This is a genomic window from Stenotrophomonas sp. (genome assembly GCF_031995405.1).
Lineage (GTDB): Bacteria > Pseudomonadota > Gammaproteobacteria > Xanthomonadales > Xanthomonadaceae > Stenotrophomonas.
On the sequence record NZ_DAMAGC010000008.1, the window covers coordinates 1 to 54,378 of the forward strand.

Below are 54,378 nucleotides of genomic sequence, written 5' to 3' on the forward strand. Positions count from 1 at the left end.
ATCCAGCACGTCCGGACGGTTGGTGGCGGCGATGACGATCACGCCCTCGCCTCCTTCGAAACCGTCCATTTCGACCAGCAGCTGGTTCAGGGTCTGCTCGCGCTCGTCATGACCGCCGCCCAGGCCGGCACCGCGATGACGGCCGACAGCGTCGATTTCGTCGATGAAGATGATGCACGGCGCCTGCTTCTTGGCCTGCTCGAACATGTCGCGGACGCGGCTGGCGCCGACGCCGACGAACATCTCCACGAAATCCGAACCGGAGATCGAGAAGAACGGCACCTTGGCCTCGCCGGCGATGGCGCGGGCCAGCAAGGTCTTGCCGGTACCGGGCGGGCCGACCATCAGCACGCCGCGCGGAATCTTGCCGCCCAGCTTGGTGAACTTGGTCGGGTCACGCAGGAAGTCGACCAGCTCGCTGACCTCTTCCTTGGCCTCGTCGCAGCCGGCCACATCGGCGAAGGTGACCTTGATCTGGTCCTCGCCCTGCAGCTTGGCGCGCGACTTGCCGAAGGACATGGCGCCCTTGGAGCCGCCACCGCCGCCCTGCATCTGCCGCATGATGAACAGCCAGAATCCGATGATGAGGATCACCGGGAGGAAGTTCATCAGGATCGCGCCCAGCGAAATGCCGCTGGACGGCTCTTCCTGGACGATTTCCACGTTCTTGCCACGCAGCACGTTGATCAGGTCGCGATCGTAGGGCGCGGTGATGGTGGCCGACTGGCCGCCACGGGTGGTGTAGGAGAGCTGGCTGGTGCCGCCGCGGACGTCACCGGCGAAGGTCACCTTCTGGACGTTGCCGCTGTCCACCTGGTCCAGGAACTGCGAATACGTCGCGCCCTGGGCGCCCGCGCCGCTGCTCTTTGGCGAGAAGCTCTGGAACACCACCATCAGCACCACGGCGACGACCACCCATAGCAGGAGGTTCTTGGTCAAGTCGTTCATCCTCATTGGCTCCGGTGTTCCTCTAATTCCTGACGCGATTCGTATGGTTGAGCTTACTTGATCTGCGCACGTTTGCCCTGCCCGAGGGCGTATACCTCGGACGAACGCTTGCGGGAGGCTTCCGGCTTGCGGATCGCGACCTTGTCGTACCTGCGGCGCATCTCGCGCACGTAGTCGTCAAAGCCCACGCCCTGGAACAGCTTGATCAGGAACGCGCCACCCGGCTTGAGATGGTTGTCGGCAAAATCCATCGCCAGCTCCGCCAGGTGCATCATCCGCGGTTGGTCGACCGCATCCATACCACTTTTATTGGGGGCCATATCCGAGAGCACAAGGTCTACCGCCTGATCGCCCAGCATGGCTTCAAACTGCGATAGGACGGCTTGCTCCCTGAAGTCTCCGTGAAGGAACTCCACGCCGGCCAGCGGCGGCATCTCCAGGATATCCAGCGCCAGCACCCGGCCGGTGTCGCCGATCTGGCGCCGCACCTGCTGGGACCAGCCGCCGGGAGCGGCGCCAAGGTCGACCACCACCATGTGCGGCTTCAGCAGCCGGTCCCGCTCGAGCAGTTCCTCCAGCTTGTAGGCCGCGCGCGAGCGCATGCCCTCGGCCTGCGCCTTCTTCACGAAGGGGTCGGAAAAGTGTTCTTTCAACCAGCGTTGACTGCTCTTGCTACGGGAAGCCATTGGTAATAGGGCCGGAACGGGTGGTCATGATACCCTGATCGCCCCAGTTAACCGCTTGTTCCTGAATGTCTATTGCCCTGACCTCTGCCCAGACCCGCTTCCTCCGCGGCCATGCCCATGATCTGAAAGCCCTGCTGCAGATCGGCGGCAAGGGGGTCACGCCGGCCTTCCTGGCCGAACTGGAGGAAGTTCTGGAACGCCACGAACTGATCAAGGTGAAGGTGGCTGCCGAAGACCGTGACGCCCGCGACGCCATGATCGCCGAACTCACCACCGCCTCCGGCAGTGCCTTGGTGCAGCGCATCGGCCATGTGGCCGTGCTGTACCGCCCGAGCAAGGAACACCGCCAGATCGTGCTGCCGCGCGGCTGATCCCGGACCCTGACGATGCAGCTGAGCCACGAACTGCCCGATTACGCCTACGCCCTGCGTGCCGCCGATGGGCGCACCGCGAAAGTGAATGACCGCACCCTGGCCAGCAGCTTCGTGCTGACCCCGGACACGTTGATCGAAGCGTGGCCGGTGGCCGACATTGCCGCCCTGACCCCGGAAGACCTGCAGCCGGTGCTGGCCCTGAACCCGGCACTGGTCGTGCTGGGAACCGGCGACACCCAGGTGTTCCCGCCTGCGGCAGTGATGGCCGCGTGCCTGACCCGGGGGATCGGACTGGAAGTGATGAACAACCCGGCCGCCGCGCGGACCTTCAACATCCTCGCCGGCGAAGGCCGCAAGGTGGCGGCGGCGTTCATCCTGAAGGGTTGAACACGGTCGTTTTTGTTCAGGAAAGGCCGCCATGTGCGGCCTTTTTTGTGGCTGCACACCCCAATCGGCGCGACCCCCACCCGGTAGAGCCACCCCATGGGTGGCTGCCCAGCCCAACCCGCGCGCGGCCCCCTGCCCCGGTTACTTCGGCGGCAGGTACAGCAACGGGTCGACCGGCTTGCCGTTGTAGCGGATCTCGAAGTGGAGCATGTCGCGGGTGGTGCCGGTGCGGCCCATCTCGGCGATCTGCTCGCCGGCCTTGACGCTCTGGCCTTCGTTGACCAGGCGCTTGCGGTTGTGGCCGTAAGCCGACAGCCACTGATCGCTGTGCTTGATGATGATCAGTTCGCCAAACCCGACCAGGCCCGCGCCCGAGTACACCACCACGCCCGGCGCGGTCGCCCGTACCGGCTGTCCGCTCGTGCCGGCGATGTCCACGCCCTGCTTGGTCACATCGGCACCGACGAACTTGCCCACCAAGGCGCCATCGGCCGGCCAGCGCCAGCTGATGTTGCTCTTGATCGCCGTGGTCGGCGACGGCGTCGGAGCCGGCGTGGGGGTGCTACCCCCCGGACGCGGCGCGGTCACCACCGTGGTCGGCGCGCGGCCCGGGGCGGCACCGCCCGGATACAGCTTCAGCGTCTGCCCCGGATAGATCGTGTACGGCTCGGCCAGCCCGTTCCAGGCGGCCAGATCACGCGGGGTGATGTTGTGGATGCGTGCCAGCGCGTACAGCGTATCGCCACGGCGCACGACCGCGGTCTGCCCGGGCTTGGCCACCGATGCCTGCGGCGTCGGATGCCCACCACGACCGGGCGACGACGGCTTGACCACCGTGGCCGTCCCGCATGCGCCCAGCGTGGACACCGCCAACACCAGCGCGGTAACACGCAGCCCCCTGCTCAAACGATCAGCACTCATGCGAACTTCGACCTCCAGACTAGCCAGGCGACCAGCGCCACGACCAGCACGGTCGCGATCCAGCCCAGCGGTTCAATCCAACGCCGCAGCGCAGCTTCCGCGCGCGGACCACCAATACGGATGACCGCGGCCAGCACGAACACGCGCTTGCCCCGACCGATCAACATGCTCAGGAAATACTGCGGCAACGGCACGCCGACGATACCCGATGCCCAGGTGAAGACCTTCATCGGGATCGGCATGAAGCCGCCCAGCACCAGGAAGGTGAACACCGCCCAGGGCGATTCCGCCATCTTCGCCTGCACCACGGCGATGCCGCTCTCGATGCTCGACAGCATGCCGAGCGCGGCGAACACCGGCTTGAGCGCCTCGAAGGCGAAATGGCCCAGCGCGTAGCCGACCAGCGCACCGGCCATGGAACCGCCCAGGCTCAGCGTGGCAAACCACCAGCCACGCTTGGGCTGGGCCACGCACATCGGTGCCAGCATCACCTCGGGCATCACCGGGAAGATGATCGCCTCGATGAAGCTCAGCACCGTCAAATAGGTGGGCGCGCGCTCGTGCGCGGCCCATTTCATCGCCCGCTCGTACAGCGGACCAAAGATCTTCATGACGCCACGCTCCTGTGAATCAATCCAGCATGCCAGACAGCAGCGGTACGAACGTGACCGGTGCCAGTACCTGCTGCTCGATGCTGCCGTCGTCGCGACGGGTCAACTGCACCAGCGACTGCGCGCCCGGCCCACCTACCGGCGCCACCAGCCGCCCGCCGATGGCCAGCTGCTCGACCAGCGCGTCGACCAGCGCCGGTGCGGCGGCGGTGACCACGATCGCATCGAACGGGCCGTGCTCGGCCCAGCCGACGCGGCCATCGTCATGCTTGGTGCGGATGTTCATGCCCAGCGCACGGAAACGCTTGCGCGCCTGGCGCAGCAGGTCGCCGATGCGCTCGACGGTATAGACCTCCAACCCCAGCGCGCCAAGGATCGCGGCCTGGTAGCCCGAACCGGTGCCCACTTCCAGCACCTTCTTCGGCGAGGAGCGCAGCACCGCTTCGGTCATCCGTGCGACTACCCACGGCTGGGAGATGGTCTGGCCGTGGCCGATCGGCAGGGCGGTGTCTTCATAGGCGCGTGAGGCCAGTGCCTCGTCGATGAACAGGTGGCGTGGCACCACCCGGATCGCGTTGAGCGTGTCCTCGTCGACGATGCCGGCTTCGCGCAGGCGCTCGACCAGACGGTCGCGCACGCGCTGGGAGGTCATGCCGATGCCGACGGCTTCGGGTTGCAGGCGCAGGCGCTGGCTCATGCCGGGCGATCCAGCGCGGCCGTCAGCCCGCCGACCCAGCTGGCCACCTTCTCCAGCGCCTGGTAGCGGGTGAGGTCGACCTGGATCGGGGTGATCGAAATGAAACCGTTGCGCACCGCATGGAAATCGGTGCCGGGGCCGGAGTCCTGCTCGCGCCCGGCCGGCCCGATCCAGTACACCTCGTTGCCGCGCGGATCGCGCTGGGCGATGCAGCCCTCGGCGCGATGCCGGTTGCCCAGCCGGGTCACCTCGAATCCGCGGATCTCACTCCACGGCAGGTCCGGCACGTTGACGTTGAGAATGGTGTCGGCGGGCAGCGGATCGGCCTTGAGCCGCGTCACGATCTCCACCGCGGCGCGCGCAGCGGTCTCGAAATTGCGTGCCTCGTGGTTGTGCGTCACCAGCGACATCGCCACCGCCGGCAGGCCGAGAAAACGTCCTTCCATCGCGGCCGATACCGTGCCGGAATAGATGACGTCATCGCCCAGGTTCGCAGCGTTGTTGATGCCGGAGACCACGATGTCCGGTTCGTACTCGAGCACGCCGGTCAGCGCCAGGTGCACGCAGTCGGTGGGGGTGCCGGCTACTGAACAGGTGTAATGATCGATGCGCTTGACGCGGATCGGCAGGTCCAGGGTGAGCGAGTTGCTGGCACCGGAGCGGTCACGGTCTGGCGCGAACACCGTCACTTCATGACCGGCGTCACGCAATACCGAGGCGAGCATCCTGATGCCCGGCGCGTCGACACCGTCGTCGTTGCTGACCAGGATCCGCATCTGCGATTTAACCGCTTGATTTTTCAAGACTTCGATTCCATCACTTTCCAGCGTTGGCGGGGCCGGCCCTCCCCGGTACGGGGAACGCCGACCGCGCAAGTGCGTCAGCTATTGTGCCGCAAGCGGGCAGATCGTCCTACCCCGGCTGACGGTAGGCAGCGGCCATCGCATGGCATTACGCTGTACGCATGTCACATTCTGAAGACGAAGACCCCGCCGCCCTGTTCCGCTCGGCAATCGGCGAGGTCAAGCCCCTGCGCAAGCCCGCGGCCGCACCGCCGGCCGTACCGCGGCCGAAGCCGCGTGCGCGCATGGCCGAACGTGACGAGGATGAAGCGCGTGGCGAATTCGCGCGCCTGCTGCGCGACAGCAGCCCGCTGGAAGCCGGCGACACCGCCAGTTACCGGCGCGACAACCTGCCGGCGCGGATGTTCCAACGGCTCAAGCGTGGCCAGTATTCGGTGCAGGACGAACTGGACCTGCACGGGGCCACGGTGGTGCAGGCGGAAAACCTGCTGCGCCAGTTCCTGCTGGAAGCGCACGCGCACGACTACGGCTGCGTGCGCATCATCCACGGCAAGGGCCTGCAGTCCGATGGCGGCGCGCCGGTGTTGAAGAACCTGGTCGACCGCCTGCTGCGCCAGCGCAACGACGTGCTGGCCTTCCATTCGGCGCCGGCCGGGCAAGGCGGCACCGGCGCAGTACTGGTGTTGCTGGCGAACCGGTAAAACCGCCCGCTGGGTAGCTGCACGCAGCGCCGGAACACCGTAGAGCCACCCCATGGGTGGCTGCACGCAGTGCCGGAACACCGTAGAGCCACCCCATGGGTGGCTGCACGCGTTGCCTGATAGGAGAGCAGCCACGCATGGCGTGGCTCTACCGCGCCTGATGCCGCAATCAATCCGCCGTGGGGACCGTCTGGCTCGCGTCTTCCACCGGGCCCAGCTCGTGCAGCACGGCGGTGGCGTAGCAGCCCGGCGGCAGTGCGAAGCTGAGTTCGAGGACATCCGGCTGCAGCCAGGTGTGCTGCAGCATCGCCGGACGCAGGCGCAGCGCGCGACGCTCCTGCTTCAGGCGCGCGCTTTCCAGGCCAGCACGCAGCGTCAGCGATTGTTCGTCCGATACCGCGCCCACCTCCAGATCGGCGGCCGCGCCGGTGCTGCGCAGCTCTCCCTCGCCCCACAACGGGCCACTGGGATGGATGTCGAAGCGACCCAGACGGTCGGCCAGCAGATCCGTCCACGGCTCCGGACCGAACACGCTGCGGCTCCCGTCGAGCATCCACACCTCGCCGTCCAGCGGCGTGTCCCAGTTGCCCTGCGCGACGCGTTCGGCCAGCACCTGGTTGAACAACGCCGAGCGTGCCGCCGACAACAGCAGCGAACGCTGGTCCGGGCGCACGCGTCGGCCGCCGAACATCGCCAGCGCCGCCGGCACGTTGCCCCCGTCGCGACCGAAACGCTGCTCGCCGAACCAGTTCGGCAGGCCCCGCGCGGCGATCAGCGACAGCCGCTCGTCGATCGCCCTGGCATCGCCCTGCACCTCGCGCAGCACCAGTTTGAACCGGTTGCCGGCGAGCGCGCCGCGCTGCAGCTTGCGGTTGTGCCAGGTCGATTCGACCACCTCGATTTCATCGGAGGCCAGCAGCGCCGGATCCGGAGCGATGCGCTTGGGCAGATGCACGCTGAAACGCTGGGTGGTCACCGCGTGCCGGTCCTTCATGCCCGCGTAGCTGACCGCCATGTCCGGCAATCCGGCCCACCGGGCCAGCACCTTGGCCACGTGCACGGTATTGGCACCGCGCTTGCGGAGGGTCAGCAGCAGGTGCTCGCCCTCCCCGCTCGGCTCGAACGCCGGCAGCTCGTCGACCTGGAAATCTTTCGGAACGCTGCGGATCTTCGCGCTCAGCAGCGGCGCACCGAACGCCAGCGGCAGCGGGATCACAGCGCCACCAACAGCACGACGGCCTGCGCGGCGATGCCCTCGCCACGTCCGGTGAAGCCCAGCTTCTCCGAGGTGGTGGCCTTGACGCTGACCGCATCGAGCGCGACACCCAGCACGGCGGCAATGCGCTCGCGCATGGCCAGCGCATGCGGCCCCACCTTGGGACGCTCGCAGATCACGGTGATGTCGGTGTTGCCCACCTGCCAGCCGCGCTCGCGCAGCAGGCTGTTGCAGTGGGCCAGGAAGCGGCTGCTGTCGGCATCCTTCCAGCGCATGTCCGAGGGCGGGAAGTGCTGGCCGATATCGCCCAGCGACAGCGCACCGAGCATCGCATCGCACAGCGCGTGCAGGATCACATCGCCGTCGCTATGGGCGAGCACGCCGCAGCTGTGCGGCACGCGGATGCCGCCGAGCATGATGTGGTCGCCATCGCCGAAGGCGTGGACGTCGTAACCCTGTCCGATGCGGACCGGGGGAAAGGAAGGCGTGTTCATTGCAAAAACCTGCGGTTGTGGCGCCGCACGCGGAATCAGTATCCGCGACGCGACAGCTCGAATTCGAAACGGGACAGATCGGCCGGCGTGGTGACCTTGAAGTTGTCTTCGCTGCCTTCCACCAGCAACGGGCGCAGCCCCTGCCGCTCCATCGCCATGGCGTCGTCGGTGACCTCCACGCCGGCATCGGCGGCGTCCTGCAGCGCGCGTGCCAGCTGGTGGCGACGGAACAGCTGCGGGGTCAGCGCGCGCCACAGGCGGGCACGCGGCTCGGTGGCATCGATGCCGCCGTCATCGCCGGCACGCTTGAGGGTGTCGCGCACCGGCGCGGCCAGGATCGCCCCGACCGGATCGTTGCGCCCCACTTCCAGCAGCCGGCCCAGATCGGCGGCGGCCAGGTTGGGCCGTGCGGCGTCATGCACCAGCACGAAATCATCGGCACGCACGCTTTCGGGCAGCGCCTGCAGCCCGGCCAGCACCGATGCGGCACGGGTGGCGCCGCCGATGCAGGTCAGGATCGGCTTGTCGGCCAGCGCCTGCCAGCCCGGCCAGTCGGTGTCGCCCTCGGCGATGGCCACCATCACCCCGGCGACCACCGGGTGCGACAGCAGGGCTTCCAACGTATGCGCCAACAGGACCCGGTCGCCTGCGACCAGGTACTGCTTGGGTGTCTCTCCGCCAAAACGGGTGCCGCGACCCGCGGCCGGCACCACCGCCCAGACCGTGCCCATCAGGGCACTTCCTGCGGCAGCGCTTCCGGAGGCGCCAGGGCCGCCGGTCCGCGCGCGGGCGCGACCGGGGCATCTTCGACCACGCGGTAGAACTTCTCGCCGGGCTTGATCATGCCCAGCTCGCTACGCGCGCGTTCCTCGATCGCGGCCTGGCCTTCCTTGAGGTCCTTGACCTCGGCGGCCAGCGCGTCGTTGCGCTGTTGCAGACCGGCGTTGTCGCGCTGCTGGTTGGCGACCTGGGCCTCCAGGGTCATCACTTCCCCTGAATTGCCCGGGCCGAACCAGAAACGGTACTGCAGCCACGCCAGCAGCAGCGCGAGCAACAGCAGCGTCCAGCGCCAGTTGCGCATGGGGATCAGCGCTTCAGCGACACGAACGCGTCACGACCGGCGTAACGCGCACCGGCACCGAGGGCTTCTTCGATGCGCAGCAGCTGGTTGTATTTGGCCACGCGGTCGCTGCGGCACAGCGAGCCGGTCTTGATCTGGGTGGCGGTGGTGGCCACGGCGATGTCGGCGATGGTGGTGTCTTCGGTTTCGCCCGAACGGTGCGAGACGATCGACGCATAGTTGGCCGCGTGCGCCATGGCGATCGCTTCCAGGGTCTCGGTCAGCGTGCCGATCTGGTTGACCTTGATCAGGATCGCGTTGGCGGTGCCGGACTCGATGCCTTCCTTGAAGATCTTCGGATTGGTCACGAACAGGTCGTCGCCCACCAGCTGCACCTTGTTGCCGATGCGGTCGGTGATCAGCTTCCAGCCGGCCCAGTCGTTCTCGGCCAGGCCGTCTTCGATGGTGATGATCGGGTACTGCGCGGCCCAGTCGGCCAGGAAGTCGACGAACTGCTCGGAGGTCAGGCGCTTGTTCTCGCCGACCAGGTTGTACTTGCCGTTTTCGTAGAACTCGCTGGAGGCCACGTCCAGGCCCAGCAGCACGTCCTCACCGGCGGTGTAGCCGGCCTTGCCGATGGCTTCCAGAATGGTGTCCAGCGCTTCGACGTTGCTGCGGAAGTCCGGCGCGAAGCCGCCTTCGTCGCCCACCGCCGTGCTCAGGCCGTGGCCCTTGAGCACCGACTTGAGCGAATGGAAGATTTCGGTACCGGCACGCAGCGATTCGGAGAATGAGGTGAAGCCGACCGGCAGCACCATGAATTCCTGGAAATCGACGTTGTTGTCGGCATGCGCGCCGCCATTGATGATGTTCATCATCGGCACCGGCAGGGTCACGTCGCGGCCGTTGGCCAGGTGCTGCCACAGCGCCTGCTTCTTCGAGGCGGCCACGGCGTGCGCGTTGGCCAGCGAAACCCCCAGCAGTGCATTGGCGCCCAGGCGGCCCTTGTTCTCGGTGCCATCCAGGTCGATCAGGCGACGGTCCAGGCCTTCCTGGTCGGCGGCATCGAAGCCCTTCAACGCGTTGGCGATCGTGGTGTTGACGTTGGACACGGCGTTGCGCACGCCCTTGCCCAGGTAACGGGTCTTGTCGCCGTCACGCAGTTCCACCGCTTCCTTGGTGCCGGTGGAAGCACCCGACGGAACCGCGGCGCGGCCGAACGAACCGTCCTCGAGGATGACTTCGGCTTCCAGCGTGGGATTGCCACGGCTGTCGAGGATTTCACGGGCGTGGATGCTGCGGATCGTGGTCATAGCGGGCCGGTTACCAGTCAGGAAGGGGAAACGCCAGAAAGTAGCGTTGAAAAGCTGCCGCGTGATTATCGCCATCCGCCTGCCGCTTGCCAAATCGGCGTTGCCGCGCGGTCGGCGGCCAACGCCAAGGCACGCGTTCAGAGCAGCGCGGGCACCAGCAGAACGGCCAGCAGCAACGCCATCAGCGCAAGCGCGGCGCCACCGCCGACGGCCTGCCGACGCAGCCGGATGGCCAGCACGCTGGCGACGAGGCCGCCGAGCAGCGTTGCCCCGCCCAGCGCGAGCGTGGCGTACAGGTACGGCGCGGTGGCCTGCATCGCGTGGCTGCCGTCACCGGGCATGCCGAAGCTGGCCATCACCAGCACCATCAGCATGAAGGTGCAGGCCCAGGCCCCGATCGACAGCAGCAGTGCGGCCCAGCCCCACGGCCAGGCGCGCCAGTGTCGGCGCTGGCGGCGTGCTTCCAGCGCCGCCCACGGATCCTGGCTCATGCCGGCCGCCCGCACGGACGGCCGCTGCACCCGGCGATCAGACGCCTGCTGCCTGCGGCAAGGCGCCGCCGGCCTTGCGCTCGCGCGCGGCACGGATGAAGCCGATGAACAGCGGGTGGCCCTCGCGCGGGGTGGACAGGAACTCCGGATGCGCCTGGCAGGCCAGGAACCACGGGTGCCGGTCGCGCGGCAGCTCGATCACTTCCACCAGCGTGTCATCCATCGACTTGCCGGCGATCACCAGGCCGGCATCTTCCAGCTGGGTGCGGTAGCGGTTGTTGAACTCGTAGCGGTGGCGATGGCGCTCGGACACCACGTCCTTGCCGTACAGCTCGCGGGCCAGGGTGCCCGGCTTGAGCCGCTGCTCCTGCAGGCCCAGGCGCATGGTGCCGCCGAGATCGCTCTTGTCGTCGCGCTTTTCCACATCACCGGTGGCGGTGCGCCATTCGGTGATCAGGCCGATCACCGGGTTGGGCGACTGGCGGTCGTTTTCGGTGCTGTTGGCACCGTCCAGGTTGGCCACGTGACGGGCGAAATCGACCACCGCGGCCTGCATGCCGTAGCAGATGCCGAAGTACGGCACGTTCTGCTCACGGGCGAACTGCGAGGTCAGCACCTTGCCTTCGAAACCACGGTCGCCGAAACCGCCCGGCACCAGGATGCCGTCGACATCCTTCAGCGCGGCCATGTCGGTGCCTTCCAGCTCCTGTGCTTCCAGCCACTTCAGGTTGACCTTGGTGCGCTGGCGCAGGCCGCCGTGCTTGAGCGCCTCGCCGACCGACTTGTAGGCATCCTGGTGGTCCACGTACTTGCCGACCACCGCGATGGTGACCTCGTCCAGCGGGTGCAGCGTGGCGTCCACCGCCGCTTCCCACTCGGACAGATCGACCGGGCCGGCCTTGTCGCCCAGCTTGAGCTGGTTGATGACGATCTCGTCCAGGCCCTGCGCGTGCAGGCCCATCGGGATGCGGTAGAGCACGTCCACGTCCGGCACGCTGATCACCGCGCGCTCGGAAACGTTGGTGAACTGGGCGATCTTGCGGCGCTCCGAATCCGGCACGACCTGCTCGGAACGGCACAGCAGCACGTCCGGCTGGATGCCGATCGAGCGCAGTTCCTTGACCGAGTGCTGGGTCGGCTTGGTCTTCAACTCACCGGCCGCGGCGATGTACGGCACCAGGGTCAGGTGCATGAACAGCGCCATCTCCGGGCCACGCTCGGTGCGGACCTGGCGGATGGCTTCCAGGAACGGCAACGATTCGATATCGCCCACGGTGCCGCCGATTTCCACCAGCGCCACGTCGAAACCTTCGGTGGCCTCGTCCATGCAGCGGCGGATTTCATCGGTGATGTGCGGGATGACCTGCACGGTGGCGCCGAGGTAATCGCCGCGACGCTCCTTGCGGATCACGTTCTCGTAGATGCGCCCGGTGGTGACCGAGTTCTTGCGGCTCAGGCGGGTGCGCACGAAGCGCTCGTAGTGGCCCAGGTCCAGGTCGGTCTCGGCGCCGTCGTCGGTGACGTAGACCTCGCCGTGCTGGAACGGGCTCATGGTGCCCGGGTCGACGTTGATGTACGGATCGAGCTTCATCATCGTGACGCGCAGGCCACGGGCTTCAAGGATGGAGGCGAGTGACGCGGCGGCAATGCCTTTGCCGAGCGAGGACACTACGCCGCCGGTTACGAAGATCAAGGGAGTCATGGCTGGGGGTGTCCTGTCAGGAAGGGGGAAACGACGCCGGCGCGCAGGGCGACGGACGACGCAAAGGGGAAATGGGGGGCAATCGGGCCGCCGGCTGCGGGGGACACACGCGCCGGGGACGGGATCGAGGGAGCAGCAAAGCGGCCGGTCGGCGAGGTCGGGTTGGCCGTGCCGGTCGCTGAATGGACCGTCACCTCCTGCCTACCCTGCTGGCGATCGCGCACGATCAGGCCAGTCCATTCGCTGATGGATGACACGTACTGCTCCCGGAAAGCGCTAGTTTACAGATTGAAGGCCTCAAGCCCAAGCGCTGGCATGCGGCCTTCACAAAAAAAAGACGCCCCGGCAGTGCCGGGGCGTCCAGGACGGCGCGGGAAGGGGTCAGCGCTTCTTCTTCGCCTCTTCCTCTTCTTCCTTCTGCGGGGCCTGCTCGCCCCGGGCTTTCATCTCGGCGGTCGCCTGGGCGCGGCGCTTGGCCTTGGCATCGGCCTCGGACTGCGCCTTGTCGGCCTGCTCGCCCTGCTGCGGCGTGGGCTGGCCCTGTCCGGCGTTCTGCGCCATAGCCAGCGGCACGGCCAGGACGGCGGCGGCAATGGCAACGATGGTCAGCAACTTCTTCATGGGATGGCTCCTCGCGGTCTCGGCTTGGGTTGGGGATTCCGGGTGACGGATTCCACCAGGCACAGTCTATCGAACCCTGGTCGGCCGGGCCCTGAACGTGCGGCGTGCAAAAAAACCGTCCAGACCGCAAACTTCGCCGTCGCTTTGCGCTTTATGAAGACAGATGAACGCCCGCTATAACGCCGCCGATATTGAAGTCCTGTCCGGCCTGGACCCGGTCAAGCGCCGCCCCGGCATGTACACCGACACCGCGCGCCCGAACCACCTGGCGCAGGAAGTCATCGACAATGCCGTCGACGAAGCCCTGGCCGGGCATGCCCGTACGGTCGAGGTCACCCTGTACAAGGATGGCAGCTGCGAGGTCAGCGATGACGGCCGTGGCATGCCCGTGGACATCCACCCCGAGGAGAAGATCCCCGGCGTCGAACTGATCCTGACCCGCCTGCACGCGGGCGGCAAGTTCAACAACAAGAACTACACCTTCTCCGGCGGCCTGCATGGCGTGGGCGTCAGCGTGGTCAATGCGCTGTCGACCCTGGTCGAGGTGCATATCAAGCGCGACGGCAGCGAACACCGCATCACCTTCCGCAATGGCGATCGCGCCACCCCGCTGGAAGTGGTCGGCAGCGTCGGCAAGAAGAACACCGGTACCCGCGTGCGCTTCTGGGCCGACCCGAAGTATTTCGATACACCCAAGTACAACCTGCGTGCGCTGCGCCATCTGCTGCGCGCCAAGGCCGTGCTGTGCCCGGGGCTGACCGTCAAGCTGCGCGACGAAGCCACCGACGAGCAGGACAGCTGGTACTACGAAGACGGCCTGAGCGATTACCTCAAGGCCGAACTCGGCGAGCGCGAAATGCTGCCGGCCGACCTGTTCGTGGGTCACCTCAAGAAGGAAAACGAGATCGTGGACTGGGCCCTGGCCTGGATCCCCGAGGGTGAGCTGGTCCAGGAGAGCTACGTCAACCTGATCCCGACCGCCCAGCACGGCACCCACGCCAATGGCCTGCGCACCGGCCTGACCGAAGCGCTGCGCGAGTTCTGCGACTTCCGCAACCTGCTGCCGCGCGGCGTCAAGCTGGCCCCGGAAGATGTGTGGGACCGCGTGTCGTTCGTGCTGTCGCTGAAGATGACCGACCCGCAGTTCAGCGGCCAGACCAAGGAGCGCCTGTCCTCGCGCCAGGCTGCCGGTTTCGTCGAAGGCGCCGCGCACGATGCCTTCAGCCTGCTGCTCAACCAGAACGTGGAGACCGGCGAGAAGATCGCCCAGCTGGCCATCGAGCGCGCCAGCGCGCGCCTGAAGACCGAAAAGCTGGTGACCCGCAAGAAGGTCACCCAGGGCCCCGCCCTGCCCGGCAAGCTGGCCGACTGCATCAGCCAGGATCTCTCGCGCACCGAGCTGTTCCTGGTCGAAGGCGACTCGGCCGGCGGCAGTGCCAAGCAGGCCCGCGACAAGGACTTCCAGGCGATCATGCCGCTGCGCGGCAAGATCCTGAACACCTGGGAAGTTTCCTCGGGCAGCGTGCTGGCGTCGGAGGAAGTGCACAACCTGGCCATTGCGATCGGCTGCGATCCGGGCAAGGACGACATCACCGGGCTGCGCTACGGCAAGGTGGTGATCCTGGCCGACGCCGACTCGGACGGCCTGCATATCGCGACGCTGCTGACGGCGCTGTTCCTCAAGCACTTCCCCGCGCTGGTCGATGCCGGCCATGTGTTCGTGGCGATGCCGCCGCTGTTCCGCATCGACGTGGGCAAGCAGGTGTTCTACGCCCTGGACGAGGAAGAGAAGCGCACGATGCTGGACAAGATCGAGCGCGAGAAGATCAAGGGCACGGTCAGCGTCACGCGCTTCAAGGGCCTGGGCGAAATGAACCCGCCGCAGCTGCGCGAATCGACCATCCATCCCGATACGCGTCGGCTGGTGCAGTTGACCATCGACGATGGCGAGCAGACCCATTCGCTGATGGACATGCTGCTGGCCAAGAAGCGCGCCTCTGACCGCAAGCAGTGGCTGGAGAACAAGGGCGATCTGGCATCGCTGGAAGTTTGAGAATCGCCTGACCGCTGCAGAAAAAGCCCGCCATCCCGGCGGGCTTTTTCGTACTGCCGCCTCGCTCCCGACGGCCGCACGGTCATAGCCGCCAGTAGCGCGCGATAATCGGGGAGATTTCGCATCTGGAGCTTCACATGGATAGCATCCGCCCGGCCTTGCCCGACGACTACGACGCCATCGCCACCGTGTGGGAAGCGTCGGTGCGCGCCACCCATGACTTCCTGCCCGAGCAGGCGATCGCTACGCTGCGTCCACTGATCCGCGAGGTGTACCTGGCGGCGGTGGACCTGCACGTGCAATGCGACGCGCACGGGCAGATCGAGGGCTTCGTCGGGGTTGCCGAGGGCAGGATCGAAATGTTGTTCATCGCCCCGTCGCGTCGTGGCGGCGGCATCGGCAAACGCCTGCTGCACCATGCAATCGAACAGCTTGGTGCGACCGCGCTGGACGTCAACGAGCAGAATCCGCAGGCGCTGGGCTTCTACCAGCATCACGGCTTCCAGATTACCGGCCGCTCGCCGCTGGACGGCCAGGGCAACCCCTATCCGCTGCTGCACATGACACTGTCGGGCACCGTGGCGCCCACCTCCTGATCCCACTGGACTCCCATGCACTTCGATTCGACCCTGCAACTGCACAGCGCGCGACTGGTGCTGAGCCCGATCCGCGCCAGCGACGGTGCCGCGCTGTTTGCCATCCAGTCCGACCCGGCCGTGATGCGCTACTGGAACCATGCGGCCTGGACGGAATTGAAGCAGGCCTACGCGCAGATCCTCGACGACCTGGCCGCGATGGACGAGGGCATCCAGCTCAAGCTCGGCATCCGCGAGCAGGCCGACGGACCGTTGCTGGGCATCTGCGTGGTGTTCGGCATCGACGAGGCCTCCGGGCGCGCCGAGATCGGCTACAACCTCGCCCCGCAGGCACAGGGCAAGGGCTACATGCACGAGGCGCTGCAGTGTCTGGTCGACTACCTGTTCGATGCCCGCGGCCTGCGCCGGCTGGAAGCGGAGATCGACCCGCGCAACACACCGTCTGCCAAAGTGCTGGAGCGCATCGGATTCCAGCGCGAAGGCCTGCTGCACGAACGCTGGTGCGTAGCTGGCGAGCTCTCCGATTCGGCGTTGTACGGGTTGCTGGCACGCGAACGCGCCCGCTGAGGGGGTAGCACCGAGCCACCGCCAAAAAACCACAAGCCGCCCATTGGGCGGCTTGTGGTTTGGTGCAAACGAAATCACGAAAGAGTGCGCGCCTATCGCCTTCGATGCGAACTTTCCCACCACTGCTTCAGCGCAAGAAACAGAGGAAGGAATAGAAAGATCACCGCGAAGTAGCCCCAAATCCGCAGCGCAATATGGATAGCGTCCGGGTGGTGGCGGTACGTGAGAACTGCAAAGTACGAAAGGCCAAAGAACGCAGCCAGAAGCTGAATCCCTAGGAAACCTTTCATCATGGAACTCATTTCTTCTTCTCCAGGTCTTTCTGTACGACAGTTGCTCCTGCTCCAGCGAGGTTCTGACCCGCTTGGGAGGCAGCGCCTTGGAGTGCCGATTGCCTTGGAATGCCGATGGGCAGCGCAGGGCACGATTGGAAAGTTTGGGCTGGTCTCGTGGGGAGGTGGTGTCCACTATGGTGCGGCTATCCAGTTCATTTGGCGCCACTGTCCAGTTTGTTTGGTGGCGGTGTCCAGTTCAACTGGCGACGGTGTCCAAGTGTCTGGCTGTATGTACCGGGAGACACTACGCCAGGGACCTACCGGTCGCGACGGGCCCCTCACGCTCGCGACGGACTCAAGCGAAGACACCACGCCGCCCTCGGACAAACCAGCCACATTCGCATCGCCGCGGGCCCTCTACTGCGGCGGTTGCAACGACACGCCTCCCTGTGCCCTGGCGGAAGAACCAAAAAAAACCCGCCGCCCGGCGGGTTTTTTGTTGCAGCCAAGCACGCCCGGCACGACCGGTTCAACGCGGCTCACGCCCAGCCGAACAGCTCGAACAGGCGCAGGATCAGATACGCACAGCCGCCGGCGGCCGGAATGGTCAGGATCCAGGCCCAGACGATGCGCTCGATCACGCCGAAACGCAGCGAACGCGGGTTCTTCGCGTAGCCCACGCCCATGATCGCGGTCGAGATGCTGTGCGTCGTCGAGACCGGCATGCCGAAGTGCGCAGCCAGGGTCAGGATCGTGGCCGAACTCGTCTCCGCGGCGAAGCCGTGGATCGGGTGCAGCTTCACCATCTTGTGGCCCAGCGTCTTGATGATCTTCCAGCCGCCCGAGGCGGTACCGGCCGCCATCACCACCGCACAGGTCAGCACGATCCACATCGCGATACCGTCACCGCTGCTGGCATCGGGGTGCATGAAGGCCAGCCACGACGGCAGGTCGTTCAGCGCACCGGTCGCCTCCGCACCGATCAGCGTCATGGCGATGATGCCCATCGTCTTCTGCGCATCGTTGTGGCCGTGGGCAAAGCCCATGTAGGCCGCCGAGGCGATCTGCGCCTTGCCGAAGAACGCATTGACGATGCGCGGACGCGCCAGGCGCCCCAGCCAGCCACCGGCCTTGGCCATGCCGGCGATGATCGCCCACAGCAGCAGCATCACCAGAATGCCGAGCACGAAGCCGGCGATCGGCGAGGTGATCATCGGCAGGAACACCTTCCACAGCAGACCCTTGTTCTGGGCCCAGGTGCCGATGCGTTCGGACCAGATCAGCGCATCCCAGTTGTTGTGGGCCGCGGCCAGGCCGGCGCCGCACAGGCCACCGATCAGGGCGTGCGAGGACGACGACGGCAGCCCCTTCCACCACGTGATCAGGTTCCAGATGATGCCGCCCAGCAGCGCGCACAGGATCACCTGCGGGGTCACATCGACCACGTTGGTGTTGAGCAGGCCCGAAGCGATGGTCAGCGCCACGGCGGTGCCGGTGAGCGCGCCGATGAGGTTCATGAAAGCGGCGAGCATCACCGCCCAGCCGGGCGAGAGCACTTTGGTCGCCACCACGGTGGCGATGGAGTTGGCGGTGTCGTGGAAGCCGTTGATGAACTCGAAAACGAGCGCGGCCAGGATCACCACCAGGACAAGGGTCAGCATGCTGTGGCGTCCGTCAGCTGTTCTTCAGCACGATCTGGTAGGCCACCACACCGGCCTCGCGGCAACGGTCGATGGCCTTTTCCAGGATCTCGAAGAACTCCTTGAGCAGGAACATCTGCAGGTTGTCCAGGCGGCCGGAGTAGATGTCGCGGTACAGCTCCAGCATCAGCCGGTCGGCCTCGTTCTCCAGCGAGCGCAGCCGCTCGTTGAGCGCGGTCATCCGGTCCAGGTTCATGTGGCGCAGGTCGTTGACCATCTCCACCACCACGCTGGCGGCCTGCTCGAGCATCGCCGCGCGCGGCGCGAAATCGATGTGCTCCAGGTGCTTGGTGGCCAGCGAATAGCGGTCGGCGAACTTCTCGACCTGCTTGGGAATCTTGTACAGCGCCGAGCCCAGCGCTTCGATGTCCTCGCGCTCGATCGGGGTCATGAAGCTGTCCACCAGCGCCTGGCTGATCTTGTCCGAGGCGGCGCGTTCGCGCAGGCGGGCCAGCTTGAAGGCGTCCAGCGCAGGCTGGCGGTCGGCGTCGCGGAGCATCGCGTGCAGCGCCTTGGCGCTGTCCTGGGCGGCCTGGGCAGCCTCGTCCAGCAGGGTGTAGAACTGTTTGCCGGAGCCGAAAATGGTCTGCAGAGAGAACATTGAGAAACCTATTCGCCGTCGAGGAAGGACGGCACCGGGCGGAATTATGACGGTTTGATGTCCAATCCGGGTACTCCCCGTCATCTTCACGCTGGAATGGCCCAGTCTGAACGACTCTGGTTGCTCCCCTGCCCCGGCCTTTTGTTAAGATGCGCGGGCGCCTTCGGGCGCACTCTATGGACGACGACCCTTACCCCCCGCCGCACCGCCGCGCTTACGCGCCCTCCGGTAGCCGACATCGCTTGAACACGCCCTCCCTGCCACCAACCGGGGACGACGCCCGTGTTTGAACTGATTATTGTCCTGGCCTTGATCCTGCTCAACGGCTTCTTCGCCATGTCCGAGATGTCGGTCATGACCTCGCGCAAGAGCCGTCTCAAGCAGATGGCCAGCACCAGCAAGCGCGCCGAACGCGCCCTGGAACTCTCTGAAAAGCCGGAAAGCTTCCTCTCCACGGTCCAGATCGGGATCACCCTGATCGGCATCCTGACCGGTGTGTTCGGAGGCGAGGCGATCGGCCTGGCCATCGCGACGTGGCTGCACGGGATGTTCCCGGCCTTCGCCTACTCGGGGGAAGTGGGCAAGGCGCTGGCGGTGGCCCTGATCACCTTCCTGACGCTGATCTTCGGCGAACTGGTGCCCAAGCGGCTGGCGATCACCCGCTCGGAGGACATCGCCGGCCTGGTTGCCTGGCCGATGGGCTGGCTCTCACGGATCGCCTTCCCGGCGGTCTGGCTGCTCTCGCACAGCACCCGGCTGGTACTGCGCGTGCTGGGCCTGGGCAAGGATGAGGCCGCGTCGGTGACCGAAGAAGAGATCCGCATGCTGGTGGCCGAGAGCCACGAGGCCGGCGTGATCGACGCGCACGAGCGCGACATGATGAACCGGGTGATGCGCCTGGGCGACCGCACCGCCGACAGCCTGATGACCCCGCGCAACCGGATCGCCTGGCTGGACACCGTGGCCGATCCGGAGAAGAACATCGCCACCATGCGCGAGAACGAGTTCTCGCGTTACCCGGTGTATCGCGACAACGACCAGGACATCGTCGGCGTGCTCGAGGTCAAGAGCCTGGTCACCCGACTGGTGCGCGATGACCATTCGCTGTTCCAGAACCTGCGTGAGCCGCTGTACGTGTCCGAGTCCACCCATGCGATGAAACTGCTGGAGATCTTCCGCGAGGAACAGCAGTCGATGGCGCTGGTGGTGGACGAGTACGGTGAAATCCAGGGCCTGGTGACAATCAGCGACCTGATGGGCGCGGTCGTCGGACGCCTGCAGTCGGTGGAAAACGTGGACGAGGACGCGCTGGTGGTCATGCGCGAAGACGGCTCGTTCCTGGTCGATGGCTCGCTGTCGATCGAGGACCTGCGCGAGCTGATGGGCAACGCCGAGTTGCCCGACGCCGAGGACGGCGACTACTACACCCTGGCCGGCATGTGCATCCATTACTTCGGGCGCATTCCGCACGCGGGCGAGTACTTCGACTGGGCCGGCTGGCGCATCGAGATTGTGGACCTGGACGGTGCGCGCGTGGACAAACTGCTGCTGCGCACGCTGTCCGAAGAAGAGGCCGATGAACTCACCGGCTGATCCGCATACGCCAGAACCGGGACGGGGCGAATACCGCAACGAGGGTATCCGCACGCTGCTTGCGATGTTCGATCACGGTGACCCGCAGGCACGGCTGCTGCTGGGCACCATCCTCCAGGACCTGCAGGAGAGCGCGTTCGGGGTGTTCCTGTTCGTGGCGATCCTGCCGGCGTTCATTCCCGTTCCCGGCGTGGCCGGCGCCGTGAGCGGTCCGCTGATCCTGTTGATCGGTGCGCAGATGCTGTTCGGCCTGCGTCGGCCGTGGCTGCCCAAATTCATCGCCCGCCGTGGGCCCAGGCGCGGCACCATGCACCGCTTCCTGGCGCGTATCGACAAGCCGCTGCGGCGCCTGGACCGGCTGCTGAAGCCGCGCATGCCGGCCTTGGTGGTGCCGTATCCGGCGCATGCGTTCACCGGACTGCTGTTGATCCTGGTGGCGGTGCTGCTGTCGCTGCCGATTCCCTTCACCAACTATCTGTTCGGCTTCCAGCTGCTGCTGTTCGCGCTGGCACTGCTCGAACGCGATGGGATGTTGATGCTGTTCAACTGGATCGGCGCGGTCGCCGCCGTGCTGTTCTTCGGATTCAGCTCGGGCCAGTTGCTGAGCTACACGGTGGAGCAGTTCCAGCGCTGGTTCTGATGCGCCGGGTGGAGCCGACCGTGGGTCGGCTGCACCTCGGCCGCCGGGACGTTACGCCCCGGGCTTGAGATCCACGGTGCCCGTATCGGACAAGGTACCGGGATCATCGGTCACCGCCGACAACACGAAATACAGCGCCTTGCCCAGCAAGCCGCCCGGGCCATCCCAGTATTCGGCCGATTCGGCGCTGACGTGGATCAGGCGCAGGTTGGGATCGTCCTTGCCGCCCGGGAAGAACAGCTTCATCGCCGGCGACCACAGTTCCTCGATCTTCGCGCGGTCATCCACCACGCGCGCGGTGCCGGAGACGGACACGTACGTGTTGCCCGACGGCGAGGAATAGGACACGTTGACGCGCGGATTGAGCGCCAGTTCGGCGACCTTGGGGCTGTCGGCTTCCGTGGCGAACCACAGGTCACCGTCGAATTCGACTTCCTGGGTGCCGAGCGGGCGGCTGTACAGACGCCCGTCGACGCCGACCGTAGTGAACATGGCGATGTCGACATCGCGGATCATGCCGGCGAGTTGTTTGATGTGCTGTTGGCGATCGAGCTCTGCCATGGGGTGACTCCTTGCAACGGGAACCACCATCACATCCGATCGGCAGCCACGGCCGCGTGAATCGCAGGGTCACGCCACCTTCGCATCGTGCGCCGGTGCAGCCACGCCATGCGCGGCTGCACCTTGAACGAGGCGGGGGTTACGTCAGCCACGCATGGCGTGGCTCCACCGTGGTGGTGGCGCGCGCTTACCCGTTCGCCTTCCACGCCTGCATCGCCAGACCGAACGAGCGCTTGCGCGCGGCGTGGTCGTAGATGTTGGCGGTGATCAGGATCTCATCGGGCTTGTGGCGCGCGGCGAACGCCGCCATGCCCTCGCCGACCTGGCGCACATCGCCCACTACCGCGCAGGCCAGCGCGCTCTGTACGCCCTGCTTTTCATGCGGCTGCCAGAACGCTTCGATGTCGTCGATCGGCGGCGGGATCAGGCCCGGCTTGCCACGGCGCAGATTGACGAAGCTCTGCTGCTGGGTGGTGAACAGGCGCTTGGCCTCCGTTTCGGATTCGGCGGCCACCACGTTCAGGCCGAGCACCGCATACGGCGCGTCCAGGTATTGCGAGCGACGGAACTCGCTGCGGTACACGGCCAGCGCCTGGTCCATCGCATCGGGCGCGAAGTGCGAAGCGAAGGCGAACGGCAGGCCCATCGCGGCGGCGAGGCGCGCACTGAACAGGCTGGAGCCGAGCAGCCACACCGGCACCGGGATGCCCGCGCCGGGCACGGCCCGCACCGCCTGCCCGGCCTGCGCCGGTTCGAAGTAGTGCAGCAGCTCGCGCACGTCCTGCGGGAACTGGTCGGCGCTGTCGAAGTAGCGGCGCAGCGCGCGGGCGGTGGGCTGGTCGGTGCCCGGCGCACGGCCCAGGCCGAGGTCGATGCGGTCCGGGTACAGCGAGGCCAGCGTACCGAACTGCTCGGCCACCTGCAGCGGCGAGTGGTTGGGCAGCATGATCCCGCCGGCGCCAACGCGGATGCGCCGGGTGCCACCGGCCACGTGGCCGATCAGCACCGCAGTGGCGGCGCTGGCGATGCCCGGCATGTTGTGGTGTTCGGCCAGCCAGTAGCGGTGGAAACCCCAGCCCTCGGCGTGCTGGGCCAGGTCCAGCATGTTGGCGAAGGCCTGGGTCGTGTCACTGCCCTCACAGACCGGGGCCAGATCAAGAATCGACAGTTGCATGCGCGCGTTCCATCCAGAAGTCATGCCACCGACATGGGGCCGGGGGCGAGGTGCCGCCAGTGCCGGCAGCGGGACGCTGATTCCTGCGGTTCGGGTTCGTGAGGTTGCCGGATGAGGCCCGGACCGCCAGTGGGCGGGTTGTGGCCGGTTGTGGATGGGTTGCCGAGCATGGCTCGGCACTACCTACCTGCGCGTGACCGCTTCGGCGTCGGCCGCATCAACCAGCGGCTTCAACTCGGCATCCAGCGCCACGCGCTCGTCGAACACGAAACAGCGGCCCGCATACCCTTCCCCGCCCACCGCTTCGAAGTAGCCCAGGATGCCGCCGTCCAGCTGCAGCACGTTGTCCATGCCGTCGTTGCGCATCCACAGCGCGGCCTTTTCGCAGCGGATGCCGCCGGTGCAGAAGCTGACCACGGTGCTGTCGCGCAGGGCCTCGCGGTGCGGGGCAAGCGCGTCGGGCAGGTCGGTGAACTTGGTGATCGGCAGCACCAGCGCATCCTCGAACGTGCCGTATTCGATTTCCTGGGTGTTGCGGGTGTCCAGCATCACCACCGGCTTGCCCGCATCGTCGTGGCCCTGACGCAGCCAGCGCTGCACGGTGGCCGGATCGACCGACGGCGCGCGCGGATAGGCCAGCGGCTGGCCGTCATCGATGCGGAAGCTGATGATTTCCGGCTTGACCTTGGCCTTGAGCCGGGCGAACGGCTGCATCTGGCTGTAGCTGGTCTTGACCCGCAGGTCGGCAAAACGCGGGTCGGCCCGCAGCGCGGCGTAGAAGCCGTCGATGCCCGGCGCGCTGCCGGCCAGGAACAGGTTGATGCCCTCGCCCGCGACCAGAATGGTGCCACGCAGGCCCGCGGCGGTTGCCCGCTCCAGCAGGGTCGCGCACAGCGCGTCCGGGTCGGTGATGGGGGTGAAGTGGTAGGCGGCGGTGTTGGCGATCATCGGCCCATTATAAATCGCGCCGGCCGCAGCGCCCGGCCCACTGCCGGCGGTGGTTCAGCCGCGCAGCAGCACGAACGGCAGCAGCACCAGCGCCGCCGCCGCCACCATGCCCAGCAGCATCGCCACCACGAACAGCGGTCGACGCTGCAGCAGGCTGGCGAAGGTTTCGGCGGTGCCATCACGCAGCGCGGCCTCCCGTTCGGCGCGCACGCGCACGCCGCGGGCCTCCTGGTAGGGCGCCATCAGCGCCTTGGCGCGCGGCAGGTCCTCATTGTCGCGGATCCAGATGCCGCCCCAGGAAATGCCCCACGGGCTGGGGTCGGTGCGGTAATGGGCGATGCCCGCCTGGTCCAGCAGGGCGGTCACGTCCTGGATTTCATCGTCCGCGACGTTGCGCAGGTTGAGCAGCAGTTTCGACATGCCCCATGATAGCGCCCGGCGATGCGCTACCCTTGCGTCCCGTTTTTGCGATCCGGAGCCGCCATGCGTCGCCTGTCCTCCTACCTGCTTGCTCCCTTGGCACTGCTGGCGCTCGCCGGCTGCACCCCGCCTGGCCCGCCGCCGGGTGGCAGCATCGCCCAGTTCGAGAAGATCGATACCCAGCCGGGCACCGGTGCCGAGGCCACGCCCGGCAGCAAGGTGACCGTGCATTACACCGGCTGGATCTACGACGAGCGCGCCGCCGACAAGCACGGCGACAAGTTCGACAGCTCGGTCGACCGCGGCGAACCCTTCACCTTCAACCTTGGCGCGGGCCAGGTCATCAAGGGCTGGGACGAAGGCTTTGCCGGCATGAAGGTGGGCGGCAAGCGCACCCTGATGATCCCGGCCGAGTATGGCTACGGCGACCGTGGTGCCGGCCCGATCCGCCCGGGTTCTTCGCTGGTGTTCGATGTCGAGCTGCTCGACGTCACGCCGAACTGAGTCTGCCGCATGCGTAGTCCAGACACCGCGGCGCGACGCGTGGCGATCATCGGCGGTGGCCCGGCCGGGCTGATGGCCGCCGAAACCGTGCGCGCGGCCGGCCACCACGTCGATGTGTATGAGGCCAAAGGGTCGCCGGGACGCAAGTTCCTGATCGCCGGCAAGGGCGGTTTGAACCTGACGCATTCCGATCCGCAGGATCTGTTCGTGTCGCGCTACCGCGAGCGCGCGGCCGAGGTGGGTGCATGGCTGGCCGATTTCGACGGGCCGGCGCTGCGCGAGTGGGCGCGCGGGTTCGGCGTGGACACCTACGTGGGCAGCTCGGGCCGGGTGTTCCCGGTCGACCGCAAGGCCGCCCCGCTGCTGCGCGGCTGGGTGCGACGCCTGAAGGAACAGGGCGTGCGCCTGCATGTGCAGCACCGCTGGACCGGCTGGCGGGACGATGGCGCGCTGCGCTTCGACACGCCCGACGGCAAGGTCGGCGCACACGCCGATGCGGTGGTGCTGGCGATGGGCGGCGGCAGTTGGCCCGAGCTGGGTTCCGACGCCGCGTGGGTGGCGCCGCTGGCCGCGCGTGGCGTGGATATCGCCCCCCTGCAGCCGGCCAACTGCGGCTTCGACATCGACTGGACCGCCTACTTCCGTGAACGCCAGGCGGGCGCCCCGTTGAAGCCGGTGGTGGCCTACTGGACCGCACTGGACGGCCAGCCCCGGTCGCAGCAGGGCGAGTGCGTGATCAGTGCCGACGGCATCGAAGGCAGCCTGGTCTACGCGATGGCCGCCGACCTGCGCGACACCCTCGCCCGCGACGGACAGGTGCAACTGCACCTGGACCTGCTGCCGGGCCAGACCGAAGCGCAGGTGCTGGACAAGCTGCAGCGTCCGCGCCAGGGCCGCAGTTTCGGCGAGCACCTGCGTCGCCAACTGGGCCTGGGCGGGGTCAAGTCGGCGCTGCTGTTCGAAATACTGGGCAAGGACGCCGGGCAATTGCCGGCGCCGCGCATCGCCGCCGCGCTCAAGCGCCTGCCGGTCCCGCTGCTGCGCCCGCGTCCGATCGCCGAGGTGATCAGCAGCGCCGGCGGCGTGCGGCTGGAAGCGCTCGATGCGCAGTTGATGCTGCGGGATCTGCCGGGCACCTTCTGCGCCGGGGAGATGCTGGACTGGGAGGCGCCGACCGGTGGCTATCTGCTGACCGCGTGCTATGCGAGCGGATTGCGTGCGGGACGTGGGGTAATCGAATACCTGCGGAAGCTGTGACCGGTAGTGCCGGCCGCTGGCCGGCGCTTTCGGGCATTACCCGCGTTGCATGCGTACCGAGGCCAGGGCGACGCCGCTGGGGTGCGGGTAGCTTTCTTCGCGCAGGGGCTTGAATCCGGCCCGTAGGTAAAACGGTACCGCGTTGAGCGAGGCCGACAGCAGCAGCGGGCGGGTCGGATCGGCCAGTACCTGCAGCGCGTGCATCAGCACGCTGCCGATGCCACGGCCGCCGCAGTCGGGGTCGACGAACAACGCATCGATCTCGTTGCCCTGCTGATCGATCACGCCGTAGCCCAGCAGCGTGCCCGCATCGTCTTCGGCGACGATGCAGCCGCCCTGCCCGATCAGATCACGGTAATGCGCCGGCGGCGGCGAGGCGGCCCACGGCGCGATCACCTCGGGCGGATAGGCTGCGCTGCACAGTTCGCGCACGCAGCGCGTGCGCAGCACCCACAGGGCATCGGCCTCCTCGGGGCGTCCACGCCGCACGGTCGGGCCCTGCCCGGTGGCAGGCGCCTCCTGTGGCGGTCGGATCGCACCGGCCATCAGCGCGACTTGCTCGTGCGCAGCGCCTGGATCCGCGCCGGCGGCTGGAACGAGTCACTGCGCGCATCGCCCCAGTAATCATGGAACACGGCGTGGTCGGGCACCTGCCGCAGCAGCTCGCCCGGACTCAGGTAACGGTACAGCGAGGCCAGCGAGCGGATCTCCACCGGCGACACCCGCCGCAGGATGTGCTCGGGTCCCAGCTCGGACGGGTGGTTCAGGCCGGCCGCGCACAGCAGGTCGCGCAGCGCGCGCACGGTGTTGTCGTGGTAGCTGTGCACACGGGTGGCCTTGTCCGTGGCATCGAGGTGACGCCAGCGGTTCGGGTTCTGGGTGGCGATACCGGTCGGGCACTTGTCGGTGTGGCAGCTCAGCGACTGGATGCAGCCCAGCGCGAACATGAAGCCACGCCCGGCGTTGCACCAGTCCGCGCCGAGCGCGATGGTGCGGGCGATCTCGAACGCGCTGGTGACCTTGCCCGCCGCGCCGATCCTGATGCGCTCGCGCAGGTCCAGCCCGACCAGGGTGTTATGCACCAGCAGCAGCGCTTCGTGCATCGGCACGCCGACATGGTCGACGAACTCGGCCGGGGCCGCGCCGGTGCCGCCTTCGGCGCCATCGACCACGATGAAGTCCGGCAGCAGCCCGGTTTCCTGCATGGCCTTGGCAATGCCGAACCACTCCCAGGGGTGGCCGATGGCCAGTTTGAAGCCGACCGGCTTGCCCCCGGAAAGCTCGCGCAGCCGCGCCACGAACTGCAGCAGCTCCACCGGGGTATTGAACGCGGAATGCTTGGACGGCGACACACACTCCACGCCCATCGGCACACCGCGGGTGATCGCGATTTCCGCGCTGACCTTGGCTGCCGGAAGCACCCCGCCATGGCCGGGCTTGGCGCCCTGCGACAGCTTGATCTCGATCATCTTGACCTGGTCATGGGTGGCGTTGGCGACGAACTTCTCTTCGCTGAAACGCCCGTCATCGCCACGGCAACCGAAGTAGCCCGAGCCGATTTCCCAGACCAGATCACCGCCCATTTCGCGGTGATACGGCGAAATCGAGCCTTCGCCGGTGTCATGGTAGAAACTGCCACGCCGCGCGCCTTCGTTGAGCGCGCGGATCGCATTGGCCGACAGCGAGCCGAAACTCATCGCCGAAATATTGAACACGCTGGCCGAATACGGCTTGGCGCAGTTGGGCCCGATCAGCACGCGGAAATCGCTGTGTGCGATCTCGGTCGGCGCCAGCGAATGGTTGATCCATTCGTAGTCCACCGCATAGGTGCTGCGCAGCGTGCCGAACGGCACCACGTCCATTTCATTCTTGGAGCGCTGGTAGATCAGCGCGCGTTGCTGGCGCGAGAACGGCACGTCCTCCAGATCGCTCTGCACGAAGTACTGGCGGATCTCCGGACCGATCGATTCCAGCCCATAGCGGAAGTGCGCCATCACCGGGTAGTTGCGGCGCAACGTGCTGCGCTTCTGCAGCAGATCCCAGGTGCCCAGAATCGCGAGCGCGGCGGTCACGCCCACCCCCCAGTACCACGCCGGCCAGATCGTGGCCAGCCACAGGCACACGGGAAACAGCAGGATGGCGAGCATGTAAACCAGATAACGATGCATGGCTTTCCTCGATCAATAACGCGTTCGAGTCTACAACCGGCCGTCCACCACGTCCCGCGGCCATACCGATTTGACGTCATAGACCACGCCGCCGGGCGTGAGCAGGGCACGGATGGCGGTGGCGTCGAACGCCCGGAACTGTTCGTGCGCCACCGCCAGCACCACCGCGTCGAACGCGCCGGGTTCGGCCCGCTCCACCCAGTGCACGCCACTGCCGGCCAGCGCCGCCGGGCCCACCCAGGGGTCCTGCACGTCCACGTGCGCACCGCTGGCCTGCAGCGTCTGTGCCAGTTCCAGCGCGCGGCTGTTGCGCAGATCCGGGCAGTTTTCCTTGAACGTCACCCCGAGCACCAGGATGCGTGCGTCGGCCGGTGCCTTGCCGCGCTCGGCCAGCAGGTCCAGCACCCGCTGCGCCACGTGCGCGCCGACCCGGTTGTTGACCTGGCGGGCGGTGTGGATCAGATCGGGGTGATAGCCCACGCTCTCGGACTTGTGCAGCAGGTAGTAAGGGTCCACGCCGATGCAGTGGCCGCCGACCAGGCCGGGCCGGAACGGCAGGAAATTCCACTTGCTCCCCGCCGCGTCGAGCACGTCCTGGGTATCGATGCCGAGCCGGTCGAAGATCAGCGCCAGCTCGTTGACCAGGGCGATGTTGACGTCGCGCTGGATGTTTTCGATCACCTTGGCCGCTTCGGCCACGCGGATCGACGGTGCTGGCCAGGTGCCGGCGGTGATGATGCCGGCGTACAACGCATCGACCACCGCAGCGACCTCGGCGGTGGAGCCGGAGGTGATCTTGCGGATGTCCGCCAGGCGCCGCTGGCGATCACCCGGATTGATCCGCTCCGGGCTGTAGCCGCAGTAGAAATCCTCGTTGAAGCGCAGGCCGGACCCCGCTTCCAGCAACGGCACGCACACTTCCTCGGTCGTGCCCGGGTACACGGTGGATTCGTAGATGACCAGATCACCCGGCTTGAGCACGCCGGCAATCAGCGTGGAGGCACTGCGCAGCGGCGCCAGATCGGGCTGTTCGAAAGCATCGATCGGGGTCGGCACGGTCACGATGTACACGTTGCATCCAGCCAGCTCGGCAGGATCGTCGCTGTAGCGCGCCTGCACCGCCGCCGCCAGTTCGTGGGCTTCGGTCTCCAGAGTGTGGTCGTGGCCGCGCTGCAGTTCCAGCACGCGCGCGCGATCGATGTCGTAGCCCAGCGTGGGTTGACGGCGCCCGAAGGCAACGGTCAGCGGCAGGCCGACGTACCCCAGGCCGATCACCGCGATGCGTGCCTGTACGGCAGCGCCCACCGCAGCGCCCATCAGCTCTGGCTCCGCGCGGGGCGGGTTCGGACAAGGGAACGCAACAGGCGGGAAGAACTCATGGAGGGGGCGACGCCAGGGAACGAGTAATGCAAGCCTAACGCGGGAGTGCCGCCGCCACAAAGAACAAAGCCGCCGCCCGCGGAGAGTACGGACGACGGCCAACAAGTGGTCCAGCTGCGGTTACTACCCTTTCAGAACAGCCTGACGGAATTTCCGCAGGACCGGTCACAGCTGGTAGGAAGATAGTAGGCAACCACTCGTGAGTATCGTGTTACGAGGACAGAATCCTTCCGTTACGAGCCCAGCATCACCGCCGCCGGCTCCAGCTCACCGGAAACACCGGTCCACAATTCGAGCAGTCGCGCAAAGCCGACCGGGCCCTGGTCATGGGCCGGTGCTGCCACGCTGAAATCCTCCCACGGCCGTTCGATCATGCCGGTGAGCACAACCGGCTCGATCGCGGCGGAGGCCATTGTCCAGCGCGGGAAATGCCGCGTCGCCACCGCGCCCCGCGCCAGCTCGCGCAGGTAAAGATGGCTGCGCGCATTGACCACCCGCTGGTAGACCGAATCGACGCCGTCTTCGGGTCCTTCGAAGTACTGCAGGAAACGGGTGCCGTCGAACATCAGCACCCCGGTGACGCCGGCCACCTTGTTGAAACTGGATGCCGCCATCAGGATCCGATCGATATCCGACGCTTGGATCCCCTCGAAAGCGACACTGGTATAGGCGATCGCACGCAAAGGCATGCAGGTGTAGCCCCCTGTTGACTGCCCTGACTATGCCACGAACCTGTACGCCTAGATAGATGAAAACTGTGCGCGCCAGCACACGCCGACCTGCGTCCGGATGCCGCAGGCTCAGGGTGCTTCAACCCGGTATCCGGCCTGCTCCAGACGGGCCAGATAGCCACCGGGCTGCACGAGCGAATGCACCGGGACGACCGCGAACGTGGTCGCGTTGCGGCCCAGTGCCGCGCGCGCCATCTGCAGCCATTTGTCGGCCGCCTGCTGCTCCACGCCCGCCAGCCCGCGGCGTCGGCCGAACTCGCTGTCGGCCACCGCCCCGACACACGCGTCGTACTGGCTCTGCACCGCCAGCCGCTGCAGCGCCTCGGTGTCGCCCATCGACCAGGCATTGGCGCGTTCCACCAGCAGCGGCAGCTGGTGCTCCACCACGTCCAGCGTGCGCTGGAAGCACTGCACGTCCTGCAACGTGCTGGCGCGCACTTCCTTCAGGGCCTGGCGCGGATCATCGACCTTGATCACCACCCGGGTCACCACCGGCTTCAACCCGCGCGACTTGTAGGCCTTTTCCAGGATGGCCGATACCGGCGTGCCGCGGCCGAGCCCGACCGACTTCAACGCCTCGGCATACAAGCGGGTCGCCGCGACCAGCGGACGGTCCTTTTCCACCCCGCCATCGCGCCCCAGATAGCGCTGCTTGAGTGGCAGCCAGCGGGCATACAGCGGTGCCGGCAGGATCTCCTCGAGCCGTCGTCCCTGCGGATCGTGCGCGGCTTTCATGGCCGAGGGCAACAAGGTCAGGCCCTTGAACAAACCGACATCGGCATCGACAGTCCAGCCCGGCGCGCCGAGCACTTCGCCGGCGCTGGCGATCACCGCCTGGACCTCGTCGGCGCGCCACTCAAGCTTGGCCGGTAGCGGCGATACCGTGCCCAGAATCCACAGCACGTGCCCGTCGGCGGCGCTCACCTTCCACATGCCCGGTCCGGGTTGTACGCCGGACACCACCACCGGCGCCAGGTCGACCACCGTCGGCGGCGCACCGTGGGGCGGCGCCTGCGCCTGTACACCCGCCGCGCACAGCATCGCTGCGGCCAACACGCCTGCCATCCCTGTCCGTGCCTTGCTCGCCATGCTGCCGTTGCCTGTGTCGGGGTCGAGCGCAGCCTACGGGGACGCGCGCGCGGCTGCGTAAAGTTTGCGTTTGGCCGCCGCACGCATAATGCAGCGACCGGTCACAAGGAGAATGCCCATCGATACCCTGCGCAATGCCGAGGCCCTGGCCCGCCGCGCCCACGCCAGCCAGATCGACAAGGCCGGCCAGCCCTACATCGGCCATGTCGCCCGCGTGGCGGCCCGCGTGCGGGGGGACACCGACGCCGAGGCGGTGGCCTGGCTGCACGATGTGGTCGAAGACTGCCCTGCGTTCGCTGCGGAAGTGGGCGCGTTCCCGGCGCACATCCGTGCGGCGGTGCGTTGCCTGACCCGGCGCGAGGACCTGCCGGCGGAGGACTACTACGCCGCCATCCGCGCCAACCCGCTGGCGTTGAAGGTCAAGCTGGCCGACATCGCCGACAACAGCGACCCGGCGCGCCTTCGCTACCTTGCGGCCGACGTGCAGCAACGGCTGGCCGACAAGTACGCCCACGCACTGCGGGCACTGGGCGCCGCGCCGCCGTCCGTGCCGGTCTGACTGCCGCCCGGCACGGTGGCGCGCGCCGTCATCGCCAGGCCGGCGCGTCCCGGTAAGGCTCTTCGAAGGGACGGAAATCCTGCTCGGCCAACGCGCCCGCCACCCACTGCTGTACGCCCGGCAAGGCCCGCACCGCATCCAGGTAACGCTGCACGCGCGGCGTGACCGGCAACGCATAAGTTGCCAGGCGCATCACCACCGGTGCGAAGAACGCATCGGCGATGCTGAAACGATCGAACAACAGCGCACCGTCATGCCGCGCCAGCAGGCCCTCCCACAGCGACTGCAGCCGCTGCAGATCTTCCACCACCGCTGGTTGCTCACGCAGCACGCGTGCGCCAACCTCGGGCAGGCCAGCCTCGATGTTCATCGGGAAGTACTGGCGCAACGCACCGAAGCCGCTGTGCATCTGCGCGCAGACGCTGCGTGCGTGGGCGCGCTCGGCCACCGCTTGCGGCCACAGGTGCGTGTCCGGGAAACGTTCGGCCAGGTACTCGGCGATCGCCAGCGTGTCCCACACCACCAGATCGCCCTCCACCAGCACCGGCACCGTGGCCGCGGGCGACAGCGCCGTGGCCTGGCGCTTGAACTGCGAATCCGGATCGAAACTGTCGAAGCGCAGCAACACTTCATCGAACGCGATCCCGGCCTGGGTCATCAGCACCCATGGGCGCATCGACCAGGACGAGTAGTTCTTGTTGCCGATGTAGAGGGTGAGCATGGCGGTCGCTGCGTGGCCAGGAGGGAACCACCATGCTAGCGGCAAACATCGCCGCGGTTACGTCACACCGATGGTGCCCGGAGCCGGAATCGAACCGGCATGGAGTTGCCTCCGGCGGATTTTAAGTCCGATGCGTCTACCAGTTTCGCCATCCGGGCCACGGCGCGCATAGGGTGCCTGATCCGGCCCGATTTGGGAATGCAACGGCTCAGGGGTCGGGCATGCTCACCTGCGAGGGGTCGTCCGGGTGGTAGAGGATGCGGGCCCGTTCGCGTGGCACGCGGCCCAGGTCCAGCAGGCTGAAAACCTTGCGCACGGTGGCGGCATGCGTGCGGCCCTGGCGGTCCTCGAACGCCAGGCTGAATTCGAACTGCGGTCGCTGGTTGATCTCGGTGCCGGTCTCGCGGACCTGCACGACCCGGGCCTCGGTGCCGATCCCGCGGTAATTCAAGGCCTCGGCGCGGCGATCGATCCCGACCACGCGGGTGAACAGCCACCCCAGCAGCAGGTAGAAACACAGGCTCGCGGGCATGACGATCAGCGGGTGCCACAGTTGCAGGAAGGTCCATCCCTGCCCCTGGCCCTGGTCGCGCCACGACCACGCGTAATACCCCAGCAACAGCGCCAGCAGCAGCACCCCGATCACGCCGCGGCGGATCACCCGGGCATGGTCCACTTCGGGCATCGCCGCTTCCAGCAGCAGATTCGGGTACCGCCCGGGATCGTCGCTGAGCAGCGCGTCGACGGTATTGCCCACGGCAAAACGCTGCAGCTGCGGCTTGCTGTCCACGGCGAGCATCTCGTCCTGGATCGGCGTACCCGACAGGTTGTCGAAGGCCAGGGTCAGATTCCACACCGGCCAACCGCGCATCTGCCGTCCGGTGTCCTGCGCGTTGACCACGCGCGCGCGCCGGCGGATCGCCGCGCGCTGGATCGCGTGCGAACGCGCCCGCGCTCGGAACGGCGCGACCAGCAGCGTCCACACGTACGCCCACGCCGGCACGGCCCACAGCGCAATCGACAGCGCCAGCAACAGCCAGCCCCAGCGCGGTGCTACCCGGTCGACGTCGTCCACCGGATAGCCGAGGCCGTAGTAGAGGATGCACGGGAACGCGATCGCAAAGAACAGCAGGTAGGCCGCCCAGAAAAACAGCATCTTCTTCATCCACCGCTCCGCTCATCGAGGCCAGCGGAGCGTACTACAGCCGCGTGTCCGTCCCGATGACGCGTGCTCAGATGGCCCGCGAGTACCGCACCGGCTGGTCCGGGCGCGCCAGGTAGCGGTCGAAGCACATCGCCAGCAGGCGCAACAGCGGTCGGCCGCGTTCGGTGCTGCGCACCACGCCGTCGACATGCTCGGCCAGGCCATCGCGCTGCAGGGCATCGAGCCGGTGCAGCGCATCGGCGAAGTAGTCGTCGAAGTCCACGCCGTGGCGCCGGGCCAGCGCGCGACCGTCCACTTCCCCGTGGCACATCAGCTCGCCGATCAGCTCGGCGCGCAGCACATCGTCGGCATCCAGCTGCAGGCCGCGCCAGACCGGCAGCCGTCCACCATCCACCGCCGCCTCCCAGCCCGGCAGGTCGCGCGGGTTCTGGCTGTAGCTGTCACCGATGTGGCTGATCGCGCTGGCGCCCAGCCCGACCAGGTCGGTATCGGCATGGGTGGTGTAACCCATGAAATTGCGATGCAGCTGGCCCGCGCGCTGCGCCTGCGAGAGGTCTTCGTCGGGCAGCGCGAAGTGGTCCATGCCCACGTACTGGTAGCCGGCCAGCGACAGCCGGCGCACCGCCAGACCCAGCAGGGCCAGCTTCTGTTCGGGACTGGGCAGTGCCTCGTCGGGGATCTGCCGCTGTGCCTTGAACAGCTGCGGCAGGTGCGCATAGCCATAGATGGCCAGGCGGTCCGGGCGCTCGCGCAGCACCGTTTCCAGGGTCTGCGCGAAGCCGGCCAGGGTCTGGTGCGGCAGACCGTAGATGAGATCCACGTTGACCGAGCGCATCCCGTAATCGCGGCAGGCGCGCAGGATGTCCAGTGTCTGCTCCACGCCCTGCTCGCGGTTGATCGCGCGCTGCACCACCGGATCGAAATCCTGGATGCCCAGGCTGGCGCGGTTGAAGCCAAGCTCGGCAAGCGTGGCGATATCGGCGCGGCTGACGAAGCGCGGGTCCAGTTCGATCGAGAAATCGCGGCTGGCCGCGCTGCTGAAGCCGAACCGCTGGCGCAGGCCGTCGACCAGCTCGCGCAGCTGCGCGGCGGGCAGGAAGTTGGGGGTGCCACCGCCCAGGTGCAGCTGGATCACCTCACGCGAGGCATCGAACAACGGTGCGATCTGGTCCGCTTCGCTGAGCACGCGCGCAACATAGGCCACGCCCCTGCCGTGGTCGCGGGTGATCACCCGGTTGCAGCCGCAGTAGAAACACGGGCTGCTGCAGTACGGCACGTGCACATACAACGACAACGGACGGGCGCCGGCGTTGCTGGCGCTGATCGCCGCCCGCAGCTGGTGTTCGCCGAAGCCATCATGGAAATGCGGCGCGGTCGGATAGGAGGTGTAGCGCGGGCCGGGCCGGTCGTGGCGACGCAGCAGTTCCGGGTCGAAGTGCCAGGCAAGCCCGGCGGCGGCAGGCGAGATCGTGTCCATGCCTGCAAGCTTGCGCGCGTATCCCGGCGCGCGCATTGCGCCAGATCAATCCAGCCGCGACGCCCCGACCACGGGCAGCTGTGGCCAGCGCAGCATCTGGAAGCGGCGCCAGAAGGTATCGGCGATGCGCGCGGCGACATCGTCGGCCAGGCGCTGCATCGGCGGATTGCCGCATTCGGCGGTGGTCTGCCGGAACAACGCCAGCCACCGGTCGAACAGATCGCGGTCCAGCTCGTCCATGGCCATGTGCTTGGGCATCGGCGCGCCGCTGAAGCGACGGGTGCCACGCAGCATCGCCGACCAGAAATCGACCAGCTGCGCCAGGTGCGCATCCCAGTCGTCCACGCGCGCGGCGAACACCGGGGCCAGCCGGGGTTCGTCGCGCACGCGCGCATAGAAGTCGTGCACCAGCCGGGTCACCTGCTGTTCGCTGCACAGCGCCAGCGAAGGCGTGGGCAGCGGGGAGGGGGATGGATCGGGCATGGCATTCCTCGACGGCCGATGGTGCGCAGCATGCGCGCAGGGGCCGCGCAGCGGCTTGATCAGGATCAATGTCGGGGTGGATCGCGCGCCCTAGTCTGTGCGTACAGACAGGCGCCGCGCACCCGGTTCATGACGGCCCGGAGTATAGCCGCGCCCTGCCCCTCCCTCCTGACCGTGGCTGCAATGACCGACCTGCACGACCCGCCCGAGGCCAGCCGGCGCCGGCTGCTCATTCAGCACTGCGGCGCCATCCTGTGGCCCAGTTTCGTCGCCGCCGGCCTGGCCAGCATGGTGTTCTTCGCCTTTGTCGATCCGCTGCGGTTGCGTGACATCAGCTTCCCGCAGCACGCAATCAGCCGCGAGCTCGGCTATACGCTGGGATTCTTCATGTTCTGGGCGGTGACCGCTGCAGCCAGCAGCGTCACCTGGTACCTGTTGCGGCCGCTGCGCCGCAACGACGACGATGTGCCACTGGGCTGACCATGCCCAGCCGCCTCCACCTGCATGTGGTCCCGCCGTCTGCAGCGCCGCTGCCGCGTCCGCGCGCTGCGCTGCGCTGGCGCGCGCTGCTCTGGTCCGCGCTGCTGGCCGGGTTCTATCTGCTGCCGTGGCTGCGCTGGGAGGGCCGCCAGGCGCTGTTGTTGGATCTGCCGAACCGGCGCTTCGACCTGTTTGGACTGACCCTGTGGCCACAGGACCTGGGCGTGCTGCTCGGGCTGCTGGCGGTCCTGGCCGTCGGCCTGATGCTGCTGACCAACGTCGCGGGACGGGTCTGGTGCGGCTACGGCTGCCCGCAGACGCTGTGGAGCGGCATGTTCGGCTGGATCGAGCGCAGCAGCGCCCGGCACCTGCGTCGGCCAGCGCTGGCGCGCGCGGTGAAGCACCTGGCCTGGGCGCTGCTGGCACTGTGGACCGGGGTGACCTTCGTGGGCCTGTTCAGTCCCATCCATGACCTGGTCGCGGGCCTGTGGCCACCGGCATGGCGTGGCTGGCAGACGTTCTGGGTGATGTTCTATGCGCTGGCCACGTGGGGCAATGCCGGCTTCCTGCGCGAGCAGGTGTGCATCGACCTGTGCCCGTATGCGCGGCTCTGCCCGAGCCTGTGCGACGCCGATACGCCGCAGGTGCACTACGACGCACGCCGCGGCGAACCGCGTGGCCCGCGTGCCCCCGGACAGGGCGGGGTGATCCAGCGCGGGCGCGGCCTGCTCGATCCGGTCAGTGCCAGCGACTACGCCTTCCGCGCCGCGCATCCGGCCCTGGCCGGACCGATGCCGAACTTTCCCGAGGATCGTCTGGGCGATTGCGTGAACTGTGATGCCTGCGTGGCGGTCTGCCCGATGGCACTGGATATCCGCAGCGGGCCGCACCCCGATTGCATCGCCTGCGGCGCCTGCGTGGATGCCTGCGACGCGCAGATGCGCGCATGGCACTTCCCGACCGGGCTGATCCGCCCTGCCAGCCCCAATGGGGTACAGCAACACGCACGCCGCTGGCTGCGGCCGCGCACGCTGGCAGCGCTGGGCACCCTGCTGGTGCTGCTGGGTATCGGTGTGCTTCGGTTGTAGACCGCCAGACCCCCGCTCCCCGCCTGCCATCGATCGACGGCACCGGTCCCCCAACCGGTATCAGCGCGCGCGCGTGGTACGCGGCGGCACCATCTGCGCCCGCCGGACAATGCCGAGCTGCTCGATGATCAACGCCAGTTCGTTGGTGACCTGGGTACGACTGCGGCCCTTGGGCACCAGCCGTTCCAGCACCTGTTGATAGGTCGTCCAGAATTCCGGGCCGCAGCCATGCTTGCTGTAACTGGCTTCCAGCTCGGTGCGCACGCCATCAGCCAAGTCATGTACGCCGTATTGCATACGACCTCCCTTGGACTTGCCCCGCAGTGGAGACGAGCAACCACCCTGTTTGCAGCCTGCCGCGCAAAAACAACAAAGACAGCGAAGGATTCACTTGCATTTCACCCAAAATTTGCACGGTCTTCGCGCCAAGTCAACCGGCACACGGATCCGGGCAGCGGCGTCGCTGAACCGTTCACTCAACCTGCATCCCCCGAGGCAGGCAGCATGCGCCGTACTTGCTGACAACGTGATGTCAGTAGACCGCTGCAGGCGCAGCGATTCAAGCCCTTGCGACAACCGGTCGCAAGGGCAGCGCGGTCATTTCCGGCGGCGGCTGGCCGGCCGGACCACCGGATGGCTCAGGATGCCATCCGCCAGGCGCCGTAGAGGCCGATGGCGATCCCCACCAGCAGCAGTATCCAGACCAGCGGATTGAAGCGCTTGAGTGCCTTGCCCAGCACCAGCGAGAACCCGATGCCTGCCAGCCCGATCAACAACCAGATCACCCCGCTCACATTGCTGGGCGAATCCCAGAACGAACCGGGTACACCGGCGGCGGCGAACAACAGGGCCAGAGCCATGACAGAACCTCACAGGACAATCGATGCCCATCTTGGGCAGGCCATCGTCCTGAACGGGTGAAGGCCCCGACCGCCCACTGCTGCGATCAGCCGACGGCCTGCGCCTGCGGGGACACGCCGAACAAACGGGTCACCAGCGTCCGCAACTGCTCAAGTGCGCTGCCCGCGCCCGGACCGTCGTCCAGGCGACGCGAGAAGCCCGTCCAGTCGCCGATCGCCAACTGCTGGATCAGGCCAGCCTCGACGGCCAGCCAGCGCATGCCCCAATAAGGGAAGCTGCGCTCCGACACGGAGCCGCGGTTCAACTCGACGATGGCCTGGTGGCTGCGGGCGTGCAGGATGCGTTCGTGCACGGCGGCGATCCCATCCTCCGGCCCCTCGAAGTACTGCAGGAAGCGTTCACCATCGAACAGCAGCACGCCGGTGACCCCGGCCACGGCATTGAAGCGGGCCGCGTCCTCGACCAGCGCATCCAGACCGGCAGCCGACAAGCCGGCGGACGCCTCGCTGATGTAGGCGATCGCACGAAGAGGCATGGGCTTGATCCTGAAAATGACGCGTCATGCTGTCACTTTCAGCCACCTGAATAAAGTGCGCGGCTGAACAATTCATCATTTCAGCGGGGCAAACGCGCCAGCGTACGCTGCAGGATTTTCGGCTTGTCGAGGCTGGGTCGGAAACGCAGAAAGCCCGCTTTCGCGGGCTTTGAGCGTGTTTCGATCTGGAGGCCTGGACGGGAATCGAACCCATCTCAACGGATTTGCAGTCCGGTGCATAACCACTCTGCCACCAGGCCGGTGACCTTACCGCTTACCGGGACATCATACCCCGATAAAACAAGACCCCGAGAACGGGGCCTGGTCTGGATTTGGAGCGGGAAACGAGACTCGAACTCGCGACCTCAACCTTGGCAAGGTTGCGCTCTACCAACTGAGCTATTCCCGCAAAATCAGGCGCGTATCTTACCGAAACCACCGATAGCACACCAGCCTTTTCACACTTTTTTTCACATCCCAACGGCTAGGCCGCTCGGGACGCCCGCGTGCCACCGCGGAGAAAAACAAGGCCCCGAAGGGGCCCTGTCGAAATCTGGAGCGGGAAACGAGACTCGAACTCGCGACCTCAACCTTGGCAAGGTTGCGCTCTACCAACTGAGCTATTCCCGCAGACTTTCGCTTGCCCCGACCGCACCGCACCGTGAGGCGCTGGAGGCTGTCGGCCCATCGACCTGCGTCGAAGGAGCGCTATTGTGTCGGGATTCCTTCACGCCGTCAACAGCCGTGTTCAGCAGAAAGGACCCGCATCGGGAGATGCCTGCCGCGGCGATCGATTGCACGCACCGCCGGTGAGCAACGCGCCGTGCCGCAGGCGGACAGCCGCCCCGGCCGGCCCGGCCATTACGCGCCCACCCGCATGCCACGCCGATGGAAGTACACCTGCTCGGCCATCCGTCGCATCGCACCGGACCGCAACGCCGCATTGAGCGGCCAGTCCATCTGCAGGTGATCCATCGCCCAGCGCATCAGCCGCTTGCGACGGAACGCGGGGGCAGCCTGCCGCGCGACGGTTTCCGCCGGCGGTCCCTTGCCACGCAAGTGCAGCCCCGCCGCGTCGCCGACCGCCCAGCCATGTCGCCACGAGGAATGGATACCGCCGGCCGACAACGGCGAGACGATCCCGGCCGCATCGCCGGTAAGGATCACGCCGGAGGCGGTTATCGGTCCGTCCGGCAGCCCGCACGGCACCAGCCCCGCACGCGTGGCGCTGGGCCGTGCCGAAGTCGGCAGGCCGACCACGCTGCCCACGTGCTGGAGGAAGCCGGCCAGGTCCGGTTGCCGCGCGTTGGCCGCATCGTGGCGCAACGCCAGGCCTACCTGCACGCCGGTGGGATTCTGTGCCACCCAACCGATGTAGCCCGGGGCGAAGCGCTTGCTGGCAAAGCAGTGCAGCGCGCCGGCTTCGGCAAGCTGCACGCCGGCAAATTCCTGCTCGACGCCGTAGAGGTTGTCCCGCACCCGGCCCAGTCCGGTGCGCTGGGCAACGCGCGAGGTCGCGCCGTCGGCGCCGATCAGGTAACGCGTCCGCCCTGCCCCCTCGACCTGCCAGCCGTTGCCGTCACGCTGCGCCTGGGTGAACGCCTGCCCCAGCCGCAGCGCCACGCCGTTGCCGCGCAGTTCGGCAGACAACCAGCGCAGCAGGTTGGGCGTGTCGGTGGTCATGAAGTAGTACCCGGGCGCGGCCAGCAGCACGCTGCGCAGGTTCGGCGCGTACAGACGCACGCGCTCCACGCGCTGCAGCAGTTCGGCGGGCGCGCGTCCGAGCCAGGTCTGTTCGATCGCCTCCTTCACGATGATGCCGGTGGTATGCAGGCGCGCGCCGGGATCGGCCTTGCGCTCCAGCACGCACACGCGCAGCCCGTACTGCGCGGCGGCCAGTGCACAGGCCGCGCCGGCGAAGCTGGCGCCGATCACGACAAGGTCCCAGTCGTAGGCGGAAGAAGAAATGTCCATGCGTATGCCGTCCTGCGGAAGCGAGGGGCACAGGATCCGGGCGGCCGGCGGGGAGGCCATGAAGTGCCGGTGAAGTGGGTATGAAGCGTGCAGCCGGCCCTCGGCGTGGCCATGTAACAATCCAGGGCATGACGCTTGGCCTGCCCACGATCTCCCGCTACCCCCTCGCTGCGCGGTTCGGCGGCAGGGTCATCGGCTGTGTGACGACGAACGTGGTCTCCAACGCAATGATGATGCTGTCGCGTGGACACCCCCTGCCCTGGATTCGATCGTCAGGAGCTACGCAGCTGGTGCAGCGCCCGCACAGGAGGAGGTCGATGAAAACCACCCTGCGGGCCATCCTCGTCGCCGCCGGGCTGTTGCTGGGCGCGGCCGCATCGGCAGCGCCCGCATCGTTCGCGCTGCCGCACGCTGCACGGCTTGAAATTACCGTGGGCGATCGCCCCGGCGCACGCCTGCGCTCGGCATCGCGAAACAGCGCGTTGACCCTGGATGCGTCGTTGCGCCGCTTGATCGGGCGATCGACGGTTCTGATCCCGGCCAGCAACAGCGGTTTCGTGCTCGACACGCGCCCGGCCACGGTGCTGTATGTGCGGGTACCGTCCAATCCTTCCCGGCCGACGGGTTACTGCGGCGCGGGGACCGAAGACTATCTGGCGCTGCTGACCATCGAGGGCAACCGCGTGATACTGCTCGATCGGCTGCTGGTACAGAGTTGCCTGGACACGCTTGAACTGGGCGGCGAACTGGACGCGCCTTCGGGCAACGCGACGACGCTGCCGTTTCCGTGGGTGGCACGCCTGCCGGGGTCCGCACTGGAGGCAACGCAAGCGCGCTGCGTGCGCGTTGCGCAGGACAGGTTGGTAGTGGACGACTGCAACAGGATGGACGTCAGCCAGAAACCGTGAGGGCCAACAGCAGAAACGAAAAAAGCGACCCGAAGGTCGCTTTTTTCGTTGCACCACGCGGCGATGGATTGCCGGTGGAGACCGTATCTGGAGCGGGAAACGAGACTCGAACTCGCGACCTCAACCTTGGCAAGGTTGCGCTCTACCAACTGAGCTATTCCCGCTTGGGAGGCGAAATTCTACAACCAAATGCGCAGGTGTCAACAGCCCTCAGCCATTCTTTCTCGCGCGTGCGTTTTCACGCGCCGCACGTTCGTCCTCGCGCAGGCTCGGCCATGCCGCGTGCAGGTACTGCAGGCCGGAGAACAGGGTCAGGATCGAGGCGATCGCCAGGGTCCAATCACCAATGTGGAACACCGGGATGCCCATCCAGATCTCGTTCATCGGCGTATGCGGGGCTACCGAATAGAGCAGGCAAAGCAGCGCCACCATCTGCGCGGTGGTCTTGACCTTGCCGATCAATGCCACGCGCACCTTGGCGCGCTGGCCGATCTCGGCCATCCATTCGCGCAGTGCCGAAACCGCGATTTCACGGCCGACGATCACCGCCGCCCACACCGCCATCCACGCGGTGGGATGCCCCTGCACGATCAGGAACAGCGCCACGGCCACCATCAGCTTGTCGGCGACCGGATCCAGGAACGCACCGAAGGCCGACGCCAGGTCGTAGCGGCGTGCGATCCAGCCATCCAGCCAGTCGGTGATCGCGGCTAGGCCGAAGATCGCCGCGGAGGCGAAATTGGTCCATTTGTAGGGGAGGTAGAACACCAGTACCAGCACCGGGATCATCAGGATCCGCAGCAAGGTCAGCCAGGTGGGGAGGGTCAACTTCATCGCATCTCTCTACTCGCCCGCCGCGTCGGGCGTGGGCAGTCCATGAAGGTTAGCGTAGATGCGCGCAGCGAGGGCGTCATTGATGCCCTCCACTTTCGCGATTTCCGCTTCGCCGGCGGCCTTGAGCCCGACCAGGCCGCCAAAATGCTTGAGCAGGCTGGCGCGACGCCGTGGGCCGATGCCGGCGATATCTTCCAGCTTGCTGGTCATGCGCGCCTTCTGGCGGCGTCCGCGGTGGCCGGTGATGGCGAAGCGATGGGCTTCGTCGCGGACCTGCTGGATGAACTGCAGGGCCGGTGAAGCCGCCCCCGGACGCAGTTCGCGGCCATCGGGCAGCACCAGCGCCTCGTGCCCTGCCCTGCGCTCCACGCCCTTGGCCACGCCCACCAGCATCACCCCTTCCACGCCCAGGTCGGCCAGGGCCGCCTGCGCCTGGCCCAGCTGGCCGGCGCCGCCGTCGATCAGCAGCAGGTCCGGGAGCACGCCGTCTTCTTCCACCGCGCGGCGGAAACGGCGCTCGATGGCCTGGCGCATCGCGGCGTAGTCGTCGCCCGGCTCGATCCCACTGATGTTGAAACGGCGGTACTGGCTGCGTACCGGCCCGCTGGCATCGAACACCACGCACGAGGCCACGGTGGCTTCGCCCATGGTGTGGCTGATATCGAAGCACTCCACGCGCTTGACCTGCTCGGCCAGGCCGAGCATCTGTCGCAGGTCTTCGCTGCGCGCGTGCTGCGCGCTGCGGCTGGTCAACTCACTGACCAGCGTGATCTGCGCGTTGCGACTGGCCAGCTCGACATAGCCGGCGCGCTCGCCGCGCACGTTCCACTTCAACTGCACCTTGTATTCGGCCGAGGCCGACAGCGCCGATTCGATCAGGCTGGCGTCGGGGATCTCGCGGTCGAGCAGGATCTCGCGCGGCGGCGAGTGCTCCACGTAATACTGAGAGACGAAGGCGGCCAGCACTTCCTCGGCGCTTTCCTCGCCGTTGGTGCGCGGGTAGAACGGGCGCGTGCCGAGGTTGCGGCCGTCACGGAAGGCCAGCAGCATCACGCATGCATTGGCGCCCTGGGTGGCGCAGGCCAGCACGTCCAGATCAGCGGCACGGCCGTCCACGTATTGACGGGTCTGCATGCTGCGCAACGCGGTGACCAGGTCGCGCAGACGCGCGGCCTGCTCGAATTCCAGCGCTTCGCTGGCCGCCTGCATCTGCGTGCCCAGTTCGCGCGCGAGCTGGTCGCTCTTGCCTTCCAGGAACATCGACGCGCGGCGTACCGATTCGGCGTAGTCCTCGGCGCTGACCAAGTCCACGCAGGGCGCGCTGCAGCGGCCGATCTGGTATTGCAGGCACGGCCGCGAGCGGTTGCGGAACACGCTGTCCTCGCAGCTGCGCAGCTTGAACAGCTTGTGCATGAGATTGAGCGTGTCGCGCACGGCGGTCACGCCCGGATACGGGCCGTAGTAGCGTCCCGGCACCGCGCGCGGACCGCGATGCAGCGCGATGCGCGGCCAGTCCTCGCGGGTCAGCAGCACCTGCGGATAGGTCTTGTCGTCGCGCAGGGACACGTTGTAGCGCGGTGACAGCGACTTGATCAGCTGGTTTTCCAGCAGCAGTGCTTCGGCCTCCGAACGGGTCACGGTCACGTCCATGCGCGCGACCTGCGACAGCATCGACATGATCCGGGTGGTCTTGGGCGTGCCGTTGAAGTAACTGCCCACGCGATTGCGCAGCGCACGCGCCTTGCCGACGTACAGCAGGCTGTCGTCGGCGGCGTACATGCGGTAGACGCCGGGCGCGGTACTCAGGTGGGCCGCGAATGCCTTGCCATCGAAGGCCGGAGCGGTGGAAGCGGTCATTCGGTGATCGGCACGTCGCTCAGTACGCCGCTGACCGGGTCGAAACGCAGCACGGCATGCGCGTCGGTCTCGGCGATCCACACCGCCCCACCGCCCAGCGCCAGACCGGCCGGGCCATGCAGGCGACGCGGCAGTTCCAGCGTACTCAGTTCACCGCCGCCCAGGCGCAGCGTGCGCAGGCGCCCGTTGCCGGCATCGGCGATCCACAGCAGCGGCGCATCCGGGCTCAACGCGATGGCCTGCGGATACTGCAGCTGCGCCAGCGCGCGCGGGCCGTCCTGCTCGCCGAACGACCACATGCCCTGTCCGACCAGGGTCTGCACCAGATCGCCACGCAGCTGCATGGCACGGATCGACGAGCCTAGCGCGTCGCAGACGTACAGCACCTGCTGCACGGCGGCCAGCGAGGTCGGCTGGGCGAAGGCGGCGACATGGCCGCTGCCGTCGCGCTCCTCGATGGCACCGGAGCCGGCGCGCCACTTCAGGCTGCGCTGGCCAAGGTGATAGCTCCAGATGCGGTTGTCGCCGGCCATGGCGATGTGGATCTGGTTGTCGGCCACCGCCAGCCCCTGCGGGTGGTTCAAGGCCGCCTGGCGCGGCTGCTCGACCACGCCTTCGGTCGGCTCGCCGGGGCGGCCCGTGCCGCACAGCGTATCGACCTGGCCGCTGAGCAGATGGATGCGGCGCAGGGCGTGGTTGCCGGTGTCGGCCACGTACAGCCACTCGCGCTCCAGGGCCAGCCCCTGCGGACGGTGGAAGGCCGCCTCGCCGGGGCCGCCGTCCATGAAGTCGGCGGTGCCCAGCCCGAACTGGCGCAGCACGCGACCGCCGTGGCTGCACTCGAGGACGCGGTGATGGCCACTGTCGGCGATGTACAGACGTTCGGTAGTGACCACCAGCGCGGTCGGGAACAGCAGCGGCAGGCGCGGCTCGGGATGCAGTTCGCGGGCCCGCGACAGATCGTTGTCGGCCACGCGCGCGCCGTCTTCGCACAGCGCGTTCAGCGCCCGATCAAGCTCACCGCCGAAACCGACCAGGCGATCGCGTTCGCGGCCCTGCGCATCGAGCAGCACCAGCGTCGGCCACGCGGTCACGTTGAAGCGGCGCCAGCCATCCCAGTCCCCATCCAGCAGCACCGGGGCAGTCACGCCCTGGCGGCGCAGCAGCTTCAGCGCCTGCTCCGGGTCGCGCTCGCAGTCGAACCGCGGCACCTGCAGGATCAGCAACTGCAGCTTGCCGGGGTTGCGCGACTGCCACTGGGCCAGCTCGGCCAGGCGCTGGGCGCACCACACCGAGGCGGCATTGACGAAGGCCAGCACCACCGGCCGGCCGCGCAGCTCGGTCAGCGTGGTGGGTGGCGCGTTGAGCCACGTGGCAAATTCAGGCAGGTCCTGGACAGGCTGTACGTTCATGCCCCGATTATGCCGGAGTCGGCGTCATGCAATCGTCGTGCCGCGCCAGAATTGCGGCGGCCGGTGCCCCAGGCCCCGCCCGGCCGTGCGCTTACGGGTGCGCGGCCAGCCAGGCCTCGGCCCGGGCCAGGTCCTCGGGGGTGTCGATGCCCGGCGGGAACGCCGCCGGGGTCAACGCCACACTGATCCGGTGACCGGCCTCCAGCGCGCGCAGCTGCTCGAGCGATTCCAGCTGTTCCAGCGTGCCCGGCGGCAGCGCCGCGAACTGGCGCAGGAAGCCGGCGCGATAACCGTAGATGCCGATGTGGCGCAGCCAGTGCGCACCGGACAGGCTGTCGCGCGTGCGTGCGAACGCGTCGCGGTGCCACGGAATCGGCGCGCGGCTGAAGTACAGCGCATCCAGGTTCTGCTTGCGCACGACCTTGACCACGTTCGGGTCGAACAGGCTCTCGGCATCTTCCACCGGCGTCGCCAGCGTCGACATCTCCGCCCCGCTGCAGACCAGTGCCTCGGCCACAGCGAGGATGCCTTCGGCCGGCGCAAACGGTTCGTCGCCCTGCAGGTTGACCACCACCGTGTCATCGCTCCAGCCGGCCTGCGCCGCACATTCGGCGAGGCGATCGGTACCGGAGGCGTGGTCGGCCGAGGTCATCGCCACGCGCACGCTGGACAGGCCCTGCAGCGCATCGGCGATGCGCGCGTCATCGGTGGCCACCCACACCTCACGCGCGCCGGCCAGCAGCGCGCGCTGTGCCACGCGCAGCACCAGCGGCTCCCCGCCGAGCAGGCGCAGTGGCTTGCCTGGCAGTCGGGACGCGGCGAAACGGGCCGGAATGGCAACGACGAAATCGACGGATTGGCTCATGCGGAAACTCTCGGCAGGCAAGCGGAATACGGGGAGGCAGGCGCGGCCTTCAACGCTTGCCGAGTTTGTCCAGGCGGTCCAGCAGGTTCACCCAGAATGCAGCCGGCAGATCGGCCGCCAGCGGCACCGCAAAATGCCACTCATTGGCGAAGACCTTGCACTTGACCGCGTCCTTCTCGGTCATCAGCACCGGCAGCTCGCTACCAAAGCGCAGGTCCGATACCTGGTAGGCGTGGTGGTCGGGGAAGGCATGCGGCACCACACCGATGCCATGCGCGCGCAGCATGTCGAAGAAGCGCTGCGGGTGGGCGATGCCGGCCACCGCGTGCACGCGCTGACCGCGGAAATGCGCCAGCGTGCGCGCGCGACCACCGCTGAGCGGCTGGGCGCTGTCGATGTGCAGCTGCATCGGCCATTCGCCGAAGCCGCAGGCCGGCTGCGCAGCGATGCCGTCGCTGGCCTGGCCCATGTTGACCACGCGGAAATCGCAGTCCTGGGCGCGGCTGGCGGGTTCGCGCAACGGCCCGGCCGGAATCAGGCGGCCATTGCCGTAGCGGCGCTGGGCGTCGACCACTTCGATTTCGATATCGCGTGCCAGCCGATAGTGCTGCAGGCCGTCATCGCAGACGATGACGTCGCAGCCGGCGTCGATCAACGCCTTGCCGGCCGCCACGCGGTCGGCATCCACGCGCACCGGCACGCCGGTTTTCCACGCGATCAGGACCGGCTCATCGCCACCCACGGCGGTCGCGGTGCCGGCGTCGACCCAGCGCGCCACGTCCGCTTCTTCACGCCCATAGCCGCGACTGGCCACGCCGGGTTTCCAGCCGGCCTCGCGCAGGCGGTTGACCAGCGCGATGGTCAACGGGGTCTTGCCGGTGCCACCGGCGGTGACGTTGCCGACCACGATCACCGGCACCGGCAATGCCTGCTGCTTCAGCCAGCGCCGCCGGTACGCCAGCCGGCGCAGCGCGATCGCGATGCCATACACCGGTGCCAGCAGGCGTGCCGGAAACGGGATGGTGCTGCCGTCGTACCAGTACGACGGCGTGCGGGTGCCCTTGGCGGCCATCAAGGCTGCCTTTCGCGGAACTGCATCTTGTGCAGGTGCTCATAGAGGCCGCCCAGCGCCAGCAACTCCTCATGGGTGCCGCGCTCGACGATGCGGCCATGGTCCATCACCAGCACCTGGTCGGCGTGCTCGATGGTGGACAGGCGGTGGGCGATGACCAGCGTGGTGCGCTCGGGCATCAGGCGCTGCAGCGCGTCCTGCACCAGTCGCTCGGACTCGTTGTCCAGTGCGGCGGTGGCCTCGTCCAGGATCAGGATCGGCGCGTCGCGCAGGATCGCCCGGGCGATCGCCAGGCGCTGGCGCTGGCCGCCGGACAGCAGCGCCCCGTTCTCGCCGACCGGGGTCTGCAGCTGCTGGGGCATGCGCTCGATGAACTCCCATGCATTGGCCGCCTCGGCGGCCGCACGGATCTGTTCGTCGCTGGCATCCATGCCGTAGGCGATATTGGCACCCACCGAGTCGTCGAACAGGATGACCTTCTGCCCCACCATGGCCACCTGCCGGCGCAGGTCGGCCAACGGGTAGTCATCCAGGGGCACGCCGTCCAGGGTGATGCGACCGCCGCTGGGTTCGTAGAAGCGCGGCACCAGCCGGATCAGGCTGGTCTTGCCGCTGCCGGAACGGCCGACGATGGCCGTGACCGTACCAGGCCTGGCCACGAAACTGATGTCGTCCAGGGCCACGCCGGTGTCTTCGCGATACCGCAGCATCACGTGTTCGAAGCTGAGTTCGCCACGCGCGCGGCCGATCTTTTTCTGCCCCTGGTCGCGCTCGACCGGCATGTCCAGGATCGAGAACAGGCGCTCGGCGGCAGAGACGCCACGCGCGATCGAGGACTGCACGCTGGTGAGGCGGCGCAGCGACGGAATGATCGCCGTCATCGAGATCATCAGGCCCATGAACTGGCCTGCGTTCAGGCGTCCGGCCAACGCCTCGCGGGTGGACACCCACACGATCACGGCGAGCGCGAGTGCGGCCAGGAACTGCACCACGCTGGAGGCCGCCGCACGGGTGGTCTCCACCTTCATGTTGAGGCCAAGCATGCGGTTGGCCAGCCGCGAGTAGCGCGAGATTTCATGCGCCTGGGTGCCGTGTACCTTCACTTCCTGCTGCGCGGCCAGCGACTGCTCGGCGGTCTGCGCCATGCTGCCCATGCCGTCCTGGATGCCGCGGCTGATGCGGCGGTAGCGCTTGCCCACGAAGGAGACGATGACGCCGATCAGCGGCACCACGACCAGCATCGCCACGGTCACCTTGACGCTCATCTGCAGCATCACCACCAGCATGGCGATGATGGTCAGGGTATCGGCGACCAGGGTCTTGAGCGCGTCGGCGCTGGCCTGGGTGACCTGCTCGGTATCGAAGTTCAGCCGGCTGACCATCACCGGGGTGGACTCGGTATCGAAATGCGACGACGGCAGATGCAGGTACTTTTCCAGCACCTGCTCGCGCAGGTCGCGGACTACGCTGCGCCCGGTGCGGGCCAGCGCGTAATCGCTGACGAAGGTCGCCGCGCTGCGCGCCACGAACAGGCCGAGGATGGTCAGCGGCAGGATCACCGCCATGCGCGGCTCGGGGTTGACGAAGCCGCGGTTGACCAGCGGCTCCATCAGCTTGCTGAAGTGGTACCCGGCCAGGGCCTCGACCACCATGCCGATGACCGCGGCCACCATGAAGGTCCAGTAGGCGTGGGTATAGCCGAGCAGGCGCTTGTAGATGGGCCAGACCGGGGCATGTTTCTTGTTCATGGACGCACCTCCGGCGCGGTAGCGATGGCGATGCGGCGGAAGCCGAGCTGACCCAGGGCATCCTGGGCGGTCACAACGGCCTGGTACGGGGTACGTGCGTCTGCGCGCAGCAGCACGGTCTGGTCACGATCGCTGCCGGCCACGGCGGCGATGGTCTGCTTGACCGATTCGACATCAGTGCGCAGCACTTCCTGGTCGTTGATGAAATAGCGCCCTTCGGCATTCACCAGCACGCTCAGCGAGCGCGGCGGCTCGGCGGTGTTCTGCTGGCTGGCGGTCGGCAGCTGCAACTGCAGCGTGGAGCGCGCGTCGAACGTGGTGGTAACCACGAAGAAGATGATCAGGACGAGGATCACGTCGATCAGGGGGACCAGATCGATATGCGGCTCGTCCTGGGCCCGGTCATTGCCGATACGCATCCGTCAGCCCTTGGCCGTGACGGGTGCCGCCGGGGCGGCAGCGGGGGCGCGGCCGGCGGGGTTCATCACCCCGGGGCGGCCGTCGAGCGCGTCCAGCAATGCGCTGGCTTCCTGCTCCATTTCGATGACGTAACCGCCGATGCGGCCCTTGAAATAGCGATGGAACATGAGCGCCGGAATCGCCACGATCATGCCGGTGGCCGTGCACACCAGCGCCTTGCCGATGCCGCCGGCCAGCTGGTTCACATCGCCCACGCCGTGGTCGAGGATGCCCAGGAACATCTGGATCATGCCCACCACCGTGCCGAGCAGGCCCAGCAACGGGCCAGCCGAGGCGATCGTGCCCAAGGCGTTCAGGAAACGCTCCATGCGGTGCACCAGGTGCCGACCGGCATCCTCGATGCGCTCGCGGATCTGGTCGCGCGGCCGGTTGCGCGCTTCCAGCGCGACGGCCAGCAGCGCGCCCAGCGGCGAGTTCGCCCGCAGCGACTGGATGTGGCTGGGATCGAGCTTGCCGCGTGCGGCCCAGTTGCGCACTTCCTGTCCCAGCCCCGGGGGCAGGACTTCGTTACGCCGCAAGGTCCAGAAACGCTCCAGGACTATCGCCAAAGCCAGTACGCCCAACAGCAGCAGCGGCACCATCGGCCAGCCACCGGCCTTGACCAGTTCCCACACGTTTCAACCCTCCGGCCCATCGGCCGCCTGTTTGACCGCCGATAGAATAGCAGCCGCCCGCCCCCGCTCCGCGGCATCCCACCAACGCGGCTGAAAAACCCGCTGTTCACGCACCTGCAGGCCTTCACGGCCCAGCCATGCGCGCACCGCGCCGCTGTCGGCGGTGTTCAGCACTTCGGCACCGCCGCCGCGCCAGCGCGCCACCACCTCGGCACGCGGATGGCCGAAGCGATTGCCGTGACCGGCCGACACGATCGCCAGCCTCGGCGCCACCGCCGCCACCCAGGCCGCGCTGGAGGAACCGGCACTGCCATGGTGCGGTACCACCACCAGTGCGGCACGCAGGGCACCTGGCTGGGTATCCAGGAGCTGCGCCTCGCTGGACGCGCCGATGTCGCCGGGCAACAGGATCACCCCATGAGCGGTACCGATGCGCAGCACGCAGCTGCTTTCGTTGCCGCGGTACCGGCCGCCCGGTGACGGGTGCAGGATCCGGAATTCAACCCCGTCCCACCGCCAGGCCTGCCCCGCCGCGCACGGCATGCCGATCCCTGCCCGCGCGCCTTCCGGCGCCAGCAACGGCGGGTGACCGAACGCCCGCTGCACCGCCGCAGCGCCACCGGCATGGTCGCGATCGCCATGGCTGAGCAGCAGCCGGTCCAACCGGCCTTCGCCGAGCGCGTGCAGGGTGGGCGCGACGACCCGCTCACCGGCGTCGAAGCCGCCGGCGCTGGCCGGCCCGGCGTCGTACAGCAGCCGGTGGTGGCGGGTGCGTATCCACACCGCCAGGCCCTGCCCCACATCCATCACCAGCAGCTCCACCTCGCCCACCCCGGGCCGCTGCGCCGCCGGCCACAGCAGCGGCAGGCACAGCAGCCCCGCCAGCAGCCGTCCGCCGCAGCCGCGCGGCAGCAGCAGCCAGCCGACCCCCAGCAGCGCCGCAAGCAACGCCCAGCGGTCGGCCTGCGGCACCCACCACAGGGCCAGTCCGCTGCGCGCGATATGCCCGAACAGCCACCAGCTGGCGTCGAAACACCCGGCTGCGAGCTGCCACGGCCAGCGGCCCGCGCCGTCCAGCATCGCCTCCAGCGCAGTGCCGATCAGCGCCAGCGGCACCACCACCAGGCTCCACCACGGGATCGCCAACAGATTCACCAACGGCCCCGCCCGCGACGCCTGGCCGAACAAGGCCACGCTCAACGGCAGCAGCGCCAGCGTGACCACGCCCTGCGCGCCGAGGAACGTGCGCAGCCAGTGCTGATCGCGCCCCGGCAGGCACCAGACCAGCCATAGCACGCCGGCGAAGCTGAGCCAGAAGCCGGGTGACAGCACCGCCAGCGGGTCCACCAGCAGCACGGCCAGCGCCGCCAGCGCCAGCGCCTGGCCAACCGTGGCGCGTCGTCGTGCGCAGCGTGCGGCGGCAACCACGGCAATCATCAACACCGTGCGCACCGTGGGCAGCGCGAATCCAGCCACCGCCGCATACAGCACCGCCCCCAGCACGGCGCCGATGACCGCCGCCAACGGTCGGGGCAGTCCTCGGCCCAGCGCCGGCCACAGACGCCAGCCAAGCGTGGCCAGCCATGCGGCGAAGCCGGCCACCAGGCCGACGTGAAAGCCGGAGATCGCCACCAGATGGGTGAGCCCAAGCGCGCGCAGATCGTCCCAGTCGGCCTGGGTGAGGCCCCGTGTATCACCGAGGGCCAGCGCCTGCACGAAGCGCGCGCCTTCACCGTGCACCTGCGTGGTGATCGAGGCCGCCATCCGCTCGCGCCACGCCGGCAGCCCGGTGGGCGGCCCCAGCGCACGAGCCCGCGCGGGTTCATGCACGCTGCCGCTGCCGGCCAGGCGCTGCAGCACGGCGTGCCGTTCGGCATCGAAGCCGCCGGGATTCAACAGCCCACGCGGCGGACGTAGACGCGCCTGCAGCGTCCAGCGTGCGCCGGCCCGGACCTGCCGACGTGGATCGGGAACACTGCCGGGCTGGCCGTGCCAGCTCAAGGCGAACGCTCGGCCGCGCACCCGCTCGGGAAGCGCCGGGTCATCCTCCACGCGGAACACGAAGCGGGTGCTGTGGGCAGCATGGACCGGTAGGTCGATCACCCGGCCGCGCAGCAGGTACTCGGCCTTCGCCGCACCGGCAGGCAGCTGCGCGGCCAGGGCAAGGTGCGCGTGCAGTGTCGCCCAGCCCAGCCCGCACAATGCAGCACCCAGGCAGCGCCATCGTCCGGGCCAGCACCACAGCACCAGCCCCGCGCCGACCACCACTGCGGCCGCCCAGCGCGGCAGCAGTTCCGGCGCGAACACGCTCGCGCAGACGCCCAGCAGCAGCCCTGCAGCGCACGACTTGCCGAACAGCACCGGCAGGCGACGCTGGCGGGAAATGCTGGCTGGCTGCACCGATCCCCATGTGGTCATGCCACCATGCTTGGCTGCGTGGCGTGGTCAAACCATCAGCCAGTCAACCAATGCGACGTCGGTGGAGTCCCCGATCAGCTCCAGAAATTGTGATCTCCATCAAATCTGAGTTTCACGCGCTGCAGACTGCATAAAGTGGTGCGGGATGTTTTCACGCCCACGGCGTTGCATCGAAACGGTTTCGCCGATAGTGTCCGTTCAGCCCCGACACCCTGTGTCGGCGATGCGTCACCCACGTGAACGGAGGTCTCCGTGCAGCTGAGCTGGTTGAAAAAGGAGTTTCACCTCAATCTGCGCATCCATCCGAGTGGTGTGCTGCTGGCCCTGCTGTATGCCCTCGCCTACTGGATCGCGCGGGGCACATCGGTGGACCAGTTCTATCTGCCTGCCGGCGTGCGCGTGGCTGCGCTGCTGCTGGTGCCGCCGCGCTTCTGGCCCTACCTGATCGCGGGCGAATACCTGTTCTTCGCCCAGGCGCGCTATCCGCTGATCGAAAAGTACGGCGTGGCGTGGGTAGTGATCGCATCCGCGGTACTGATGCCCACGGTGGCACTGATCGTGCATGCGCACCGCCGCCTGATGGCGTCCAACAACGAATCCTGGCTGCTGTCGGTTGCCGTGCTCGCGGCGATCTCGGTGTCCGCACTCAACCAGGGCCTGGCCTACCTGTTGATGCCCACGCTTCACGACGCGGTGTCCTGGACCGGCGTGGCGCGTTACGTGATCGGCGATTATCTAGGCATCCTGATCTTCGCGCCGCTGGCGTTGCTGTGGACCCGCCGGCACGTGTCCTATGTGGCCACCCGGGGCTGGGCGTTCGCACTGCCGGTATCGCTGGGCGCGATCGTCCTGCTCGGGCTGGCAGCGATGCGCCTGCCCGATGCCGACCCCATCGCCAAGCACAGCCTGCACATCGCGATGATGTTGCCGGCCATCGCGCTGACCTGCCTGTATGGCTGGCGCGGTGCGGCAGTCAGCGTGGTCACCTTGAACCTCACCCTCGGCCTGACCATGCAGAGCACCGGCCTGCCAGGGTCGTTCGATGACACCACCTTCATTTCCCAGCAGATCCTCGCCGTCACCGGCACTACCCTGCTGCTGCTCGGCTCGACGATTTCCCATCACTACCATCGCTTCACGCAGCGTGATCGGCTGGGCAACCACGCCCTGGACCTGGCCCGCATTTCGCACCTGACCAGCGAGCAGGACATGCGCGAACGCGCGCTGCACATGAAGCGGATCGGCGACGACATCGACACCTCCTTCAAGAAGGCGGTGGAATGGCTGAAGGAGCGCGGCCACCACGCGCCGGCCATGGACATGCTGCGCTCGAACGTGGCGCAGTCGCTGCTGCTCCGCGAACAGGTGAGCCTGGTCTATCCGACCGAGATCGAGTATTCCGGCCTGTACGTCGCCCTGCGCATGGGCGGTATATCCGAAGCCTGGATGGCCACCGACCGTGTGGCCCGCCCGCTGCTCGCCGGTGATCCGTGCCAGCTAAGCCTGGGGCTGCAGTTGGCCGCCTATCGCAGCCTGAGCGATGCG

Annotated in this window: 56 protein-coding genes, 5 tRNA genes and 1 pseudogene (1 of these 62 only partly in view); 15 read left to right on the forward strand and 47 right to left on the reverse strand. The window is 67.5% G+C overall.

The genetic code is table 11. The features are described 5' to 3' along the window. Together RTO53_RS02395 and rlmE are read right to left on the reverse strand one after the other, a co-directional pair. On the reverse strand, positions 1-948 hold a 948-nt coding region (locus RTO53_RS02395), incomplete at its 3' end, for an ATP-dependent metallopeptidase FtsH/Yme1/Tma family protein (protein WP_312236290.1). A 53-nt stretch (positions 949-1,001) separates the two neighbouring features. Further along, complete coding sequence (gene rlmE, locus RTO53_RS02400; protein ID WP_312236291.1) at positions 1,002-1,634, reverse strand: 23S rRNA (uridine(2552)-2'-O)-methyltransferase RlmE; 633 nt, start codon at positions 1,632-1,634, stop codon at positions 1,002-1,004. 65 nt (positions 1,635-1,699) lie between these two features. Here rlmE and yhbY point away from each other — a divergent pair, with 65 nt between their 5' ends. Next, on the forward strand, positions 1,700-2,005 hold the full coding sequence (gene yhbY / locus RTO53_RS02405) for a ribosome assembly RNA-binding protein YhbY (RefSeq protein WP_256774123.1): 306 nt from the start codon (positions 1,700-1,702) through the stop codon (positions 2,003-2,005). A 15-nt stretch (positions 2,006-2,020) separates the two neighbouring features. Continuing rightward, positions 2,021-2,395 carry an Mth938-like domain-containing protein gene (locus RTO53_RS02410; RefSeq protein ID WP_312236292.1) on the forward strand — a complete coding sequence of 125 codons (375 nt, stop codon included), beginning with the start codon at positions 2,021-2,023 and terminating at the stop codon, positions 2,393-2,395. A 141-nt stretch (positions 2,396-2,536) separates the two neighbouring features. Here RTO53_RS02410 and RTO53_RS02415 read toward each other — a convergent pair whose 3' ends face one another. From RTO53_RS02415 to surE, 4 genes are read right to left on the reverse strand one after another with little or no spacing between them, the layout of a single operon-like run. Further along, entirely contained in the window at positions 2,537-3,316 is a 780-nt protein-coding gene (locus tag RTO53_RS02415) for a peptidoglycan DD-metalloendopeptidase family protein (protein WP_312236293.1), read from the reverse strand. Further along, entirely contained in the window at positions 3,313-3,927 is a 615-nt protein-coding gene (locus RTO53_RS02420) for a DedA family protein (protein WP_312236294.1), read from the reverse strand. Before RTO53_RS02420 ends, RTO53_RS02415 begins: the two co-directional genes overlap by 4 nt. A gap of 19 nt (positions 3,928-3,946) precedes the next feature. Continuing rightward, positions 3,947-4,624, reverse strand: coding sequence for a protein-L-isoaspartate(D-aspartate) O-methyltransferase (locus tag RTO53_RS02425; RefSeq protein WP_312236295.1), 678 nt, complete (start codon positions 4,622-4,624; stop codon positions 3,947-3,949). Further along, positions 4,621-5,400 carry a 5'/3'-nucleotidase SurE gene (gene surE / locus RTO53_RS02430; RefSeq protein WP_312236348.1) on the reverse strand — a complete coding sequence of 260 codons (780 nt, stop codon included), beginning with the start codon at positions 5,398-5,400 and terminating at the stop codon, positions 4,621-4,623. Before surE ends, RTO53_RS02425 begins: the two co-directional genes overlap by 4 nt. Positions 5,401-5,588: 188 nt before the next feature. On the opposite strand from surE, the gene RTO53_RS02435 reads away from it, so the two are divergent. Next, positions 5,589-6,128 carry a Smr/MutS family protein gene (locus tag RTO53_RS02435; RefSeq protein ID WP_312236296.1) on the forward strand — a complete coding sequence of 180 codons (540 nt, stop codon included), beginning with the start codon at positions 5,589-5,591 and terminating at the stop codon, positions 6,126-6,128. A gap of 169 nt (positions 6,129-6,297) precedes the next feature. Here RTO53_RS02435 and truD read toward each other — a convergent pair whose 3' ends face one another. The 8 genes from truD to RTO53_RS02475 form a co-directional block, all read right to left on the reverse strand. Then, positions 6,298-7,344 (reverse strand): tRNA pseudouridine(13) synthase TruD, encoded by a 1,047-nt coding sequence (gene truD, locus RTO53_RS02440; RefSeq protein WP_312236297.1) that lies wholly within the window; start codon positions 7,342-7,344, stop codon positions 6,298-6,300. Continuing rightward, on the reverse strand, positions 7,341-7,838 hold the full coding sequence (gene ispF, locus RTO53_RS02445) for a 2-C-methyl-D-erythritol 2,4-cyclodiphosphate synthase (RefSeq protein WP_312236298.1): 498 nt from the start codon (positions 7,836-7,838) through the stop codon (positions 7,341-7,343). The genes truD and ispF overlap by 4 nt, the downstream gene beginning before the upstream one ends. 35 nt (positions 7,839-7,873) lie before the next feature. Next, positions 7,874-8,572 (reverse strand): 2-C-methyl-D-erythritol 4-phosphate cytidylyltransferase, encoded by a 699-nt coding sequence (gene ispD, locus RTO53_RS02450; RefSeq protein ID WP_312236349.1) that lies wholly within the window; start codon positions 8,570-8,572, stop codon positions 7,874-7,876. Then, entirely contained in the window at positions 8,569-8,919 is a 351-nt protein-coding gene (gene ftsB, locus RTO53_RS02455) for a cell division protein FtsB (protein ID WP_312236299.1), read from the reverse strand. The genes ispD and ftsB overlap by 4 nt, the downstream gene beginning before the upstream one ends. A 5-nt stretch (positions 8,920-8,924) precedes the next feature. Continuing rightward, on the reverse strand, positions 8,925-10,211 hold the full coding sequence (gene eno / locus RTO53_RS02460; RefSeq protein WP_312236300.1) for a phosphopyruvate hydratase: 1,287 nt from the start codon (positions 10,209-10,211) through the stop codon (positions 8,925-8,927). Positions 10,212-10,348: 137 nt separating this feature from the next. Beyond that, positions 10,349-10,702, reverse strand: coding sequence for a hypothetical protein (locus tag RTO53_RS02465; protein ID WP_312236301.1), 354 nt, complete (start codon positions 10,700-10,702; stop codon positions 10,349-10,351). Positions 10,703-10,739: 37 nt separating this feature from the next. Then, complete coding sequence (locus RTO53_RS02470) at positions 10,740-12,404, reverse strand: CTP synthase (protein ID WP_312236302.1); 1,665 nt, start codon at positions 12,402-12,404, stop codon at positions 10,740-10,742. A gap of 381 nt (positions 12,405-12,785) precedes the next feature. Beyond that, positions 12,786-13,025 carry a hypothetical protein gene (locus RTO53_RS02475; protein WP_312236303.1) on the reverse strand — a complete coding sequence of 80 codons (240 nt, stop codon included), beginning with the start codon at positions 13,023-13,025 and terminating at the stop codon, positions 12,786-12,788. 163 nt (positions 13,026-13,188) lie between these two features. Here RTO53_RS02475 and parE point away from each other — a divergent pair, with 163 nt between their 5' ends. The 3 genes and pseudogenes from parE (at position 13,189) to RTO53_RS02490 (ending at position 16,241) form a co-directional block, all read left to right on the forward strand. After that, positions 13,189-15,078: a DNA topoisomerase IV subunit B gene (parE, locus tag RTO53_RS02480; RefSeq protein WP_312236304.1), complete on the forward strand. Its 1,890-nt coding sequence runs from the start codon at positions 13,189-13,191 to the stop codon at positions 15,076-15,078. Between the two features lie 137 nt (positions 15,079-15,215). Then, positions 15,216-15,674, forward strand: coding sequence for a GNAT family N-acetyltransferase (locus tag RTO53_RS02485; RefSeq protein ID WP_312236305.1), 459 nt, complete (start codon positions 15,216-15,218; stop codon positions 15,672-15,674). A gap of 5 nt (positions 15,675-15,679) precedes the next feature. Next, positions 15,680-16,241 (forward strand): annotated as a pseudogene (locus RTO53_RS02490) (GNAT family protein). Between the two features lie 814 nt (positions 16,242-17,055). On the opposite strand, the gene RTO53_RS02495 reads toward RTO53_RS02490, so the two are convergent. Beyond that, positions 17,056-18,177: an inorganic phosphate transporter gene (locus RTO53_RS02495; protein WP_312236306.1), complete on the reverse strand. Its 1,122-nt coding sequence runs from the start codon at positions 18,175-18,177 to the stop codon at positions 17,056-17,058. A 13-nt stretch (positions 18,178-18,190) separates the two neighbouring features. Next, positions 18,191-18,817 (reverse strand): DUF47 family protein, encoded by a 627-nt coding sequence (locus RTO53_RS02500; RefSeq protein WP_312236307.1) that lies wholly within the window; start codon positions 18,815-18,817, stop codon positions 18,191-18,193. Between the two features lie 282 nt (positions 18,818-19,099). Between RTO53_RS02500 and RTO53_RS02505 the strand changes: the two genes are divergently transcribed. Next, a complete protein-coding gene (locus RTO53_RS02505; RefSeq protein ID WP_312236308.1) occupies positions 19,100-20,410 on the forward strand; it encodes a hemolysin family protein in 1,311 nt (436 codons plus the stop codon). Further along, positions 20,394-21,050 (forward strand): exopolysaccharide biosynthesis protein, encoded by a 657-nt coding sequence (locus tag RTO53_RS02510; RefSeq protein WP_312236309.1) that lies wholly within the window; start codon positions 20,394-20,396, stop codon positions 21,048-21,050. The genes RTO53_RS02505 and RTO53_RS02510 overlap by 17 nt, the downstream gene beginning before the upstream one ends. A 51-nt stretch (positions 21,051-21,101) precedes the next feature. Here the strand turns inward: RTO53_RS02510 and RTO53_RS02515 are convergent, their stop codons facing one another. The 4 genes from RTO53_RS02515 to RTO53_RS02530 form a co-directional block, all read right to left on the reverse strand. Further along, positions 21,102-21,611, reverse strand: coding sequence for a pyridoxamine 5'-phosphate oxidase family protein (locus RTO53_RS02515; protein ID WP_312236310.1), 510 nt, complete (start codon positions 21,609-21,611; stop codon positions 21,102-21,104). Positions 21,612-21,798: 187 nt separating this feature from the next. Then, a complete protein-coding gene (locus RTO53_RS02520; RefSeq protein ID WP_312236311.1) occupies positions 21,799-22,785 on the reverse strand; it encodes an LLM class flavin-dependent oxidoreductase in 987 nt (328 codons plus the stop codon). A gap of 183 nt (positions 22,786-22,968) precedes the next feature. Further along, complete coding sequence (locus RTO53_RS02525; protein ID WP_312236312.1) at positions 22,969-23,733, reverse strand: sulfurtransferase; 765 nt, start codon at positions 23,731-23,733, stop codon at positions 22,969-22,971. Positions 23,734-23,787: 54 nt separating this feature from the next. Beyond that, entirely contained in the window at positions 23,788-24,153 is a 366-nt protein-coding gene (locus RTO53_RS02530) for a DUF6164 family protein (RefSeq protein ID WP_312236313.1), read from the reverse strand. A gap of 63 nt (positions 24,154-24,216) precedes the next feature. Between RTO53_RS02530 and RTO53_RS02535 the strand changes: the two genes are divergently transcribed. Together RTO53_RS02535 and RTO53_RS02540 are read left to right on the forward strand one after the other, a co-directional pair. Further along, a complete protein-coding gene (locus RTO53_RS02535; RefSeq protein WP_312236314.1) occupies positions 24,217-24,657 on the forward strand; it encodes an FKBP-type peptidyl-prolyl cis-trans isomerase in 441 nt (146 codons plus the stop codon). A gap of 9 nt (positions 24,658-24,666) precedes the next feature. Then, positions 24,667-25,914: a TIGR03862 family flavoprotein gene (locus RTO53_RS02540; protein ID WP_312236315.1), complete on the forward strand. Its 1,248-nt coding sequence runs from the start codon at positions 24,667-24,669 to the stop codon at positions 25,912-25,914. A 36-nt stretch (positions 25,915-25,950) separates the two neighbouring features. Here the strand turns inward: RTO53_RS02540 and RTO53_RS02545 are convergent, their stop codons facing one another. From RTO53_RS02545 to RTO53_RS02565, 5 genes are all read right to left on the reverse strand, one after another. Next, positions 25,951-26,460: a GNAT family N-acetyltransferase gene (locus RTO53_RS02545; protein ID WP_312236316.1), complete on the reverse strand. Its 510-nt coding sequence runs from the start codon at positions 26,458-26,460 to the stop codon at positions 25,951-25,953. Then, the gene (locus RTO53_RS02550) at positions 26,460-28,082 is read right to left on the reverse strand and encodes an FMN-binding glutamate synthase family protein (RefSeq protein WP_312236317.1); all 1,623 of its coding nucleotides are present in this window, start codon (positions 28,080-28,082) and stop codon (positions 26,460-26,462) included. Before RTO53_RS02550 ends, RTO53_RS02545 begins: the two co-directional genes overlap by 1 nt. Positions 28,083-28,112: 30 nt before the next feature. Beyond that, entirely contained in the window at positions 28,113-29,399 is a 1,287-nt protein-coding gene (locus RTO53_RS02555; protein ID WP_312236318.1) for a nucleotide sugar dehydrogenase, read from the reverse strand. A gap of 296 nt (positions 29,400-29,695) precedes the next feature. Beyond that, complete coding sequence (locus tag RTO53_RS02560) at positions 29,696-30,151, reverse strand: BLUF domain-containing protein (RefSeq protein WP_312236319.1); 456 nt, start codon at positions 30,149-30,151, stop codon at positions 29,696-29,698. Positions 30,152-30,262: 111 nt separating this feature from the next. After that, positions 30,263-31,258, reverse strand: coding sequence for a TraB/GumN family protein (locus RTO53_RS02565; RefSeq protein WP_312236320.1), 996 nt, complete (start codon positions 31,256-31,258; stop codon positions 30,263-30,265). 136 nt (positions 31,259-31,394) lie between these two features. On the opposite strand from RTO53_RS02565, the gene RTO53_RS02570 reads away from it, so the two are divergent. After that, the gene (locus RTO53_RS02570; RefSeq protein ID WP_312236321.1) at positions 31,395-31,841 is read left to right on the forward strand and encodes a phosphohydrolase; all 447 of its coding nucleotides are present in this window, start codon (positions 31,395-31,397) and stop codon (positions 31,839-31,841) included. 28 nt (positions 31,842-31,869) lie between these two features. Here the strand turns inward: RTO53_RS02570 and RTO53_RS02575 are convergent, their stop codons facing one another. From RTO53_RS02575 to RTO53_RS02595, 5 genes are all read right to left on the reverse strand, one after another. Further along, the gene (locus RTO53_RS02575; RefSeq protein ID WP_312236322.1) at positions 31,870-32,562 is read right to left on the reverse strand and encodes a glutathione S-transferase family protein; all 693 of its coding nucleotides are present in this window, start codon (positions 32,560-32,562) and stop codon (positions 31,870-31,872) included. A gap of 71 nt (positions 32,563-32,633) precedes the next feature. Beyond that, positions 32,634-32,720, reverse strand: a tRNA-Leu gene (locus RTO53_RS02580). Positions 32,721-32,770: 50 nt separating this feature from the next. Then, positions 32,771-33,727, reverse strand: a complete 957-nt coding sequence (locus RTO53_RS02585) for a hypothetical protein (protein ID WP_312236323.1) — start codon at positions 33,725-33,727, stop codon at positions 32,771-32,773. 67 nt (positions 33,728-33,794) lie between these two features. Continuing rightward, positions 33,795-35,204, reverse strand: a complete 1,410-nt coding sequence (hemN, locus tag RTO53_RS02590; protein ID WP_312236324.1) for an oxygen-independent coproporphyrinogen III oxidase — start codon at positions 35,202-35,204, stop codon at positions 33,795-33,797. A gap of 45 nt (positions 35,205-35,249) precedes the next feature. Continuing rightward, positions 35,250-35,687, reverse strand: coding sequence for a group III truncated hemoglobin (locus RTO53_RS02595; RefSeq protein ID WP_312236325.1), 438 nt, complete (start codon positions 35,685-35,687; stop codon positions 35,250-35,252). Between the two features lie 183 nt (positions 35,688-35,870). Between RTO53_RS02595 and RTO53_RS02600 the strand changes: the two genes are divergently transcribed. Together RTO53_RS02600 and RTO53_RS02605 are read left to right on the forward strand one after the other, a co-directional pair. Next, on the forward strand, positions 35,871-36,167 hold the full coding sequence (locus RTO53_RS02600) for a hypothetical protein (RefSeq protein WP_312236326.1): 297 nt from the start codon (positions 35,871-35,873) through the stop codon (positions 36,165-36,167). Between the two features lie 2 nt (positions 36,168-36,169). Then, on the forward strand, positions 36,170-37,255 hold the full coding sequence (locus tag RTO53_RS02605; protein WP_312236327.1) for a 4Fe-4S dicluster domain-containing protein: 1,086 nt from the start codon (positions 36,170-36,172) through the stop codon (positions 37,253-37,255). Positions 37,256-37,315: 60 nt separating this feature from the next. On the opposite strand, the gene RTO53_RS02610 is transcribed toward RTO53_RS02605, so the two are convergent. From RTO53_RS02610 to RTO53_RS02640, 7 genes are all read right to left on the reverse strand, one after another. Further along, positions 37,316-37,552, reverse strand: a complete 237-nt coding sequence (locus RTO53_RS02610) for a hypothetical protein (protein ID WP_312236328.1) — start codon at positions 37,550-37,552, stop codon at positions 37,316-37,318. A 341-nt stretch (positions 37,553-37,893) separates the two neighbouring features. Beyond that, on the reverse strand, positions 37,894-38,115 hold the full coding sequence (locus RTO53_RS02615; protein ID WP_312236329.1) for a hypothetical protein: 222 nt from the start codon (positions 38,113-38,115) through the stop codon (positions 37,894-37,896). A gap of 86 nt (positions 38,116-38,201) precedes the next feature. Then, complete coding sequence (locus RTO53_RS02620; protein WP_312236330.1) at positions 38,202-38,651, reverse strand: BLUF domain-containing protein; 450 nt, start codon at positions 38,649-38,651, stop codon at positions 38,202-38,204. Positions 38,652-38,837: 186 nt separating this feature from the next. Next, positions 38,838-38,911 (reverse strand) — tRNA-Cys (locus tag RTO53_RS02625). Between the two features lie 73 nt (positions 38,912-38,984). Next, positions 38,985-39,060 (reverse strand) — tRNA-Gly (locus RTO53_RS02630). A gap of 145 nt (positions 39,061-39,205) precedes the next feature. Beyond that, positions 39,206-39,281: transfer RNA gene (locus tag RTO53_RS02635), tRNA-Gly, on the reverse strand. Between the two features lie 231 nt (positions 39,282-39,512). Then, on the reverse strand, positions 39,513-40,625 hold the full coding sequence (locus RTO53_RS02640) for an NAD(P)/FAD-dependent oxidoreductase (protein WP_312236331.1): 1,113 nt from the start codon (positions 40,623-40,625) through the stop codon (positions 39,513-39,515). A gap of 317 nt (positions 40,626-40,942) precedes the next feature. Between RTO53_RS02640 and RTO53_RS02645 the strand changes: the two genes are divergently transcribed. Further along, positions 40,943-41,533 carry a hypothetical protein gene (locus RTO53_RS02645; RefSeq protein WP_312236332.1) on the forward strand — a complete coding sequence of 197 codons (591 nt, stop codon included), beginning with the start codon at positions 40,943-40,945 and terminating at the stop codon, positions 41,531-41,533. An 88-nt stretch (positions 41,534-41,621) separates the two neighbouring features. Here the strand turns inward: RTO53_RS02645 and RTO53_RS02650 are convergent. The 10 genes from RTO53_RS02650 to RTO53_RS02695 form a co-directional block, all read right to left on the reverse strand. Beyond that, positions 41,622-41,697, reverse strand: a tRNA-Gly gene (locus RTO53_RS02650). Positions 41,698-41,743: 46 nt separating this feature from the next. Then, positions 41,744-42,367 carry a CDP-diacylglycerol--glycerol-3-phosphate 3-phosphatidyltransferase gene (gene pgsA / locus RTO53_RS02655; protein WP_312236333.1) on the reverse strand — a complete coding sequence of 208 codons (624 nt, stop codon included), beginning with the start codon at positions 42,365-42,367 and terminating at the stop codon, positions 41,744-41,746. Between the two features lie 9 nt (positions 42,368-42,376). After that, complete coding sequence (gene uvrC / locus RTO53_RS02660) at positions 42,377-44,224, reverse strand: excinuclease ABC subunit UvrC (protein ID WP_312236334.1); 1,848 nt, start codon at positions 44,222-44,224, stop codon at positions 42,377-42,379. Then, entirely contained in the window at positions 44,221-45,636 is a 1,416-nt protein-coding gene (locus RTO53_RS02665) for a hypothetical protein (protein WP_312236335.1), read from the reverse strand. Before RTO53_RS02665 ends, uvrC begins: the two co-directional genes overlap by 4 nt. A gap of 91 nt (positions 45,637-45,727) precedes the next feature. Beyond that, the gene (kdsB, locus tag RTO53_RS02670; RefSeq protein ID WP_312236336.1) at positions 45,728-46,501 is read right to left on the reverse strand and encodes a 3-deoxy-manno-octulosonate cytidylyltransferase; all 774 of its coding nucleotides are present in this window, start codon (positions 46,499-46,501) and stop codon (positions 45,728-45,730) included. 49 nt (positions 46,502-46,550) lie between these two features. Beyond that, the gene (lpxK, locus tag RTO53_RS02675) at positions 46,551-47,573 is read right to left on the reverse strand and encodes a tetraacyldisaccharide 4'-kinase (protein ID WP_312236337.1); all 1,023 of its coding nucleotides are present in this window, start codon (positions 47,571-47,573) and stop codon (positions 46,551-46,553) included. Further along, positions 47,573-49,321: a lipid A export permease/ATP-binding protein MsbA gene (msbA, locus tag RTO53_RS02680; protein ID WP_312236338.1), complete on the reverse strand. Its 1,749-nt coding sequence runs from the start codon at positions 49,319-49,321 to the stop codon at positions 47,573-47,575. Before msbA ends, lpxK begins: the two co-directional genes overlap by 1 nt. Next, the gene (locus tag RTO53_RS02685) at positions 49,318-49,740 is read right to left on the reverse strand and encodes a biopolymer transporter ExbD (protein WP_312236339.1); all 423 of its coding nucleotides are present in this window, start codon (positions 49,738-49,740) and stop codon (positions 49,318-49,320) included. Before RTO53_RS02685 ends, msbA begins: the two co-directional genes overlap by 4 nt. Before the next feature lie 3 nt (positions 49,741-49,743). Next, complete coding sequence (locus tag RTO53_RS02690; RefSeq protein WP_312236340.1) at positions 49,744-50,415, reverse strand: MotA/TolQ/ExbB proton channel family protein; 672 nt, start codon at positions 50,413-50,415, stop codon at positions 49,744-49,746. Positions 50,416-50,418: 3 nt separating this feature from the next. Next, entirely contained in the window at positions 50,419-52,833 is a 2,415-nt protein-coding gene (locus RTO53_RS02695; protein WP_312236341.1) for a DNA internalization-related competence protein ComEC/Rec2, read from the reverse strand. A 252-nt stretch (positions 52,834-53,085) separates the two neighbouring features. On the opposite strand from RTO53_RS02695, the gene RTO53_RS02700 reads away from it, so the two are divergent. Further along, positions 53,086-54,378, forward strand: the 5' portion of a protein-coding gene (locus tag RTO53_RS02700) for an MASE1 domain-containing protein (RefSeq protein ID WP_312236342.1). 297 nt of this gene lie beyond the right edge of the window; only the first 1,293 of its 1,590 coding nucleotides appear in the window; its start codon is at positions 53,086-53,088; the stop codon falls past the right edge of the window.

Excerpts from the sequence above, each read along its gene's own strand:
- rlmE (WP_312236291.1), bottom strand. The coding sequence starts at position 1,634 with ATGGCTTCCCGTAGCAAGAGCAGTCAACGCTGGTTGAAAGAACACTTT.
- yhbY (WP_256774123.1), top strand. The coding sequence starts at position 1,700 with ATGTCTATTGCCCTGACCTCTGCCCAGACCCGCTTCCTCCGCGGCCAT.
- RTO53_RS02410 (WP_312236292.1), top strand. The coding sequence starts at position 2,021 with ATGCAGCTGAGCCACGAACTGCCCGATTACGCCTACGCCCTGCGTGCC.
- RTO53_RS02415 (WP_312236293.1), bottom strand. The coding sequence starts at position 3,316 with ATGAGTGCTGATCGTTTGAGCAGGGGGCTGCGTGTTACCGCGCTGGTG.
- RTO53_RS02420 (WP_312236294.1), bottom strand. The coding sequence starts at position 3,927 with ATGAAGATCTTTGGTCCGCTGTACGAGCGGGCGATGAAATGGGCCGCG.
- RTO53_RS02425 (WP_312236295.1), bottom strand. The coding sequence starts at position 4,624 with ATGAGCCAGCGCCTGCGCCTGCAACCCGAAGCCGTCGGCATCGGCATG.
- surE (WP_312236348.1), bottom strand. The coding sequence starts at position 5,400 with ATGCGGATCCTGGTCAGCAACGACGACGGTGTCGACGCGCCGGGCATC.
- RTO53_RS02435 (WP_312236296.1), top strand. The coding sequence starts at position 5,589 with ATGTCACATTCTGAAGACGAAGACCCCGCCGCCCTGTTCCGCTCGGCA.
- ispF (WP_312236298.1), bottom strand. The coding sequence starts at position 7,838 with ATGAACACGCCTTCCTTTCCCCCGGTCCGCATCGGACAGGGTTACGAC.
- ftsB (WP_312236299.1), bottom strand. The coding sequence starts at position 8,919 with ATGCGCAACTGGCGCTGGACGCTGCTGTTGCTCGCGCTGCTGCTGGCG.
- eno (WP_312236300.1), bottom strand. The coding sequence starts at position 10,211 with ATGACCACGATCCGCAGCATCCACGCCCGTGAAATCCTCGACAGCCGT.
- RTO53_RS02465 (WP_312236301.1), bottom strand. The coding sequence starts at position 10,702 with ATGAGCCAGGATCCGTGGGCGGCGCTGGAAGCACGCCGCCAGCGCCGA.
- RTO53_RS02470 (WP_312236302.1), bottom strand. The coding sequence starts at position 12,404 with ATGACTCCCTTGATCTTCGTAACCGGCGGCGTAGTGTCCTCGCTCGGC.
- RTO53_RS02475 (WP_312236303.1), bottom strand. The coding sequence starts at position 13,025 with ATGAAGAAGTTGCTGACCATCGTTGCCATTGCCGCCGCCGTCCTGGCC.
- parE (WP_312236304.1), top strand. The coding sequence starts at position 13,189 with ATGAACGCCCGCTATAACGCCGCCGATATTGAAGTCCTGTCCGGCCTG.
- RTO53_RS02485 (WP_312236305.1), top strand. The coding sequence starts at position 15,216 with ATGGATAGCATCCGCCCGGCCTTGCCCGACGACTACGACGCCATCGCC.
- RTO53_RS02495 (WP_312236306.1), bottom strand. The coding sequence starts at position 18,177 with ATGCTGACCCTTGTCCTGGTGGTGATCCTGGCCGCGCTCGTTTTCGAG.
- RTO53_RS02500 (WP_312236307.1), bottom strand. The coding sequence starts at position 18,817 with ATGTTCTCTCTGCAGACCATTTTCGGCTCCGGCAAACAGTTCTACACC.
- RTO53_RS02510 (WP_312236309.1), top strand. The coding sequence starts at position 20,394 with ATGAACTCACCGGCTGATCCGCATACGCCAGAACCGGGACGGGGCGAA.
- RTO53_RS02515 (WP_312236310.1), bottom strand. The coding sequence starts at position 21,611 with ATGGCAGAGCTCGATCGCCAACAGCACATCAAACAACTCGCCGGCATG.
- RTO53_RS02520 (WP_312236311.1), bottom strand. The coding sequence starts at position 22,785 with ATGCAACTGTCGATTCTTGATCTGGCCCCGGTCTGTGAGGGCAGTGAC.
- RTO53_RS02525 (WP_312236312.1), bottom strand. The coding sequence starts at position 23,733 with ATGATCGCCAACACCGCCGCCTACCACTTCACCCCCATCACCGACCCG.
- RTO53_RS02530 (WP_312236313.1), bottom strand. The coding sequence starts at position 24,153 with ATGTCGAAACTGCTGCTCAACCTGCGCAACGTCGCGGACGATGAAATC.
- RTO53_RS02535 (WP_312236314.1), top strand. The coding sequence starts at position 24,217 with ATGCGTCGCCTGTCCTCCTACCTGCTTGCTCCCTTGGCACTGCTGGCG.
- RTO53_RS02540 (WP_312236315.1), top strand. The coding sequence starts at position 24,667 with ATGCGTAGTCCAGACACCGCGGCGCGACGCGTGGCGATCATCGGCGGT.
- RTO53_RS02545 (WP_312236316.1), bottom strand. The coding sequence starts at position 26,460 with ATGGCCGGTGCGATCCGACCGCCACAGGAGGCGCCTGCCACCGGGCAG.
- RTO53_RS02550 (WP_312236317.1), bottom strand. The coding sequence starts at position 28,082 with ATGCATCGTTATCTGGTTTACATGCTCGCCATCCTGCTGTTTCCCGTG.
- RTO53_RS02555 (WP_312236318.1), bottom strand. The coding sequence starts at position 29,399 with ATGGGCGCTGCGGTGGGCGCTGCCGTACAGGCACGCATCGCGGTGATC.
- RTO53_RS02560 (WP_312236319.1), bottom strand. The coding sequence starts at position 30,151 with ATGCCTTTGCGTGCGATCGCCTATACCAGTGTCGCTTTCGAGGGGATC.
- RTO53_RS02565 (WP_312236320.1), bottom strand. The coding sequence starts at position 31,258 with ATGGCAGGCGTGTTGGCCGCAGCGATGCTGTGCGCGGCGGGTGTACAG.
- RTO53_RS02570 (WP_312236321.1), top strand. The coding sequence starts at position 31,395 with ATGCCCATCGATACCCTGCGCAATGCCGAGGCCCTGGCCCGCCGCGCC.
- RTO53_RS02575 (WP_312236322.1), bottom strand. The coding sequence starts at position 32,562 with ATGCTCACCCTCTACATCGGCAACAAGAACTACTCGTCCTGGTCGATG.
- RTO53_RS02585 (WP_312236323.1), bottom strand. The coding sequence starts at position 33,727 with ATGAAGAAGATGCTGTTTTTCTGGGCGGCCTACCTGCTGTTCTTTGCG.
- hemN (WP_312236324.1), bottom strand. The coding sequence starts at position 35,204 with ATGGACACGATCTCGCCTGCCGCCGCCGGGCTTGCCTGGCACTTCGAC.
- RTO53_RS02595 (WP_312236325.1), bottom strand. The coding sequence starts at position 35,687 with ATGCCCGATCCATCCCCCTCCCCGCTGCCCACGCCTTCGCTGGCGCTG.
- RTO53_RS02600 (WP_312236326.1), top strand. The coding sequence starts at position 35,871 with ATGACCGACCTGCACGACCCGCCCGAGGCCAGCCGGCGCCGGCTGCTC.
- RTO53_RS02605 (WP_312236327.1), top strand. The coding sequence starts at position 36,170 with ATGCCCAGCCGCCTCCACCTGCATGTGGTCCCGCCGTCTGCAGCGCCG.
- RTO53_RS02610 (WP_312236328.1), bottom strand. The coding sequence starts at position 37,552 with ATGCAATACGGCGTACATGACTTGGCTGATGGCGTGCGCACCGAGCTG.
- RTO53_RS02615 (WP_312236329.1), bottom strand. The coding sequence starts at position 38,115 with ATGGCTCTGGCCCTGTTGTTCGCCGCCGCCGGTGTACCCGGTTCGTTC.
- RTO53_RS02620 (WP_312236330.1), bottom strand. The coding sequence starts at position 38,651 with ATGCCTCTTCGTGCGATCGCCTACATCAGCGAGGCGTCCGCCGGCTTG.
- RTO53_RS02640 (WP_312236331.1), bottom strand. The coding sequence starts at position 40,625 with ATGGACATTTCTTCTTCCGCCTACGACTGGGACCTTGTCGTGATCGGC.
- RTO53_RS02645 (WP_312236332.1), top strand. The coding sequence starts at position 40,943 with ATGAAAACCACCCTGCGGGCCATCCTCGTCGCCGCCGGGCTGTTGCTG.
- pgsA (WP_312236333.1), bottom strand. The coding sequence starts at position 42,367 with ATGAAGTTGACCCTCCCCACCTGGCTGACCTTGCTGCGGATCCTGATG.
- uvrC (WP_312236334.1), bottom strand. The coding sequence starts at position 44,224 with ATGACCGCTTCCACCGCTCCGGCCTTCGATGGCAAGGCATTCGCGGCC.
- RTO53_RS02665 (WP_312236335.1), bottom strand. The coding sequence starts at position 45,636 with ATGAACGTACAGCCTGTCCAGGACCTGCCTGAATTTGCCACGTGGCTC.
- kdsB (WP_312236336.1), bottom strand. The coding sequence starts at position 46,501 with ATGAGCCAATCCGTCGATTTCGTCGTTGCCATTCCGGCCCGTTTCGCC.
- lpxK (WP_312236337.1), bottom strand. The coding sequence starts at position 47,573 with ATGGCCGCCAAGGGCACCCGCACGCCGTCGTACTGGTACGACGGCAGC.
- msbA (WP_312236338.1), bottom strand. The coding sequence starts at position 49,321 with ATGAACAAGAAACATGCCCCGGTCTGGCCCATCTACAAGCGCCTGCTC.
- RTO53_RS02685 (WP_312236339.1), bottom strand. The coding sequence starts at position 49,740 with ATGCGTATCGGCAATGACCGGGCCCAGGACGAGCCGCATATCGATCTG.
- RTO53_RS02695 (WP_312236341.1), bottom strand. The coding sequence starts at position 52,833 with ATGACCACATGGGGATCGGTGCAGCCAGCCAGCATTTCCCGCCAGCGT.